The organism is Parabacteroides sp. TM07-1AC (assembly GCF_003480915.1).
Classification (GTDB): Bacteria; Bacteroidota; Bacteroidia; order Bacteroidales; family Tannerellaceae; genus Parabacteroides; species Parabacteroides chongii.
This window is the reverse complement of record NZ_QUKD01000013.1, coordinates 115,343-173,013: the sequence shown is the minus strand read 5'-3', so window position 1 is coordinate 173,013 and position 57,671 is coordinate 115,343. Positions and strand designations below refer to the sequence as shown.

Below are 57,671 nucleotides of genomic sequence, written 5' to 3'. Positions count from 1 at the left end.
GCCCGTCTGAAAGATTATACCACGTATGATAATAAGCCTGTTATCCTGTTTGAAGGAAAAGAGGCTTCTCTCGATTTCACACTGGTAACCGCAACAAACCGTGTATTGAATACTGCCGAACTGTTTTTTACTCCGGTAAAAACACAGGATCCGAACCAGTTGATCATGCGTGTAAATGCAGGCGAAGGAGGTTCGCTGGACTTTATCTATACAATTAAGCCGGACAATTATATGGTTCAGTTTGATATAAAAGGTACAGGTCTGAACGGTGTTCTGGCTCCAAGTACAACGGCTTTGGATATGGTTTGGAAACAAAAAATCCGCCAGCAGGAGCAGGGTATTAAATATGAAAACAGATATACTGCCTTGTATTATAAATTCCTGGCCGACGGTGTAGAACAGCTGAGCGAAAGTAAAAGTGAAGATAAGAAAGTGTCAGGCCGTCTGAAATGGATCGCTTATAAGGATAAATTCTTTTCGACGATAATGATTGCCGACGAAGGTTTTGAAAGTGCAACATTCGATTCGAAGATGGTTGAAGCTGATGGTATTGTGAAAGAGTTTAAAACAACAACGGCAGTTCCTTTCGACCTGAGAGGAAATGAGATGACAACTTTCCGTTATTTCTTCGGACCGAACAGTTATCCCTTGCTGAAATCATATGACAAGGGTATCGCTTCCGACCAGCAGCTGGATCTGGAACGCCTGGTTCCGCTGGGAGCAAGTGTTTTCCGTTGGGTGAACCAGTATTTCGTTATTCCGCTGTTTGACTTCCTGGGTAAATATATCAAGAGTTATGGTCTGATCATCTTCCTGATGACAGTGATAGTGAAACTGATTTTATTCCCATTGACGTATAAGTCTTATATGTCATCAGCGAAGATGCGCGTACTTCGTCCGCAGGTGGAAGAGTTGAATGCTAAATATCCGGGACAGGATAAGGCGGTGGAGCGTCAGCGGGCTACGATGGAGCTGTATAGCCGTGCCGGGGCGAGTCCGATGGCAGGCTGTATACCGATGTTGTTGCAGATGCCGGTATTGATTGCCCTGTTCATGTTCTTCCCGTCGGCTATCGAGTTGCGTCATCAGAGTTTCCTTTGGGCACATGACTTGTCGACTTATGATGCGATTTTCAGCTGGAATAAATACATTCCTATTATTACTCCATACTTCGGTAACCACATCAGTTTATTCTGTTTGCTGATGACGATCACCAACGTTATTTATACCAAGTATAATATGGAAATGACCAATACCGGACAACAGCAGATGCCGGGGATGAAGGCCATGATGTATATGATGCCGCTGATGTTCCTGGTGTTCTTTAACCAGTATGCGTCAGGTTTGACTTATTACTACTTCATTTCTACATTGATCACGATCGTTCAGACATTAGTATTCCGCTATACGATCAATGAAGATAAGTTGCTCGCCAAGCTGGAAGCAAACAAAAAGAAACCGCAGAAGAAATCCGGTTTCATGAAACGTTTGGAAGAAGCACAGCGTATGCAGCAGGAACAGTTGAAAAAACAGCAGGAACAGAAAAAGAGAAGATAACATTCCCTGTACATGATAAAAAAGAAGGGCATGCCGGTCTGAAAGACGCGGGTATGCCTTTTTTTATGACCTATTATCTAAATAAGTTGTATATTCTGATCAATCGCTTGAATATGAATAAACATGGGGTTTGTTGTATTAAAATATTTATATATTTGCATCATTGTAATATAAGTCAACCTATGTGGATTGTCGTTATGTTGACGACTTATTTATCGGATGGCAAGTTCCGATTGGATGGTTTGGAGTTATTAGTCTAAAATGATTCACTGATGAATAAGAAAGAAAGACTTTTGCAAGGAAGTGTAGCTGGGCTCTTTGCAGTGGTATGCGTTCTCTTTTTCCAGTTTTTGGTTTCTGACCATTTGTTCGCGAAGGAACAGATGGTAAGTATGGCGGGGTTGCCTGAGGTGCTGTCCGGATATTGGGGAAAGCCGGCATGGCTTGCCTGCTCCTTAGCAAAAATACTTACCTCCGTATTGGTTCCTGTCGGGGGCGGTGCTATTCTGATTACTTTGGTGCTGTTGTCCGAATGGTGGGCTTCTTGTTTCATCTTGAAGAAGTTTCATGTGGGTGAAATGGCCCCTTTATTTGCTTTGTTTCCGGTGATATTGGAGTGGGGTACTTACGCGAGTCCTTACTATCATCTGAATTCTATCTTGTCTCTGATAATAACACTCTATATATTCTGTGGCTATACGTTGATAAAGAAGAAATGGCTTTCAGGTATAATGGGATTCGTTTTGTTGTTTGTCGTTTATTCCTTGGTTGGTAGCCGGTTATTTATATTTATTATTTTGGTGTTGCTGTATGAGGCGGAGATAGAGGAAAAACGGTGGATGTATTGGACTTTGTTGTTGATTACAGGGACTTTGTTGCCTGAATTTCTGAAAAGTTTATATTCGCTTTCAGAAGAAGAAGCCTATCAGTATCCGCATGCATGGCTGCCGGCTTTTTTTCCGGCTATCATGTTAGCCAGTCTGCTGGTGGCAATGCAGTTTGAAAAAGTCCGGTATATGAAAGTCAGTACATGGTCTGTCTCTGTTACTTCCGGACTTTTACTGTTATTGCTGGCGGTTACTATAGTGAGCCATGTTGCTCGTTGAGAAAAGCGAGTGCTTTCTCCATGTCTTCCGGCGTGTCGATACCGATCGTCTCCTGTTGGGTTATGCCGACTTTTATCTTGTAACCGTTTTCGAGCCATCTGAGCTGTTCCAGGCTCTCGGCCAGTTCCAATGATGATTGGGGCAGGTTGGTGATTTCCTTCAGCGTATCGGCCCGGTAAGCGTATAAACCGATATGTTTATAATACGTATGGTTGGGTAACCATTCCTGATAGTTCTTACCACGCATATAGGGGATGATGGAACGGCTGAAATACATTGCTTCACTGTTCTTGTTGAGAACGACTTTCGGGGAGTTCGCATTGAAGAGTGCCGTTTCGAAATCATCATCCGGACGGAAAGGTTTAACCAGTGTGGCAATCTGCGTTCCGGCATCCGTAAAGCACGCTTTTAATGTTTCAATCTGTTCCGGATGGATAAAAGGTTCATCGCCCTGAATGTTGACCACTACGTTGTAACCATCTCCGACTTTGGTATAAGCTTCATAAACACGGTCCGTTCCGCTTCGATGCTGGTCGGAAGTCATAACGACATTCCCGCCAAAAGCTTTTACGGTAGCTTCAATCCGGCTATCGTCTGTGGCGACACATACGGCATCCAGTACATCTTTCACCTGTTCGTATACACGTTGGATCATCGGTTTTCCTGCCATGTCGGCCAACGGTTTTCCCGGAAAACGGGTAGAGGCATATCTTGCCGGTATTATTCCTATAAATTTCATATCCGGTTGTTTTATTCGTTAATTGATTATCTTACTGTTTTACCTTCGCTGAGGCGCAGCACTTTCTCATGCTCGCCGACAATCCATACAATATCTCCCTGTTCGAAAACGGTGGTGGGAGGCGGATTCTTGATCGAGTGAGAGTCCCGTTCGATTCCGATGACAAGGCATCCGGAATTATCGCGTATACCCGATTCCAGGATCGTCCGGCCGATCAGCCCGGAGCCTTCGCTGATAAAGAACTGTTCCATGTTGACCTCTTTCTTTTCCTGCAGGTTGTTCATCGATTCTTTATAGCGCTCTTCTATGTATTGCCGGAAATGAGTAAGGTCGTCGTCTGCACCGACTACGACCAGTTTGTCGAACGGATAGAGCCGTTCGTTTCCTCCCGGTATATTGATGCGTTTGCTCCCACGGATGATTGTGACGATATTTACGTTACATTTCTGTCGGAAGTTGAGTTCTTTCAAAGTTTTGCCCATACTGGGGGAATTTTGTTTCACTTCGAAATCGGCCAGGTGAAGGTCTCGCTCCAGTAAGTGGCTGGCAAAACGCTGGTTGATAGGTGCGTTCCGCTCGCTTTCCATTTCACGGGCAGTCAGGTTCGTAAAGAAATGGCGCTCCATCAGGATCGACTGCTTTTTCAGCCGTTTCGAGAAGATAACCAGTGCTATGACTGTTGCAGCGATGGCAAGGCCAATTCCGATGGCTGTATTCAACAATCGTGCGATCGGCAGCATGACGAGTCCTATACATAATATAATACGCAGTACGATCAGGGAAACAAGCGGACCACGGTTATATTTGCTGTCATGCCATAATTGCTCGTATTCAGCCGAATGATTTTTCTTCATCATGATAGCGCGCAGCATCGGCGAGATAAGAAGAAGGATCAGAACCAGAGATATGCTTTGTCCCTGTATGCCGGGAAGTTGTTTGATGATGAACGGAGCAATAAACTGTAGCCATATAAAGATCAGTACCAGGGTAACGGCTGTATAAGTACCGACAATACGTACCAATGCTTTCAATAATTTATCCCACGCACTTTTTTGCCGGATTGTGTTGGAACCGGAGGAGTAACGTTCAAGAAAACTCATCCAGCTGGCGGGGATAAGTCGTTCGGCAACCTTACAGGCAGGTTCCGCCATACGTATCATATAAGGTGTAAAAAAGGTCGTTATGACGGAAACGGCTACAACGATCGGGTAGAGGAAATTGTCCGTCACTTTGAGTGTTAGTCCTAAAGAGGCTATGATAAAGGCGAACTCGCCGATCTGTGCCAGGGAAAAGCCCGATTGGATGGCGACTTTGACGGTCTGTCCTGATAAGAGGACACCGAAGCTGGCAAAAAGAATTTGTCCGACCATAACGACAAGCGTCAGGATCAGGATCGGTATCTTATATTCCCAAAGCAGTACCGGATCGATCAGCATACCGACGGAAACGAAGAAGATGGCACCGAACAGGTCCTTTACCGGTTTTACGATGTGTTCGATATGTTCGGCATCGATCGTTTCGGCAAGGATCGATCCCATAACGAATGCACCTAGTGCTGAAGAAAAACCGGCCTTGGTTGCGATCATGACCATTCCCAGGCATAAACCGAGACTGACGATCAGCAAGGTTTCGTCGTTGAGGAATGTCCGTGCTTTCTTCAGGAAAGAAGGGATAAGATAAATGCCGACAACAAAGCAGAAAAGTAGGAAGACGCCCAGCTTTACCACACTGTCCAGTAACTCCATACCTTCGACATGCTTACTTACCGCAAGTGTGGAAAGTAGCACCATCAGTAAGACGGCGAACAAATCTTCTACGACCAAAATACCGAATACGACCCCGGCAAACCGCTGGTTGCGCAGTCCCATATCGTCAAAAGCCTTGAATATAATCGTGGTGGACGACATCGAGAGCATTCCGCCCAGAAAAAGACTATTCATATGTCCCCAACCGAGCGATAGTCCGGTGATATATCCGAATGTCATCATCCCGATAACGACTGTGACCGCTCCGATCACTGCCGTTCCGCCGACTTTCATCAGTTTTTTGAAACTGAAGTCCAGTCCAAGTGCAAAAAGCAGGAACACGACACCTATATCCGCCCAAATACGGATACTTTCTACGTCAGATACAGTGGGAATCTCTTTTATCGCTGGTCCTGCCAGAATTCCGGCAACAATATAGCCCAGTACGACCGGTTGCTTTAATTTCTTGAAAAGCAAAGTAACAAGCCCTGCAGAAATCAGTATTACTGCCAGGTCTGAAATTAATGAGGGGATCTGTGACATGCTTTCACTCTTTTTCGGTTGGCAAAGTTAGACATTTATTTTAATTTTGCCGGTCAAATAATGAGCCAAAATGAAGAAGAAACATCCGATAGAAGCATTGATTGAACAGGGCGAGCATCAACAACTCGATTTCAAGTTCGAGGTAAGCGACAGTAAAAAGATTGCCCGCACCTTGTCTGCTTTTGCCAATACCGATGGCGGTCGGTTGCTGATAGGGGTAAAAGACAACGGGAATATTTCCGGTGTACGCAGTGAGGAAGAGTATTATATGATTGAGGCTGCCTCAAAGATGTATACCCGGCCGGAAGTTCCTTTTGAGGCTACACGTTGGGAGATAAATGGGAAAACGGTATTGGAAATCTATATAGCGCCCAGTCCGGAGAAACCTCATCTGGCACCGGATAAAGAGAATAAATACAAAGCTTATATCCGTGTGTCCGATGAGAATATTCTAGCGAACGAGATTCTGATGCTTGCCTGGGAGAAGAAGCATATGAAAGACGGAACACTGGTGAAGATCAGTAAGCCGGTAGAGCGTTTGTTTGCCTATCTGGACCAGCATCCATCTATCAATGTCGGACAATTTTGCCGTGTAGGCCATGTAAATTATTACACGGCCAGGAATATTCTAAGCGACCTGCTGGCTATCGATGCCTTGCAATATGTGGTTATTGATAAGCGCATTCTCTATGAGCGTGTGCCCGGGAATGATAAACTGGCATTATAAGTCGGGATTTTCCACATATACCTGCGCATTCTCGAAGCGGACGACTTCCACTTTTGTCCCTTTTTCGATGAATCCGGACTCTGAAACACCGTCATAGAGTTCGTTGTCGATCATCACTTTGCCCGAAGGACGAAGAACGGTAAAGGCTGTTCCTTCCTTTCCGATTAGGGAAGTCAGGGAAGGGGAGGAGTGGGCATCTTCCAGGTCTTTGTGGAGTGCCACTTTCCGCATCATGCCTTTTGTGCCTATTTTGTTGGATAGCCAGATCATCAGTACGAAGCCTAGCCCCAGTCCGATCAGAACGGTCAAGGTTGCCTCGCCAATTTCTTTTGTGGAAACCTCTTCGAAGTTAAAGTCTGTATTGTTCAGCAGACTGAGTGTCAGTCCGGCTATCAGGAAGATAATTCCGCTGATACCGGCTATTCCGAATCCTGGAATAATAAATATCTCAACCGCGATCAGGAGCAATCCGAGAATAAATACCAGGATTTCCCAGTTCTGTGCCAGGCCATCGATGTATAAAGGAGCGAAATAAAGTATGGCGGCGACTACGGCAGCTGCCGATGGAAAACCGAGCCCCGGTGTCTGCATCTCGAAGTAAATACCTCCTATTATAATAATGATCAGCAGCGATTGCAGCATTGGATTCATCAGAAAACCTTTCAGATCGTCCTCCCAGGAGGGTTTATATGTTTTCAGTTCGTAGTCATTGTATCCCAAATACTTGGTAATCACTTCGTCCGGCGTTTCTGCGATCCCGTCGCAATATTTCCATTCCAGTGCCTCGTCGGCTGTGAAAGTGAGAACTTTCCCCGAATCGATCAGGTTGGGAACGACGACGCGTTCATCTACCATAGCTTCGGCGATCAACGGATCCCTTTTCCATCTGAATGTCGTGTCTTTCTCCTGTATGATCGTGTCTTTTCCATGCGCTTCGGCAGTCGAGCGGATCATGGAACGCATATAAGACTGATATTTGTCGGGTAAGGCGGCTCCGGTTTGGTTGACGACGGTCGCAGCTCCGATGTTGGCCCCTTTTCGCATAAATATTTTTTCACACGCAATGGAGATAAGTGCTCCTGCTGAAGCAGCATTGTTATCGATAAAAACATAGACCGGGATCGGATTGTATAAAATCGCTGTGCGCATTGAATCCGCAGCTTCGAGCAATCCGCCGTAAGTGTTCATATGGAGAAGGACTGCATCTGCCCCTAACAATTTGGCTTCTTCCAATCCGTTACGGAGGTAGATACGAGTGGTGTTATTTATCTCTTTTTTTATATCTATCTGATAGACGAGTTTTCGCTCTTCCCCTATTGATTTAAAGGTTGTTATCAGAAGAAATAGCAATAAAAACAAGAGCTCTGAATTTTTCTTCATTTTATCTAAATATCTATACTTTTTGTTCTTTGTTGAAAATTGTAACATACAACTTGTAAATTTTATATTTATACAAGTTGTAAACTTGTAAAAGCTGTTCATTTTCAGCAGCATTTGTTATAAATATATTAAGTTACGATTTTTAATATTAATATTTCTCAAAGCGCCATTCGATATCAATAATATTTTCTACATTTGTATTGTCTCTCAATAGTGAGGGGCTATACTTAACCGGTATTAACCTTTTATAAATAGTAAGTAATATGAATGCGTTGCAATTTCAGAAAAAATTATTGAGCATGCAAGAAAACATGATGAATTTTGCACTGATGCTCACCGCAAATCGGGATGACGCCCAAGATTTGATGCAGGACACAACGCTGAAGGTTTTGGACAATCAGGAAAAGTTTGTTGACAATATTAATTTTAAAGGTTGGGTCTTGACCGTAATGCGTAATATCTTCATTAACAATTACCATAAGATAGTTCGTACGCAGACCGTTGTTGATCAAGGTGTTGATTTGTATAATCTGGACGTCGTAAATGATTCGGGATTTGATTCTCCGGACGGAGCATATCAGATTCAGGAGATCACAAAAGCCATTAATGGATTGAATGAAGAATTGAAAGTTCCTTTCTCCATGTTTTTAAGTGGCTATAAATATAATGAGATCGCGGATAAACTGAATGTACCACTGGGAACTGTAAAGAGCCGTATCTTCTTTGCACGCCAGGAGTTACAAAAAGTTTTGAAGGATTTTCGTTTAGGATAGTGGTTAATATTCTAATAAACAAGTTAATAAAAAGAAGAGGCTTCCGATCGGAAGCCTCTTCTTTTTTAATATATAGATGATAAAAATGACATATTAATGAATTAATCCGTACTTTTGCCGCAAAATACTAAAACATAATGAGAAGTTTTGCAAGCGATAACAATTCAGGCGTCCATCCGTTGGTAATGGAGGCTGTGATAAAAGCAAATGAGGATCACGCAATCGGATATGGCGACGATCCCTGGACAGCTGCTGCAGCGGCAAAAATCAAGAGTATATTCGGTGGAGAGGCTTCTCCGTTCTTTGTTTTTAACGGAACCGGAGCCAATTCGGTGGCATTGCAGGCGGTAACACGTCCTTTCAATAGTATTTTGTGTGCAGAAACGGCACATATTAATGTCGATGAATGTGGTGCCCCGGCACGTATGACCGGATGTGCAATCGTCACTATTCCGACTATTGACGGCAAACTTGCACCCGAACTGATTAAGCCGCGCTTACACAATTTCGGCGTTTGCCATCATTCACAACCGAAAGCGGTCTATATATCACAGGTTTCGGAGTTGGGAACAGTTTATACGATTGAGGAAGTAAAAGCGATTGCAGACTTGTTACATGCTCATAATATGTATTTACACATGGACGGTGCGCGTCTGGCGAATGCCTGTGCGTATCTGAATTGTTCCATGAAGCAGGTGACAGTAGATGCCGGTGTCGACATTCTTAGTTTTGGCGGTACCAAAAACGGTATGATGATGGGGGAAGCTGTTATCTCTTTCCGTCCGGAAATCACGGAGAACCTGCAATATTACCGGAAACAGTCGGCTCAACTGGCTTCCAAACTGCGTTATCTTTCAGCCCAGTTCATCCCTTATCTGGAAAATAACCTGTGGCTTGAAAATGCCATGAAAGCCAATATCAGTGCTGCGAGATTGGCAGAAGCATTGAAGCAATATCCTCAGATACAATTTACACAGAAGGTAGAAACGAATCAGATATTCTTTACTATCCCTTCCGAACCTTTGAAGAAACTGCAGGAACGTTATTTCTTCTATATGTGGAATGAAGAAAACAATGAAGCACGCCTGGTTACTTCCTGGGATACGACAGGAGAAGATATAGCTCAATTTGAGCAGGATTTGAAAGACGTAATGTCTATTGATTAATCGTCATATTATCGGAACATCCGTATGTAATTAAAATTTCTCTCGAATGGAATACTATTTTCTCTCGGGAGAAATTTTTTTTAACCGAATGTCCTTGCTTTTTGCTACTTTTGTCATCTGTTAATCACTAAACAATAAACATATGAAACACGGGAGTGGGTTGATGGCGGTACTTTTTATGTTATTGCCGTTATGTAATCTTTATTCACAGGAGAAGGGGGCGAGGGAAGATAATACCTTGCGTATAATGAGTTATAATATTCGTAATGGGAGAGGAATGGACGATGTCTCTAACTTTCAACGTACGGCTGACGTAATTAATAAAGTACGTCCGAATGTTGTTGCCGTACAGGAAGTGGACAGTGTGACAGGCAGAAGCGGTCAGATCGATGTGTTGCGTGTGTTGGCTGATAAGACACTGATGTTTCCGATATATGCTCCTGCGATCGATTATGACGGAGGAAAATATGGTATCGGTATGTTGGCAAAGGAAAAACCGCTCGGTTACCGGTACTTGGCGCTTCCGGGAAGAGAAGAAGAGCGTGCCTTGCTGATCGTTGAGTTCGAAAAATATATCTATTGTTGTACCCACCTTTCGCTGACAGGAGAAGATCGTCTGGCTTCGTTGGATATTATCCGCAGGGAAGCGGCAAAAGCCAATAAACCTCTCTTTATCGCCGGCGATTTTAATGCACATCCCGATTCGGAAGTCATTAAAGGTATACAGAAAGACTTTGTGATCCTCACAAATACCAAACAACCTACTTTCCCTGCAGACGAACCGACTGAAACAATCGATTATATTGCTGCCTATGCAAAAGATACTACAGCATTTACACGTCTTTCTTCATGGGTGGTAAATGAACCGGCAGCTTCCGATCATCGTCCGATCGTAACAGATATTGTTTTTATGCAACCGGCTGACAAGATTTTCCGCACGGAGCCTTATTTACAGAATCCCGTAGGAAACGGAATTACGGTTATGTGGCAGACAACTGTTCCTACTTACAGTTGGGTGGAATACGGAACGGATAAGAACCAGTTAAAGAAAGCACGTACCATCGTGGACGGTCAGGTAATCTGTAACGACCTGCAGAATAAGATCCGGTTGAATGACCTGGAACCGGGCAAGACTTACTATTATCGTATTTGTTCACAAGAAATCATGCTGTATCAGGCTTATAAGAAAGTATTCGGAGAAACGGCTGTTTCCGATTTCCATACATTCACGTTGCCGGCAGCTTCTGATACTGATTTTACTGCTATTATCTTTAATGACTTGCACAAGCATTCTGAAACATTGCAGGCTTTGTACAAACAGGTGAAAGACGTAGATTATGACTTCGTTATCTTTAACGGTGACTGTATCGACGATCCTGCCAACCATGATGAAGCCACTCATTTCCTTTCTGAACTGAACGAAACTGTGGGTGCGACGGATGTTCCTGTCTTTTACCTGCGTGGTAACCATGAGATCAGGAATGCCTATTCGATCGGTTTGCGTAAACTGTTTGATTATGTCGGCGATAAGACATACGGTGCGTTTAACTGGGGCGATACTCGTATCGTCATGTTGGATTGCGGTGAAGATAAACCCGATGATCATTGGGTTTATTATGGTCTGAATGATTTCTCCGCCCTGCGTGAGGCACAAGTAGGCTTCCTGAAAGAAGAACTGGCTTCCAAGCCGTTTAAACAAGCAACGAAACGTGTGTTGATCCATCATGTGCCTATCTATGGAAAAGATGTAGACCGTTATAACCCTTGTCTGGAGCTGTGGGGCGGACTGTTGGCAAAAGCTCCGTTCAATGTATGTATCAACGCGCATACTCATCGTAACGCCTATTATCCGAAAGGTGATGCCAACGGAAATAACTTTCCGGTTATCGTAGGAGGCGGTTACCGTATGGACGGTGCGACGGTCATGGTGCTTCAGAAAAAAGGAAAGGACATGACTTTGAAGGTATTGAATACGAAGGGCGAAACCCTTCAGGAATTGAAATTGTAATTAAATATTTATCATCAAATAACAAGTATGGATATCAACACAGAAGAGTTAGAGGAGACTATTATCTCGGTTAAAGAAACAGATCTGATTTACGGTATCGACGACCGTCCACCTTTGAAAGAAGCTCTGTTTGCCGCCTTGCAGCATTTATTGGCTATCTTTGTCGCGATCATTACTCCGCCGCTGATCATTGCGGGAGCTTTGAAACTCGATCTTGAAACGACTGGTTTCCTGGTGTCGATGGCTCTTTTTGCTTCCGGTATATCCACATTTGTACAATGTAAACGGATCGGTCCGGTGGGAGCCGGGCTGCTCTGTATACAGGGAACGAGCTTTTCATTCATCGGTCCGATCATTTCTGCCGGACTGACGGGTGGTTTGCCGCTGATTTTCGGTGTTTGTATGGCTGCTGCTCCGATCGAAATGATTATTAGCCGGACATTCAAATATATGCGTTCGATCATTACTCCGCTGGTTTCAGGGATTGTCGTGCTGTTGATCGGGTTGAGCCTGATCAAGGTCGGCGTGGTTTCTTGCGGGGGCGGTTTTGCTGCGATGGATAACGGGACATTCGGTAGCTTGGAAAATATCGGCGTAGCTGCAACTGTATTGCTGAGTGTGCTGTTCTTCAACCGTTGCAAGAATAAATACCTGCGTATGAGTTCGATCGTTCTCGGACTGTGTATTGGTTACGGACTGTCTTTTGCCTTGGGAATGGTCGATATGAGTGCGGCTTCCTCCCAGAACCTGATGGGATTCAATATACCGGTTCCGTTTAAATACGGGCTCGATTTCAATATTTCTTCATTCATCGCTATCGGGCTGGTTTATCTGATCACGGCTATTGAAGCGACAGGCGATATAACTGCCAACTCCATGATTTCCGGTAAATCGATTGAAGGAAAGAGTTATCTGAAGCGTGTCTCCGGCGGTGTGCTGGCAGACGGTGTAAATTCTTTTGTTTCCGGTGTCTTTAATTCATTTCCAAATTCTATCTTTGCACAAAATAACGGGATCATCCAGTTGACAGGCGTTGCCAGCCGTTATGTCGGTTATTATATTGCCGGCATGCTGGTTTTACTGGGATTGTTTCCGGTTGTGGGTGTGGTGTTCTCTTTGATGCCCGATCCGGTTCTCGGAGGGGCTACATTACTGATGTTCGGAACGGTGGCAGCTGCCGGTATCCGTATCATCGCTTCGCAGGAGATCAACCGGAAAGCGACACTGGTATTAGCAGTCAGCCTTTCCCTCGGTTTGGGGGTGGAATTAATGCCTGACATTTTGAAAACGGCTCCGGAGGCTATCAAAGGCATATTCTCATCCGGTATTACTACGGGCGGTTTAACGGCGATTATTGCCAATGTGCTGATCCGTGTAAAAGAAGATAAAGAAGATAAAACACAATAAAAACAAATGGAATTACTTAAACAGCGTATTTTGCAAGACGGCAGATGCTATCCGGGAGGTATCTTGAAGGTGGACAGTTTTATAAATCACCAGATGGACCCGATGCTTCTGTATAAGGTTGCTGAAGAATTTATCAATCGATTTAAAGGAGAACATATCAATAAGATCGTTACGATCGAAGCAAGCGGTATCGCCCCGGCCATCATGGTCGGTTATATCCTGCAACTGCCGGTGGTATTTGTAAAGAAAAAGCAACCGAAGACAATGGAGAATATGCTGAGCACGGTAGTCCATTCTTTTACCAAAGACCGTGATTATTCTGTTTGTATCAGTAATAATTTCCTGACGGCAGACGATCATATCCTGTTTATCGACGACTTCCTTGCTTTCGGTAATGCAGCTATGGGAATGCTGGACTTGGCAAAACAGGCTGGTGCGACAATTTCCGGTATGGGTTTTATTATCGAAAAGGCATTTCAGGATGGAGGAAAAGCATTGCGCGAATCAGGTATCCATGTGGAAAGTTTGGCTATTATCGACAATCTCGACGATTGTAAGATCACGATCCGTTAGAAAGAAACCAACTAATTGAGTAAAAAATAATGAATACAGAAGTAAAAGAAAGATTACTCGACAGAGTGAAAACCAATCCCTATGTAAACCATTTGGGGGTACAATTCACTACTGTCGAAGATGGGATCGTTGAGGCACGTATGCCTTTGCACGATGAACAACGCCAGTATAGCGGTGTTATTCATGGAGGTGTATTGGCTGCCTTGGCCGATACGATCGCCGGATTTGCCGCCTATACAATGACTCCGTTGGATAAAGATGTATTGACGGCAGAACTGAAAGTCTCCTTCCTGCGGGCAGCCTGGGGGAAAGAGTTGATTGCCAAAGGAACAGTGATCAAACCAGGACGGCACGTACATTTCAGTGAATGCGAGATTTATTGCGATGATAAACTCGTAAGCAAAGCATCCGGCACGTTCAGTGTCGTACAACCACAGGTATAGACAAAATCCGTTTTATATCGAAAAGCGCAGGCAAGCTGTGTTTTTCATAATCGGCAGCTTCAGGATATCCTCTTGCTGCCTTTTTTCTATCCGTACGATGATGGCACGGTTAAATCCCCCATGCCCGATAGCCAGGATACGTTTGTCCGGAAATTCGGTTTGCAGGAATTCCAGAAACTCTCCGGCTCTCTTATATAAAGCCTCCAGGCTTTCTACACTTTCAGGCAGGTGCTTGAAATCCATTTCGTTGGCAACCTTTCCGGTATAGATATCCCAGTCCATTTCACGGAGCAGGGGAGTCTGGACAGGTTCCAGCCCTTTACGACGGGCAACAGCCAGGGCTGTATCGTAACTCCGGGCCAGGTCGCTGCTGACAATCACGTCGATCTCTTCTCCTTCCAACAGGTCGGCAAGTTGTTCCGCCTGTTGTTTTCCCAATTCGGAGAGATGGCCGGGCATTTGTCCCTGCATGATGCGCAGTTTATTCTCTTCCGTCTCTCCGTGGCGACTTAGTATAAGCGATATTGTTGAAGTCATATTATTTATACTTGATCCATTTTACCATTTCCTTTATACTCGGTTTCTTTCCATACATCAGGATACCGACCCGGTATATCTTGGCTGATAACCAGACAATGCCGATAGCCGAAGCATATAGTAAAGAAACAGATAACAACTTCTCCCACAAAGGTATTTCAAACGGGATACGTACCATCATGACAATCGGTGATGTGAACGGTATCATCGAACACCAGAAAGCCAGCGGGCCGTCCGGATTCTCCATGCTATAAATACCGGCGTACAACGCAAAGATCATAAAGATTGTAACAGGCGCCATAAACTGTTGCGTATCTTCCTGGCTGTCTACAGCCGAACCGATTGCCGCGAATATGGATGCATATAACATATAACCGCCAATAAAATAGATAATAAAGGAAATACCTATCTCTGCGATATTGATAGAATTAATAATTCCCATAATCTCATTACCGGAAGAAGAAGCCAATGCATTCGTATCCACCATTCCCATTTGGGGGCCGGCTTGCAGGGCACTCATATCAGCCCCTCCCGAGAACATGAATCCTCCTACGCTAACCAGTACGGTCGTGATAATCCCCCACAGGAATACCTGTGTCAATCCGACAAAACCGATACCGATAATTTTCCCCATCATCAGATCGAACGGCCGCACAGAAGAAATCATCACCTCGATGATGCGGTTGGTCTTTTCCTCCATCACCCCTTGCATGACCATCGCACCATACATCATAATGAACATATAAATAATGAACGTGAATACCATTCCGATCACGGATGCTACGGTGGCCGACGACGTACTTTCTTGCCCGTCTTCGCTCCATTTGATGGTTTGTACATTAAAATTAATTTTACTTTCCCGGATGATCTCTTTCAGATTGGGGATGTTGAAGGAAGCAAGCTTCTCACTTTCGAGTTGTTTGCTTAATGTCTGGTTAACCAGCCGGCTCAGTTCGACGGGTACCTGCTTTTCCGAATAGAGAGTTGCCGCCTTTGGGTTGCTCAACAGATCGTCTGTAATACTGAGGAAGGCGAATATTTCCTTGTCACTGTTCCGGCGATAGTCGTCTAACGTCTTGTCGCTATGGACGAAGTGGAAGCTTTCATTGTTTTCAAACAATTGGGCATATTTTCCTGTCGTATCGATAATGGCGATATTACGAACCTCGTCTCCTTTAATAGTTGACAACCATAATGGAACGAACACCAGTGCTGCAAACAAAAACGGAGTTAATAGCGTAAGCAGGATAAACGACTTTTTACTTACCCGGCGCAGATACTCTCTTTTGATTATAAGTCCTATTTTATTCATGCCTGTGTCGTGTTTGTACCTGATACGGTGTTAATAAATATGTCGTTCATGGATGGTAACTCTTCGGTAAACGAGAGAATTTCTGCCTGTTTCGATAAAGTGGACAGTAGAGCAGAGTTGCTGATACCTTCTGCCTTATGGATCTGAAATTCACGTATCCCGCTTTGTTCCTTTTCGGAAAGTATGGTAAAGATATCCGTCTGATCGTTTTGCAGGGAGCTATCCGATGTGATACGTAAAGTAAATGTATTGTTCCGGAAACGGTTCCTTACTTCCGTTACATTTCCGGAAAGAACGACCTGTGAACGATTTATCAGGGCTATATTATCGCATATTTCTTCCACTGATGCCATATTATGGGTGGAGAATATAATCGTATGTCCTTTCTCCTTCAGTTCCAGTATTTCCTGCTTCAGCCGTTCCGCATTCACCGGGTCGAAACCGCTGAACGGTTCGTCGAATATAAGCAGTGCCGGTTCGTGAATAACGGTAATGATGAATTGAACTTTCTGTTGCATCCCTTTCGACAATTCTTCCAGCTTCTTGTTCCACCAGGGCATGATGTCGAACTTTTTGAACCACTGGGTCAGGCGGGTCCGAGCCTCCTGATAGGATAAGCCTTTCAATTGCGCCAGATAGATTGCCTGTTCGCCGACTTTCATCTTTTTATATAATCCCCGTTCTTCCGGCAGGTATCCGATCTGGTATATGTCCTCCGGCTGCGATTCACGTCCGTTGAAACGAACGATCCCACTGTCGGGAGCCGTGATACGGTTAATAATACGGATCAGCGTGGTTTTTCCGGCGCCGTTAGGTCCGAGCAACCCGAATATCTTTCCTTCGGGCACCTGGATGTTGACTTTGTTCAGGGCAAGATGATTGGCATACTGTTTTACCACATCTTCCGTTTCCAAAAAGTTCATAGGCTATAAATTGTTGTTACATTTTTAATACGATACGTTCTCCCAATTCTTTACTCAATACATTCTTTATCTCGTTCAGGTGAGTCAGCTTTCTCATCAACTCGAACACCTGATCTTCATTCCCTTTCAGATGTGCTTCCTTGATGCCTAACTGGGTCTCTTTAATCTGGCGTATGATATAGGCATCCTTCATGGCATATATTTCACGTATAACCAACTGATCCAGTTTGTCCTCTTCCTGTTCCAGTTCACGATACTTGCTGTGATATTTGCTCAACTGATATTTTTCGCTGATCAGGTTCGCTGCCAAACGGCTGACGTTCGGGTCCGGATGGGCCAGGAAGTAACGGTTGGCAATAAATCCCTCGTTCTTGCATCTCTCAGCAGCTTCGTCGAGCATATTTTTGAAGATCGGGGTATAGAAAGTCAGATCGTCACGTTCCAGGTCGTAACGGATATATTCGGCAACACGCATAACGATATGTTCGTTTGTTTCTTCATCCACATAGTCGAACAAAACTTTCTCGCCATAACGCACGATATATTTCAGCAACGTAAGTTCGTATATTTCATAAGGCGAACGTTTCGGCTGGGCGGCGCGAACCGCTTCTGGCGGTTGTACCGGCGGAAAATCGGGGGGGGGCACATCCATAGGACCTGTCTCTCCCGCCGGATATTCTTCCATGGGCGGAGGAGGAGGGGGCATATCGTCCGGTAATGATGGCATTGCTTCGTCCGATGGTGGCAAAAAGCTATCCTCTACGATCGGCTGGTAACCGGGAATATCCGGATATTCCGGTATCATACTCATTGTATTGGATACCGGAGGTGTGGACTGTGCCTGGTTGTTTTGCCTTTCTTCCTTATTTAAACGGATTTTGTTTACCTCGTTCAGCAACACCTGTTCGTCTATCTCCATCATCGCACTGCATTCGCGGATATAGATGGAACGGGCTATATTGTCGGGGATAATGGCTACCGTGCGGATAATATCCGTGATCAGCGACGAACGTTTGATCGGGTCGTTGCCTGCATCATCCAGTAATAAACGGGTTTTGAAACGGATAAAGTCCGTTTCGCTCTGTTTGATAAATTCGGCGAACTGGCTGGCATTGTGTTTGCGGGCGAACGAGTCGGGGTCTTCACCGTCCGGCAGCAGAACTACCTTGACGTTCATTCCGTCTTCCAGCAACAGGTCGATACCGCGCAGGGCGGCTTTGATACCGGCGGCATCACCGTCATATAGTACGGTAATATTATTGGTGAAACGATGTATAAGCCGTATCTGTCCCTGTGTAAGAGCCGTACCGGACGAGGCGACCACATTCTCTATACCCGCCTGGTGCATGGAGATCACATCGGTGTAACCTTCTACCAGGAAGCAGCGGTCTTCCTTCACCATCGACTGTTTGGCGAAATAGATACCGTAAAGCTCATTACTTTTATGGTAAATCTCGCTTTCGGGCGAGTTGACGTACTTGGCTGTTTTCTCGTCCTTTTTGAGCACGCGGCCACCGAAAGCCACCACTTTACCGCTCAACGTATGTACGGGGAAGATCACACGACCACGGAAACGGTCGTTCACCCCTCCGTTATCGTAAGCAATGACTAACCCTGTTTTTTCAAGGAATTCTTTTTTATAACCGTTCTTGGTTGCTGCCTTATATAAAGCATCCCGCTGGTCGAGACTGTAACCTAACTGAAATTTACGGATGGTGTCTTCCCGGAATCCACGTTCGGCAAAATAACGCAATCCGACGGTTTTCCCTTCTACGTGTTCGTACAGCTGGGTGCTGAAATACTGTTGTGCCCAACTGTTGACGATCAACATACTTTCCCGGTCGCTGCGTCTTTGCTTTTCCTTATCGGTCAGTTCCCGTTCCTGTATCTCGATGTTGTATTTCTTGGCAAGATAACGTAAGGCATCGAAATAGTTCAGCTGTTCATGCTTCATGATGAAGTGAACAGCCGTGCCGCCTTCGCCACAGGCGAAGCATTTACAGATATTTTTGGCCGGAGAGACGTAGAAAGAGGGGGTTTTGTCTGTATGAAACGGACATAATCCTACATAGTTGATCCCTCGCTTACGCAAGGTAACGAATTCTGAAACAACATCCACAATATTTGCAGTGTCAAGTATCCGGTCTATGGTAGGTTGATCGATCATTTATTTATTTCCTTCCTTATAATAACGGAAGGCAAATGTAGTGATTTTATTTGAAATGGAGTAACTGTAGATAATATCCCTTTGAAAGTAATAGTTAATGCGCGTAAAAAAGAAAGGAAGCTCTTTGATATGTAAGAAACAGGAATAATCCTTATCTTTACAGCGAAAGTTTAATCATATAATATATTTAACTATGAATGAATTACAGGTAATTCAAAGTAAGATCTACGAGATACGAGGACAAAAGGTGATGATAGATCGGGATTTAGCTGAAATGTATGATGTGCCAACAAAGGTGTTAAACCAAGCTGTTAAGCGTAATATAGATCGCTTTCCATCTGATTTTATGTTCCAACTTACAGATAAGGAATTAGAAGATTGGAGGTCACAATTTGTGACTTCCAATTCAATAAAAATGGGTATGAGACGAAAGCCTTATGCTTTTTCTGAATTAGGAGTAGCTATGCTTAGTAGTGTTCTTAATTCAAAAACCGCAATACAAGTAAACATTAATATTATGCGTGCTTTTGTTGTAATTCGGCAGATGTTGATAACATCCCCTATCAGTAAAACAACAATGCTTCAACAGGAATTAAAGGAGTTGAAAGAATATATTGAAGAAGTATTCGCTGACTATAATGATATTAATGCTGATACTCGCCTACAATTGGAACTAATTAATAAAACATTGGCTGAATTACAGGTACAAAAGAGATTATCGGATAGACCACACAACCCGGTTGGATTTATAAAACCGAAATAGTTCCTATAGAGTAGCTATCTGTTCCTCGAACCGCTCTTTGTCGTAAGCCTTGCTTCTTACCTTGCTTCGGTAGGAGTAAACCGTAGCCAGCGAATATCCCAGGAAATGGGCGATATTGCTGCTGTCGTTTATTCCGAGCCGGATGAGGGCGAAGATGCGCAGTTCGGTCGACAGGATTTCGCCGGATTTAGGATATAGTTTTCCCTCTTCCGTCATCAAGCCGTTGAAAGATTCGGTGAAGCGGGGGAAGAGCCGAAGAAATGACTTGTCGAACTCATTATAGAAATTTTTCCGCTCATCGCGTATGAACTGTTCGGACTTGATCGTCTTGAACAAATCATCCAGTTTGGAGGCCATTGCCAGTTTGGCGAGCGAACGGCGATACGTATCCAGTTTGTCCAGATAGATGACGCATTGGTTCAGGTAGAGTGCGATGTATTCCTCTTTTATTTTGCTAGCCTGGCTCAATTCTTTGTTGATCTCCTGTAGCTGTTCGTTGGCTGCACTGACTTTCTTACGCATAAGCGACAGCTTTTTCATCTGTCGGTAGAGGTAGAAAATCGTGATCAATAAAAGAAATGCCATCAGGCTGATGCTGATAAGCAGGGTACGGGTGATCTGTTTCTCTTTCTGTATTTTCAGTTTATATACTTTATCCACGATCGGGAAAAACTCGGTCACTTCCACTGAGCGGAGACGGGCGTTACAGGCAACTGCATCTTCCATCGAACAGCTCAGGTATTTGTATGCCCGTTCGATATCTCCTTTTTCAAACATCAGTAGTGCTAGTTTTTGCAGGGATATGTATTCACGTTTGGCTGCTTTTAGGTCACCTATCGCTGTTTGTGCCAGGTAATAGATTTGTTTTTCCGTATCTCCTTTTTGAGCGTATGCCTGGGATAGGTTATATAATATGTATATAGCAGATTCTGTTCCTTTGGCCTTTTCGAGTTCTTTGTTCATCAGGCGGATGGCTTCGTCGGGATTGCCGTTTACGATCAGCTGGTCTGCCAGAACGATATTATGGTCGGTACCGTCCGGGGTAACCGCCAGGATCGAGTCGCGGTAAGCGTTTGTCTGGGCGATATATTTATGACGGTCGTTTGTACGGGTGTAGTCGGCTATCCAGCCATAAAAGGTGCGGCAGGTATAGTAATAATAAAGTAATGACCTTTCGCTTAAATCCTCTCTTTGTATTTGTTCCAGTTGTTCGGGTACTTCGTTATAAAGACCCATAATACCGAGAACCTCTGCTCGGGCTATCCGCAGATCGTTTTTATAGGACGGGTTACGAAGTGAATTGATCAAAGTCTCCCTTCTTTCCAGACAACGCAGGGCCGAGTCTGCCTGAAAATGCAGATAGATACCGAACAAAGTTCCGTAAAGCTCATATTTACTTTCCAGCGAAGAGGTTGCCTTCAACAGACTTTTAATGCTATCGGCTTCCTGTTCCCGTTGCTGCTGGAAGACCGGTTTCTGCGCAATCGTGCGATCCAGTTCTTTTAACAGGGCTAGATTCGTCTTGTCTTTTTCAGAAGCATAAGACAACTGGAAGCAAAACAGAAACAGGAGAATGGCTGATATCGTTTTAGTCATAGGAGTGTTTTTCATTTACAATGTTCTGTATTCATTCATTTACAAATGTAAGAAATATCTTCGGGTTGTCTATTCTGATCTGTAATAATTATAGGCATGACTTCTTTTATAGCTCACCATCCCGAATTCCCTAAAAACTCGTTTTAAACGAACCAGCATTTCGTTTAAAACGAGATTTTTTTCGTTTAAAACGGACTGTAGCCTCGTTTAAAGCGAGTTTTCGTTCGTTTAAAACGAGATTTGGGCTCTTGGGCTGATCGGGGGCGATATTACCTCTATAAATAATGAATATACTCCCTATATAGTACTATAATTCTTTCTAATCCGTTTTGATTTTTGCCCTGTTTGCTTGAAGCTATATATCTGTTAATCAGTAGAAAGATACTTTTAAGAGTTTTGATTTTTTTTCTAGTGAAAGTTTTCGGTTGACTAACCCTCTACATTTGCTTCCGTTAACAAACAAATCATCCATGAAACAAATTATTATTACGATTGTATTATGTCTGACCTTCAATCTACCCGGAATATCGGCTTTGAATGTTCAGAAAACAGAACCGGCCTTCTGGTGGTCCGGCATGCAGAATACCGAATTACAGATTTTATTATACGGTAACGATATCTCCACAGATAATGTCTCTCTGTCGGCATCGGATATCCGTATCAAAGAAATTGTCAGGTTAGAAAATCCCAATTACTTATTAGTTTATCTGGATTTGACGGAGACGGCTCCGCAACAATTCAATATCATACTGAAGAAGAATGGTGAGCAGGCCGTTATTCCTTATCAGATCAAAGACCGCAAAGACAGTCCTGCCGGTGCAAAAGGTTTTGATGCTTCCGACGTATTATATCTGATCATGCCCGACCGCTTCGCGAATGGTAATCCCGATAACGACCGTGTTGCGGGAATGTTGGAGAATAAGGTAGACCGTTCCGATCCTTTTGCCCGCCATGGAGGTGATATTCAAGGAATAGAAAATCACCTGGATTACTTTACCGATCTGGGCGTGACAGCTATTTGGTTGAATCCCATTCTTGAAAACAATATGCGGGAAGGTTCTTACCATGGCTATGCAATCACCGATTATTATGCCGTCGACCCGCGTTTGGGTAGCAATCAGGACTTCTGCCGGATGGTAGATGCTGCCCATAATAAGGGTTTGAAGATTGTGATGGATATGATCTTCAACCATTGCGGCAGCGAGCATTTTTTCTTTAAAGATAAACCGTCCGATAACTGGTTCAACTTCCAGGATAATTATACGCAGACCTCTTATCAGACTATGCCGCAAATGGATATACACCGTTCGGATTACGACAAGACGAAAAGTGTGGACGGCTGGTTCACTGAATCCATGCCCGACTTGAACCAACGCAATCGTCATGTCGCTACCTACCTGATACAGAATAGTATTTGGTGGATCGAATATGCCGGGATAGACGGTATCCGTCAGGACACACATCCGTATGCAGACTTTGAGATGATGGCACGCTGGTGTCGGGCTGTCAAAGCGGAATATCCTGATTTCAATATTGTCGGCGAAACCTGGCTCGGTAGCAATGTAGGTGTTTCTTTCTGGCAGAAAGATAGTAAGGTGGCTTATCCTCGCAATTCTTATTTACCTACTGTGATGGATTTTCCGTTGAACGGTCTGATGTCGTATGTTTTCGATGAGGAAACGAACGAGTGGGACAGAGGATTGGCGAAGATTTATGATTATCTGTCACAGGATATTGTGTATGCCAATCCGATGAATCTTTTGGTATTCCTGGATAACCACGATACCTCACGCTTCTATAAAACAAAACCGTCTTCCGGCCTGAACCGTTACAAACAGGCACTGGCTTTCCTGTTGACTGTCCGTGGAATCCCACAGATCTATTACGGAACGGAAATAGTGATGGCCGGCGATAAGGCAAACGGCGACGGTGCTTTGCGTAACGACTTTCCCGGAGGCTGGAAAGGAGATAAAGTAAATGCATTCACTCCGGCAGGACGTGATTCGTTGCAGACGGAAGCATTTGCCTATATGCAGAAACTCCTTCGGTGGCGTGCCGGAAATGAAGTGGTCGCCAAAGGTTCCTATAAACATTTCATTCCGCGCAACGGCGTTTATGTCTACGAAAGACGATTGGGTAACCGTTCCATTGTCGTTTTCCTGAACGGTACGGATGAAAAGAAAATGCTTGACCTTGCTCCCTACCGGGAAATTCTCCCTGCTTCTTCGGCTAATGAGTTGCTGAGCGGTAAGAATATCCGGTTGGATTCCTCCCTCTCTCTTTCTGCAAGAGATGTTGTGATCCTTGAATTTTAATGTTAATATAAATCATATAACACCATGAAACGTAGTATTTTGTTTTTGGCCGCATTGTTCGGCTGCTGTGCGGTGTCATACGCCCAGCAATTACTTTCACCGGATGGAAATCTGAAAATGACTTTCAAGCTGGATGAAAAGGGCGCACCGGTTTATGACCTGAGTTATAAACAGAAAGAAGTGATCAAACCCAGTAAACTAGGGCTGGAGTTGAAGAAGGAAGATGCGGATGCCGCTGTCGACTTCGAGTTCAAACAACGCAAAGATGTTGCAGCGTTGGATAAAAAGACGAACCTGTATGACGGATTTAAAATAACGGATACCCGTACGGCTGCTTTCGATGAAACCTGGCAACCGGTATGGGGAGAAGAAAAAGAAATTCGTAATCAGTATAACGAGCTGGCCGTTACGTTGGATCAACCGGCAAACGACCGTTCTATCATTATCCGTTTCCGCCTGTTCAACGATGGGTTAGGGTTCCGTTATGAATTTCCGCAGCAGAAAGAGCTGAATTATTTCGTGATCAAAGAGGAAAAGTCACAGTTTGCCATGGCAGGCAACCATAAGGCGTTTTGGCTCCCGGGCGATTATGACACACAAGAATACAGTACGGTTACTTCCCGCCTGAGCGAAATCCGCGGGTTGATGAAGGAAGCCGTTACGCCTAACTCTTCACAAACACCTTTCTCCCAGACTGGCGTTCAGACACCGTTGATGATGAAATCGGAGGATGGTTTGTATATCAACCTGCATGAGGCAGCCTTGGTTGACTATTCTTGTATGCACCTCAATCTGGATGATAAGAATATGGTCTTCGAATCCTGGCTTACTCCGGATGCCAAAGGGGATAAAGGATATTTACAAACTCCTTGTCAGTCTCCGTGGAGAACGGTTATCGTGAGTGACGATGCGCGTGATATTCTGGCTTCACGTATCACTCTGAACTTGAACGAGCCTTGTAAGCTGGAAGATGTTTCCTGGATCAAGCCGGTTAAATATATCGGTATCTGGTGGGATATGATCACCAATAAAGGAACATGGGCTTATACGGATGAATTAAGCAGTGTCAAGTTGGGCGAAACGGATTACACAAAGGTGAAACCGAACGGCCGCCACTCTGCCAATACGGCTAATGTGAAGCGTTATATCGACTTTGCCGCGGCCAATGGTTTCGACGCCGTCCTGGTGGAAGGATGGAATGAAGGTTGGGAAGACTGGTTCGGAAAGAGCAAAGATTATGTATTCGACTTCGTAACTCCTTATCCTGATTTCGATGTACAAGAAATCCATCGTTATGCGGCAAGTAAAGGTATCAAGATGATGATGCACCATGAAACTTCGGCTTCCGTACGTAACTATGAACGTCATATGGACAAAGCGTATCAGTTCATGGTAGACAACGGATACAACAGTGTGAAAAGCGGTTATGTCGGTGATATCATCCCTCGCGGCGAACATCATTACGGACAGTGGATGTGTAACCATTATCTGTATGCCGTAAAGAAAGCAGCCGATTATAAGATTATGGTAAACGCCCATGAAGCCACTCGTCCGACAGGTTTGTGCCGCACGTACCCGAACCTGATCGGAAACGAATCGGCTCGCGGGACCGAATATGAATCGTTCGGAGGTAATAATGTCGACCATACCACGATCCTCCCGTTCACCCGTTTGATCGGAGGACCGATGGATTACACGCCGGGCATTTTCGAAACGCATTGCAGTGCGATGAATCCGTCGAACACCTCACAGGTACGTTCCACGCTGGCACGCCAATTGGCTCTTTACGTAACGATGTACAGCCCGCTTCAGATGGCTGCCGACATTCCCGAACATTACGAACAATATGCCGACGCTTTCCAGTTCATCAAAGATGTCGCCCTCGATTGGGACAAATCCCTTTATCTGGAAGCTGAGCCGGGCGATTATATTACGATTGCACGTAAGGCAAAAGGTACAGGTGACTGGTTTGTCGGTTGTACGGCAGACGAGAACGGACATGACTCACGTCTCTCTTTCGACTTCCTCGAACCGGATAAGAAATACATCGCAACAGTATATGCCGATGCAAAAGATACCGACTGGAAAAATAATCCGCAGGCCTATACGATTAAGAAAGGGCTGTTGACAAACAAGAGTAAATTGAATTTGAAGGCAGCCAGCGGTGGTGGCTACGCGATCAGTATCTTCGAGGTGAAAGATTTGAAAGATATAAAAGGGTTAAAAAATCTATAAGGTAAAAGGATTGTTAAGGTTATTAAGTAAACTTGTAAAGAACTTAAATTTAAGCACATGAAACGTTTAAGGTTTAAAGCTTTGTTGATACTCATCGCAGGCTTGTGTATGTCCATCTCTGTGTTTGCCCAGCAAATAACAGTGACTGGAGTTGTGAAAGATCCTACAGGAGAACCGGTTATCGGGGCGAATGTCATTATAAAAGGGACAACGAACGGTACTGTCACGGATGTAGACGGTCAGTTTATGTTGTCTGCTTCCAAAGGAGATATTATCTCTGTTTCATTTATCGGATATAAAATGCAGGAACTACCTGCCGCTGCCAATATGAATATTATTTTGGCGGAAGATTCCCAAATGCTGGAAAACGTAGTCGTTATCGGCTACGGTACGGTAAAAAAGAATGACGCGACCGGGGCGGTGACGGCGATCAAGTCGGATGAGAAGAACCGGGGCGTACAGGTCAGTCCGCAGGATATGTTGATGGGTAAGGTGGCAGGTGTATCGGTGGCTTCTTCAACCGGACAGCCGGGTTCCTCTTCGTCGATCCGTATTCGTGGCGGCTCCTCCTTGTCTGCCAAAAACGACCCGTTGGTGGTTATCGATGGGGTGATTATGAACAACAGTGCTCCCGACGGTCTGAGTAATCCGCTGAGTACGGTCAATCCGGCGGATATCGAATCGTTCACCGTATTGAAAGATGCTTCGGCGGCTGCTATTTACGGTTCGCGTGCTTCCAATGGTGTTATTATCATTACGACCAAGAAAGGGAAAAGCGGTAGCGTGAAGATCAATTATTCCGGAAATGTATCGATCAGTACAAAACGTAACAAGATAGAGGTTATGAGTGCAGACGAATATCGTGACTATATCACTACTTCACCGAATGTTACGGAAGGTATGTTGACTGCACTGAACCTGCATCCGGGTGTAAGTACGGACTGGCAGGACGAAGTGTTGCGCACGGCTGTATCTACCGATCACAACCTCAGTGCATATGGTTCAGTCAAAGAGTTTATGCCGTATCGTGTATCGTTCGGTTATACCGACCAGAACGGTATTTTGAAAACATCTAACTTCCAGCGGTACACCGGAAGTCTGTCTTTGACTCCCTCCCTGTTTAACGACCATCTGAATGTAAACCTAAATGCGAAAGGCGTTTATATCAAGAACCGTTTTGCCGATACGGGTGCTTTGGGTAGCGCTGTAGCTTTCGATCCGACCAAGCCGGTGTATAACAATAGTAAATATGGTGGTTTCTTTACTTGGACGGGCGATTATACGCCTGACGGAACGCGTTCCACTTCTGCCGGTGTGAATCCGGTTTCCATGCTGGAAATGGTGGACGACCGTTCGACTGCCAAATCGTTTATCGGAAATGCTCAGTTCGATTATAAGTTCCATTTCCTGCCCGAACTTCGTATCAACATGAATATGGGTATCGATTATACTTCTGTGGAAGGTAAGAAATATGTGGACCCGAACGCGCCCGGTTCTTATCAGCCGGACGATGATGCAACCGGAAGCCGTAATATCTATAACAACTCGCACAACAATAAGATATTCGATCTGTATGGCCAATATTCAAAGGACTTTGAATCCATATCCAGCCATTTCGATGTAATGGCTGGATACTCTTACCAGAGTTATCGTACGAAAACGGATAAAGTGACTTATTATCTGTCACGCCGTCCGGAGACATTCGGTCAGAATGCCACGGTAAGCAATGAGTTTAAGGAAACCGATACGAAATATGTGCTTGCCTCTTTTTACGGTCGTATGAATTACTCGTTGATGAACAAATACCTGTTGACTTTTACCTTACGTGACGATGCATCTTCTCGTTTCGCCAAGAACAGACGCTGGGGACTTTTCCCTTCACTGGCACTGGGATGGAAACTGAACGAAGAATCTTTCCTGAAAGATTTCAACAGTCTGGATGAACTGAAGTTACGTTTGGGTTGGGGTGTTACCGGACAACAGGATATCAACCAGGGAGATTATCCGTATCTCTCTTTCTATCGCGACGGTAAAGGTGGTGCCATGTATCCGGTCTATGACGCAGCCGGGAATGTGACCTGGGTGAATGTGATAGCCCCGACGGCAGCTAACCCGAATCTGAAATGGGAAACAACGACTACGTATAATGTGGGTGTCGATTATAGTTTTCTGAACAACCGGATCAGCGGTTCTGTAGATGGATATATCCGCAAGACTAAAGATCTGATCAATGCCGAAGTGAATGTGCCGGCAGGTACCGACTTTGCCGAGTATGTCGTATCGAATATCGGTTCATTGGAGAATAAGGGAGTTGAGTTTTCTATCAATACCCGTCCGGTGGTCGGAAAAGATTTCAACTGGGACCTGGGATTCAATATCGCTTATAATAAGACAAAGATCACTGAACTGACTTACAATGATAATTCGGATTCACCGGGTAAACGTTTTGAATCGACCGGTGGTGATGGTGGTCTGCGCCTGAAAATCCACAGTGTGGGATATGCTCCCGGTTCCTTCTATGTATTCCAGCAGGTGTACGACAAGGATGGCAATCCGATAGAAGGGGAATATGTAGACCGTAATGGCGACGGAGTTGTGAACGACAACGACCTGTATCGTTATAAGAATCCGGTAGCCGACGTAATGATGGGCTTCAATTCCAAGTTCAGTTACAAGAACTGGGATCTGGGTTTCAACGGACGTATCAGCCTGGGAAATTATAACTTCAATGCGACGGCAGCCAATGCGGCTCTCGGTGTAAATGAACTGTTCGGAAACAATGCATTGAGCAATAAACCTGTATCGGCATTGGAGACCGGTTTCCAGACACGCCAGCGCCTGTCGGATTACTATATCCAAAATGCTTCGTATCTGAAAATTGACAATATCACATTAGGATATAATGTCAGTAAGTTCTTGGCAACCGGCTGTAATGCCCGTTTCTACGCCACGGTTCAGAACCCCATCGTCATCACTAAATATGACGGACTGGACCCGGAAGTAAATGACGGTATGGATAACAATGTGTATCCGCGTCCGATCACTGTTTTATTCGGAGTTAACATTAATTTCTAAATTGTATAGATCATGAAACTGAAAAAATATATATCGTTATTCATCGCTTCCTGTAGTTGTGTCTGGGCAACCTCTTGCCTGGGTGACCTGGATCAGGAGCCGATACTGGATAAATCCAGTGCTTCCATTCATAATGAAGCTGATTGCCAGGCATTCCTTGCCAAGATCTATTCCGGTTTCGGCTTGTCGGGAAACTCTTCCGACCCGAATGTGGAACCGGACCTGCAGGGAGGTGACCAGGGGTCACTGGTTTTCCTCCGCGGACTACTTTCCATGCAGCTTTTCCCTACCGATGAGGCCATCTGGAACTGGACTGACGAAGGTATTGTGGAACTTTGCGAGATCGACTGGGATTATACGTTGCCGTATGCTTATACTTTCTATCAGCGTGCAATGTTGAATGTCCGTTATTGTAAGGAGTTCCTGGATGTGTATCACTCCGAGAGCGACATCGAGGATATTCAGAAATACCGGGATCAGGTACGTGGCCTGCGTGCAATGAATTATTATTATCTGATCGATCTTTATCGTAATCCGGGCGTTGTCTGGGACGACAGCCCTACGGACGATAAATCATGGAAACCTTCACAGATAGGAGCGGAAGCCTTGTTTGAAAAGATCGTGAACGAGCTGGTCGACCTGTCGGAGAATGGCGATCTCGATGAGACACCTTCCATGGCTACATATGGTCGTATTACTAAACCGGTGATCAATACTTTATTGGCTAAAATGTATCTGAATGCCGAAGTGTATACCGGTACGCCGATGTATGATAAAGCGGCTGCTTATGCCAAAAAGGTGATCGATGCCGGTTTCGGTTTGGAAGATAATTATGCAAACCTGTTCTGTGGTGAGAACCATCTGACAGGCATTCATAAAAATGAGATCATCTATGCCATACCATTCGACAATGTCAACGCAAAAAGCTTCGGTAGCACGATCGTCCTGACTGCAGGTGCTTTCGGTGGTGATCTCGACCAGACGTGGTTTGGTATGTCTTCATCCTGGACTTGTCTGAAACCGACTCAGCAAATGATCGAATTCTTTGATGAAAGCCCGGATGCAGGAACTGACAGTCATGGCAGCCGTATCAAGAAGGACAAACGGTATGCTTTCTACGACGGTGCCGGAACACGCACGCCCGAATCGAAGATGCAGGACTGGAACTCTGGCTATCTCTGCTATAAATTCACCAACCTGGGTTGGGACGGTGCGGCTGTAACGCCGACTCCCGATCCGAACACTGATTTCCCCTTGTTCCGTCTGGCCGATATTTATCTGATCTATGCCGAATGTGCAGCCCGTAATGCTGCCGGAACGAGAAAAGAACAGGCCGTTGAGTATGTGAACAGACTGCGCGAACGTGCTTATGGCGACCAGAGTGGAAATATAACCTTATCCGATCTGTCCCTCGATTTCATCCTCGATGAGCGTGCTCGTGAGTTATATTGGGAAGGACAGCGTCGTTCGGACCTGGTTCGTTTCGGTAAATTCACCAAGGATTATGCCTGGGCATATAAAGGCGGTACGTTGGAAGGGGTAGCCAATCTCGACAGCCGTTTCAATGTGTATCCTATCAGCGACCGTGATCTGACGGCTAATCCGAACCTGAAGCAGAACACCGGTTACGAATCTTTGAAATAATAACGATTAATCTGAAAGAAAATGAAGAAACTGAATATATTCATGCTGCTTCTGGCCGGTTCGCTTTTGTGGACCGGATGCAGCGACGACAGAGACGATAATCCGGTGTTCCAGGAACCGACCGAATTCAATCTGAATACACCGGAACAAGCATCTAACGTATATGATCTGCAAAATATTTCATCTATCGATCTGACATGCACGCAGCCCGATTATGGCTATGCAGCCGGAACAACTTATAAAGTACAGCTTTCTTTGGAAAGTACATTCAAAGATGCGGATGAGGTAGCCGGTACGACTGCTAATTATGCCACCCTGTCCAGTACTTATCAGCGCCCGGAACTGAATGTCGATGCCGTTGAATTTGCAATGGCTTTGCTGGATCTGTGGAAAGCTTCTCATGATAACGCTGAACTGCCGGAAACACCGATGCCGGTATATGTCCGTCTGCGTGCTGCTTTATCCAATAACGGAATGGGGCAGATATCGTCCAATAGTATTGAGTTGCCGAAAGTTTTGGGATATAATGTAGAACCTCCGGTGTCTTTACCTGGTCAGATGTTTTTAGTAGGTGACTTTGCTTCCGGCAGTAGTTGGGGTAAATGGGTCGAAATGATTCCGGTAACGGATACGCCGGGTAAATTTTGGTCGGTTCAGTATTTTGGCGGTAATAATGTTATGAAGTTTAATGCACAGCCTACATGGGATGGTAATCAGGTAGCTTATAGTGAAGGACTTGTTCCTGCTGAATCTGCCTCCTTTGCCGGTGTTTCCGGTGTGGATGACGGCAGTGGCGGAATGAATATCGGCGTAAAGAATGCAGGTTGGTATATCCTGGTGGTTACTACTGCATTGGAAGGTAAGAATCTGAATTATACGTTGGAATTTCTTTCTCCGGATATCTATGTAACAGGGGATGTTTCCGGTGGTTGGGATACTTTCGATGAAGCCCGTAAATTTACGGTATCTTCCGGTGAAGGTGAGTTTGTTTCACCGGCTTTTGTTGCGAGCGGGAATTTACGGCTTTGTGTTAAACTACCGTCGACAGACTGGTGGCGGACTGAATTTATAATCATGAACAATAAGATTGAATACCGGAAGAACGGAGGTGATCAGGAAGCTGTAAGCGTATCGGCCGGTCAAAAGGCTTATCTGAACTTCCTGGATGGTTCGGGGCGTATCAAATAAAGAACTCGGACGGAATTGTGTAATTGATAATTTAATTGTCGATAGTTGTAAGCAAGGTCGCTTATGGCTATCGACAATTTTTTAATAAGTGAAATAATTGGCTAAAGTTGGCTTTGAAACTACAGTAACTGTTATATTTGCAGTATAAAAACATAAAGATATGATAGTCAGAATACTTTCTCTGCTGGTATTTACGTTGATTTTTAGTTCGTGCCATGGTCAGCAAACTGCAAAAACAGAAGAAAAGGATACAACACCGAAAAGCTTTGAAATGGTTACTGTCCCGAGTATGATCACCGATCCGGGGGAACGTGCCAAATATCTGGTGCAACATTACTGGGATAAATTCGATTTTACCGATACGGCTTATATTCATTTGCCAGATATAACGGAACAGGCGTTTACCAACTACATCGACCTGATGAAGTATGTGTCTCCGGAGGTGGCTTCCTCTTCTATCAAAGGGATGATGCATAAAGTTACTGCCGATAGCACTTTCTTTGCTTATATGGCTGGTTTATATGAGAAGTATTTATACGATCCCAACTCTCCGATGCGAAATGAGGCTTTGTATATCCCTGTTCTGGAATCAGTTCTGGCAGCTCCGGTTTTGGATGAGGTCAACAAGATACGTCCGGCACATTTACTGGAGTTGGCATTGAAAAACAGAGTAGGGGAGCCGGCTACCGATTTTACTTATACGCTGGCGAGTGGAAAAACAGGTACATTATATAATGTAAAGGCTGATTATCTGTTATTATTCTTTTATAATCCGGATTGTCATGCTTGTAAAGAGATTACGGAGCAGTTACAGTCTTCACCGCTGATCTCTGATTTGCAGAAAAACAAAAAACTAAAAGTCCTGGCTGTCTATCCGGACGAAGACCTGGAAGCATGGCGCAACCATATTCCGGATGTTCCGGCAGAATGGATCAATTCTTATGACAATACAGTTAGCCTTAAAAATGATGAAATATATGATTTGAAAGCAATACCTACACTTTATCTCCTGGATAAAGACAAAAAAGTCATTTTGAAAGATGTCACATTCAACCAGTTGATGGAGTTTTTACAAATGCAAACAAACTAATATGTAAATAGACAAATTGAGTATGAGAACAACGTTATTATCATTAGCCCTTTTGGCAGGAGTTAGTCTGACTGCGTCTGCCCAGTTCAAAATCGGAGGAAAAACTATCAATACCAAGAAAGTTGTCAGTGCTGCAACCGATGTGGCAAAAGCGATCACACTGAGTGATGCCGATATAGCCAATATGAGCCGTGAATATATTGAGTGGATGGATACGCATAATGAAGTGGCAGGTCCTGATACGGAAATGGGAGCACGTTTGGAGCGTTTGACCAAAGATATAAAAGTCGAAGGGCTGAATTTGAATTTCAAAGTATATAATGTGATAGACGTCAATGCTTTTGCCTGTGGAGACGGAAGTGTGCGTGTTTGTGGCGGATTAATGAAGATCATGGACGACAATGAGGTAATGGCTGTTATCGGCCATGAGATCGGTCACGTTCTCCATTCCGATTCAAAGGATGCCATGAAGAATGCTTATCTGACTTCGGCTGCCAAGAATGCGGCAGGGGCAACCAGCGATGTTGTTGCTAAGTTGTCTGATTCTCAGTTGGGTGATCTGGCTACGGCTTTGGCTGGTGCACAGTATTCGCAGAAGCAGGAGAATGAAGCGGATGATTATGGCTTTGAGTTTAGTGTAGCTAATGGATATGACCCTCACAGCATGCATGATTCATTGGCTAAATTATTGGAATTGAGTGCAGATGCACCTAAGTCATCCAAGTTCCGCCAGCTCTTTTCCAGCCATCCGGAAACGGAGAAACGGGTTCAACGAATGAAAGAAAAAGCAGACAATTATACAAAGTAGTACGTATATTATGTTACCGTCTCTTAAACGGGCGGAATCTTTACTGAAATATTGCTAAAATACCTCTATTTATGCCGGAAAAGCATGTTGGATAACATAAAAGTGCTTATATTTGCACTGTGTTTTTCATGGTATTAGATTTAAGGTTAGCAATGAAGATTGGTTGTCGGGAGACAACCTTTTCTTTTTTATACACCTGACTAATCATTTTCAGACTTTCCCACTTTTAATTCCGAAATAATATTACTTTTGTATAGTGACTATAAAACTTATATGGTGTGGATACAAAAATAAAATTACGGGTTCAGGGGCTAACGAATAGTCAGATTCAGTCCGGAGCTTACGCTTTGATACTGGCAGAGGAAAACGGAGCCCGTCGTATACCAATTATAGTAGGAACTTCAGAGGCACAATCCATAGCTATTGCATTGGAACATATTACGCCTCCCAGACCTCTTACTCACGATTTGTTTGTAACTTTTGCACAGGCTTTTGCCATTCAGTTGCGGGAGGTTTTTATTTATAAATTTGAAGACGGGGTTTTTTATTCGGAACTGCTGTTCGATGATGGTATCACCCAGGTGCGCCTTGATTCGCGTACGTCGGATGCGATTGCAATCGCCCTTCGTGTGAAATGTGATATCTATACGACAGAACAGATCGTGACCGAATGTGGCGTAGTGCTGGAAGAAGCTACGTTGCTGGATGATAAAGACGATGATGAATATGCTTTACTGGACAAAGAACCGGAAGATATAAAAGACGAAGTTGAATTAAAGAAATGGCTTTCTCTTTTGGACGAGGATGAATTGAGCGAGCGGCTGGAAGAAGCAATCGCCGATGAGAATTACGAATACGCCAAGATGTATAAAGATGAGATCCGCCGGCGTGAAGAAGAGGAGGGCAGTGCCAAATGATAGATCAACAGAGTGGGATCAGCCTTGAATCCCTGTTACGTGGAATACTGGGGATTGTGACAGTACTGGCTGTGGCTTACGCCTTGAGTCAGGATCGGAAACGGATCGACTGGAAGCTGATCGGAGGCGGTTTGATCATGCAGATTCTGTTTGCACTGGCTGTTCTTTATATTCCTTTTGTGGGAACCGCTTTGGAATGGACGGGAAAGGCTTTTATCAAACTGATGGATTTCACTCAAGCTGGCGTAGGTTTTTTATTGGGACCGTATGCTTCTAAAAGTAACGGCTTTATCTTTCTGATTCACTCATTACCTGTTGTTATATTCTTTTCTGCGTTGGTGTCGCTCTTTTATCACTGGGGGATTATTCAGCGCGTGGTGGGGGCTTTCTCCTGGGTACTGCGAAAATTTATGAATATCTCAGGGGCGGAAGGCTTGGTTACTTCCGGCAATATATTCATGGGAATGACGGAATCTCCCGTACTTATAAAGAATTATTTGCCGGCGATGAACCGGTCTGAAATATTTTTGGTCATGGTTTCGGGAATGGGTACGATTGCCGGAACGGTTATGGCTACGTATATCGGGATGCTTTCGGGGGGCGATCCGGTTGCCCGGGTATTGTTTGCCAAGCATCTGATCTCTGCGTCCCTGATGGCTGCTCCCGGATCGATCGTCCTGGCAAAGATGCTTTGTCCGCAGACAGAAGTGGCAGTCGATCAGGCTGCCAGCCTGGAAAAAGGTAGTTCACATCCGACTGCATTGGATGCGTTAGCTTCCGGAACATCTACCGGCATACGTCTGATGGTGAATATTGCGGCAATGTTGCTGGTCTTTATTGCTTTGGTTGCATTGGCCAATTATTTGCTGGAAGGTTTATTGGGCCGTTATACCGGATTGAATGAATGGATCGTTTCGGTGACTGACGGAAAAGCACACGGATTGACGTTCCAGTTTATTCTGGGAGTAATTTTGGCTCCGTTCATGTGGCTGATCGGTATTCCGTCGCCGGATATCATGCTGGTAGGCTCTTTACTGGGACAAAAGACGATCCTGAATGAATTTGTCGCTTATTTTCAGTTACAGGAGTGGAAAGATGCCGGTATGTTCATGTACCAGAAGTCGATATTGATGTCTACTTATATATTATGTGGCTTTGCCAATATTTCGTCTATCGGGATTTTGTTGGGAGGAATGGGTGTGCTGGCTCCGGAAAAGAAGGAGATGATCACTCGTTTCGGTTTTCCGGCGATGATTGCCGGTGCCTTGGTTTCAGTCCTTTCCGCGACGATTATTGGTATGATACTTGGGTAATTGATAATTGACAAATTGATAATTTGAGATGCAGATATTTTATACACCTGACATTGCGGTGAATCCGGAATTGCCGGAAGAGGAGGCGGGTCATTGTATCCGTGTGCTTCGTCTGACTGAAGGAGACGAGATTTTGTTGACAGACGGAAAAGGTTTTTTTTATAAAGCGGCTATCAGCCGTGCCCATCATAAACATTGCGAGGTTTCTATCCTGGAAAGCTGGGAACAACCGGCATTATGGAATTTCCAGCTTCATATTGCTGTTGCACCTACCAAAAATATGGATCGGATGGAATGGTTTATGGAGAAGGCTACTGAGATCGGGATTAATGCAATCACTTGTCTGAACTGCCGTTTTTCGGAGCGACGCGAAATTAAACCAGCCCGTTTGGAGAAAATATTGGTCAGTGCGATGAAGCAGTCACAAAAAGCGACCTTACCGGAATTGACTGGTATGATTGATTTTAAGAGCTTTGTAAAACAACCATTTGAAGGTCGTAAATTTATAGCCCATTGTGAAGAAACTGAAAAGAAATTGCTGAAACATCTTTATCATCCGGGAGAGAATGCTTTGGTTTTGATTGGGCCGGAAGGTGATTTCAGTCCTGAAGAGATTGAGTTGGCTTTGCAGCAGGGATTTGAACCGATTTCATTGGGGGAAAGCCGCCTGCGGACGGAAACTGCCGCGTTGGTGGCTTGCCATACGATACATGTCCTGAATCAATAGTGACCACTAAAAATAGAACGATGACAGAAAAGGAAAAATGCCGTCTAGGCTTATTGTATGATGCCAATTATGACACAGAGATATTGGCAGATCGTGAAAGAGCAAAAGAGTTGCTTTATGATTACAATCGTCTGCGTCCCTCACAGCAGGGAGAAAGGATGCAGCTGTTAAAACAGCTCCTGGGGAAGACTGGTAATAGCCTGATCATCGAACCGCCTTTTGCCTGCGACTATGGTTATAACATCGAAGTAGGGGAGAACTTTTATGCCAATGTGAACCTGGTTATCCTGGACGGAGCCAAAGTCAGTATCGGTGATAATGCCTTTATCGCTCCGAATGTCGGTATCTACACAGCCGGCCATCCTCTGGATGTGGAACAGCGCAACCGTGGACTTGAATATGCCCTCCCTGTGACGATCGGTCATAATGTATGGATTGGTGCCGGCGTCTCCATCCTGCCCGGAGTGATGATTGGCGATAATACTGTTGTCGGTGCCGGAAGCGTGGTGACGAAAGATATTCCATCGAATGTATTGGCGGTAGGCAATCCTTGTCGGGTGGTGAAGGAGATTAAATAGTTTCTAGTACTCATCCGGATAGCATAATTGCATATTTTTCTTTGAACACATCTGTTGAGTATGTTAAAAAATGTATAGGAGGATTGCTGCTGTCATATAATAGTTATGAAACCACAGAATAGGTTGCCTGAATGCGTTCTTGTTTTTGGGACACCTTAATTAATGAGCTTTCTTCGACTAAAAGGTCTAAAAATCAGGGATGAAGAAATCGCATTAGCCATCTTTGCATTTTGCAAATAAATAAAAAAGAAGCATCTTTATTTTGTTTGTTTTTAATATTTCTACCTTTGCAAACAACTAGCGCTAGTTGTTTAAACTTATTTCCTAAATAAGTTTAAACGAGCGATATACTAGTTTATGAAAAAATGCTGGAAGCGAAGGTTGCGCAGAAACCGGCGTGATCCGAAAAATGTCAACAACATCGCTCGGCAAAACCAACAGGCCGACAAGGCAGAACGTTACCTCGCAAAAGTCACCCCTTCCTCACAAAGGAAGCTGGCTAAAGCGATCTTCTTGATGCTCGACGAACGATGGACAGGAGCCGAAATGGCCGAAGCTGTAACTGCCAATCTAAAAATCGTAAAGCGGATGTAATAATATATGCGAAGAAAGCTATTTATTAATATTAAATTTCAACTGAAAATAAATGAAAGAGAAGTATGAAAAACCTGTCGTTGAAGTTGTACAGGTAGAGTTTAATGAGTGTATTGCGGGATCGACACCTCCTCCAGGACCTACGGTACGTAGAGGAAGTTCTGAACATTTGAACTTGGGTGGAGCTAGCAGTTCTAGAACCTGGGGGGAGATTTTTCCTGCTAATTGAATTTGGTAGGTTTATGATTAACTTAAAGCTATAATTCTTAAAGAACAAATGAAGGAATTAGGTAAAATAAAGCAAGTCTTTTTCGGTTTCATGGCGGTTGTTTTGATGACAGCTTGTTCAGCCGAAGAAGAATTGGGACAAGAGCCCCAATTAAACAGCAATATAGAATGGAAGCCGATGAGTTTTTCGGCTGGTGTAGAACAGGGAACAGTTGTTGAGACCAGAGCAAAGGGCGAACTGGATGACAATGATCTTCCAGTAGCTGCCTATCCGGCAAAGTTGGGTATCTATATGCATAAGACTGACCTTGATGGAAAGGTTTCTGGAACACTCACTATCAATGAGGAAGGTAGTAATGATAATCGTTTTGCCCGATTCGTCTATGGATTAGATGAGACGAAGAATTACATTTATATTAAAAAAAACAAAACCGACAGTGATGATGAGCAGTATCGCTTGAAGTGTAAGATTGATCCTCAATCAAAAAAGGAAGGTGCTTATCCGGATGACTGTGATGTATTCTTCTTTACTTCTCTGAAAGAGTCTGGAAATATACCATTCCCAGAAGCAAAAAATAATACTTATGACAAGTTGTTTCCTGATGCTCGTGAGGAATTTGGTGATAGATTATTCGTTTCGAAAGGTTATTTTTTTCGATGGAAAGCTGATGGTAGCTTGGGGCTATTTACGATACAACCAAACGATTATAAGTCCGACCCTGCCGGTGAGTATGAAGTAGTGGAACTGCCAAACTGGAATGAAGCGGAATTAAATTTAGTCATGAACCGCTTGACTGCCTGTGTCACTGTCAGGTTGATGTTGATAGAGCGATATGATTCTGACGGTTCACCAGTGAGTCTATTTGGGGAAGAAGACCTTACTGACAAGTTTGAAGCAGTAAATAAGACAAATGCGGCTCTGCGAGAGTTTGTTGCTAAAGGCAGCTATAGCCAAACGGTTAAAGACGATTTTAAGGATTTTGATGTGCAAGATATTTTTGTTCGGAAAAAATTGTTCACAAACTATCCGCCGGTTTACGACTGGCAAAGTGGGTTGAACACTAAGAAGTCTAGGATACCTTTGTATTTATGTAATTTAGATCATCCTAGTTGGATAGATGCTACTACTAGATACGAAATCTCACCAAAGCTTATAGTATATAGCTTAACTGCTACTTGTGACAATGAACCTTTTATTCCAACAACTATAGACGGTCGTCCTGGCATTCCTGGTTTATCCTTAGTCCTGTTTTTGGGGATTGGTGACCATGAGACTGGAACATATAAGAACCTAGTGCCTTTTAAAATTTCACTTACTAGTGATTTCAGTGTTAGTCCTAATACACATACTTATGTCTATATCGGAGTGACACTGAAAGACATTGTCGATTTGTATCGACATTTGTCGGGAGAAGCTCAACCGGACTTTAAAACCCGTTCAGCCTCTTCTATGCCTGAGATTGTTTTGCCTTCAAACCAGTTATTCATAACTTCCGAGCCTTACACCGGCCAACACGCACATTGAAACTAGAGAGTAAGATTTTCCCTCATATAACTTCAATACACACGTTTCAGCCTTCAGCTGTGTTTTCAATAAATACGGTTGAAGGATACTGAAACGGTATCTTTCTGATTGCGGTAGTCACTTGGAGTGGCTGCCGCAACTGTATTTGGTAGCTGCTACAGATATATCAAATCACGGCCTACCCATTATAAAAAAGCCTGTGTCAATACAAACACAGGCTTTTTTATATTCTTATTTATCAAATCTTACTCCCACTCAATAGTTGCATTGGGTTTCGGAGACATATCGTAGCAAACGCGGTTTACGTTCTTTACCTCTTTCAAGATACGATCTGTGATCTTCATCAGGATAGGCCAGTCTACTGGTTCGATAGTTGCGGTCATTGCATCAACCGTATTGACGGCGCGGATGATAACAGGCCAGTCGAAAGAACGGGCATTGTCGCGTACGCCCACCGATTTGAAATCGGGCACTACTGTGAAATATTGCCATACCTTCTTATCCAAACCAGCCTTTTGGAATTCTTCACGCAGGATAGCATCCGATTCACGAACGGCTTCCAGTCTGTCGCGCGTAATAGCACCCAGACAACGTACACCTAGACCAGGACCGGGGAACGGCTGGCGGTAAACCATTTCGTACGGCAAGCCCAATTCCAGACCACAAGCACGAACTTCGTCCTTGAATAACTGACGCAGCGGTTCAACTAATTCGAACTGCAGATCATCAGGCAGACCACCTACGTTGTGGTGAGACTTCACCATCTTCGCAGTCTTCGTTCCACTTTCCACGATATCCGGATAAATAGTTCCCTGAGCCAGGTAATCTATACCGTCCAGTTTACGTGCTTCCTCTTCGAATACGCGGATAAATTCTCCACCGATGATCTTACGTTTTTCTTCCGGATCGGCAACGCCTGCCAGTTTATCGAGAAAACGGTCGGTAACATCTTTGTATATCAAGTTGGCATTCAACTTGTTTTTGAATACTTCAACGACATCTTCCGATTCACCTTTACGCATCAAACCATGGTTTACATGTACGCAAACCAGCTTGTCGCCGATCGCTTTCAGAAGCAGTGCGGCAACAACCGAGCTGTCGACTCCGCCCGATAAGGCCAATAATACTTTCTTATCGCCAACCTGGCGTCTTACCAGTTCAATCTGGTCATTGACAAAGTTTGTCATGTTCCAGTTGGCTTCCGCTTTGCAAGTATCGAAAACAAACGGTTTGACAGCTTTCTTGATAGCTTCTATATCGTCGGTAAATTCACCCAGTTTAACTTCGCATAATGCTTTGTCGTGACCGGCAGCCATAACGGGAATTCCCATGGAATAAATAGCCGGATCCACATCGATGGCAACACCGTCGATTACATGGTTAGGACCACCGTTGATGATGATACCTTTTACGTTCGGGAGAGCTTTCAATTCTCCGACAGTGATGTCGTGAGGATAAATTTCACTGTAAACTCCCAATGCACGGATAGCTCTTGCCAATACCGTATTTTCATGACTTCCCAGGTCTAAAATAACGATCATATCTTGTTTCATCGTATTCCTATTAAAATTAGTATGTTAATTAGATTATCCTTCTGCTTGTTTTATTCCCACTCAATTGTTGCAGGCGGTTTGGAACTGATGTCGTACACAACGCGGTTCACACCTTTTACCTTATTGATAATTTCGTTGGATACTTTTGCCAGAAATTCGTAAGGCAATTGTGCCCAGTCGGCTGTCATGGCATCGGTAGATGTTACGGCACGTAAAGCGACCGTATTTTCATAGGTGCGTTCGTCGCCCATTACTCCGACCGACTGGATCGGAAGCAGGATTACTCCGGCCTGCCAGATTTTGTCGTAAAGCCCCCATTCGCGCATCAGTGACATATAAATATCGTCGGCATCCTGGAGGATACGTACTTTTTCAGGAGTAATATCACCTAAGATACGGATACCTAGACCAGGACCGGGGAACGGATGGCGTTTGATCAGGTGCGGCTGCATACCCATCTCGATACCGACACGGCGAACTTCGTCTTTGAAAAGCAGGCGAAGCGGTTCTACCAACTTCAGTTTCATCGTGTCAGGCAGACCGCCCACATTATGATGGCTCTTGATCACAGTCCCTGTAATGGATAAAGACTCGATTACGTCCGGATAGATCGTACCTTGTCCCAACCATTTGATATCTTTCAGCTTATGAGCTTCTTCGTCGAATACATCGATAAAGCCTTTACCGATAATCTTACGTTTCTGCTCCGGCTCGGTCACTCCGGCCAATGCTTTATAGAATTTATCTTTGGCATTCACCCCGATAACATTCAAGCCCAGGTGTTCGTAATCTTTCATTACGTTTTCGAACTCATTCTTGCGTAACAAGCCGTGATCGACGAAGATGCAAGTCAGGTTTTTGCCGATTGCCTTGTTCAGCAATACCGCTGTAACGGAAGAGTCCACACCGCCCGATAAGGCGAGGATCACTTTGTCGTCGCCCAGCTGTTCTTTCAGTTCGGCTACTGTCGATTCGATGAAAGAAGCCGGTGTCCAGTCTTTGGCGCATCCGCAGATATTCAGGAAATTATCCAGCAATTTGGTTCCGTCTGTAGAGTGGAACACTTCCGGATGGAATTGTACGCCCCAGGTCTGTTCGCCTTCCACATGATAAGCGGCAGCCTTCACGTCGTCCGTGCTGGCGATCACCTTAAAGTTGTCAGGCAATACGGTGATTGTATCTCCATGTGACATCCATATCTGTGAACCTGTATCGATGCCTTTCAGCAGAGGATCATCATTGTTGATATACGATAGATTCGCACGTCCATACTCGCGTGAGTTGGCCGGTTCTACATTGCCTCCGGATGTATAAGCCAGAAACTGAGCCCCGTAACAGATTCCTAAAACCGGATACTTGCCACGAATTTCACTCAAGTCGGCCTTGAAAGCATTTTCGTCGTAAACGGAGTAAGGACTTCCTGAAAGGATCACACCTTTCACATCTGTTGCATCATGGGGAAATTTGTTGTAGGGAATGATCTCGCAATACATGTTTAATTCTCTGACCCTGCGGCCAATCAATTGCGTTGTTTGCGAGCCGAAATCAAGAATAATAAGTTTCTCGTGCATGCAGTTATTATTTAATTGAGTGCGGCAAAGGTAGTAATTTTATTTAGAAAATCTGTAAAGCTCATCCTATATATAAAGGTACCGATGGGGGGATTTCAATATATTTTTTATGATTTCACAAAAGTTTCATCCGAAAGAAACTATATTTTCTCCCGAAAGAAACTAAAAAGATGTCGGTATATGTTGAAAGGATGGTTTAGTTCTTAAAAAATGTATAAACAGACTGGATATGTTTTAATACATCTGATTAAACATTACCTTTGTACGTTCATTTTTAGAAGAACCGTATGGATACAGAAAAGAAAGAAACAAAGGAAATAAATAAGCTCTCATTATTAATCATGGCAGTAGTCGTTTTGATACTGATTATTGCCGGTGCCGCTTACTATATTTATCAGCAGAAACAGCAGATGAATGATTTGGTTGAGGCGTATGATTTGGATAAGCAAACGCTTGAAGACGAGTTTAATGAGCTGTCTATGCAATATGAAGGGTATCAGTTTAAGGTGGGTAATGATTCCTTGATGAGTCTGTTGTCTACGGAACAGGCGAAAGTTCAGCGATTGATGGAAGAACTTCGTACTGTGAAAGCGACGAATACCAAAGAAATAGCCCGTTTGAAGAAAGAACTGGAAACGCTTCGTAAGATCATGCGTAACTATGTGGTCCAAATCGACTCTCTGAACAGAGCGAATGAACAATTGCAGGTAGAGAAAAAAGAAGCCGTTCAGAAATACCAGCGTGCCACTTCGCAGGCTGCCACCTTAAAGAAAGAAAAAGAAAAACTGTCTGAACGCGTTACCCTGGCAAGCCGCCTGGATGCGACGGGTATCACGGTTACTCCGGTCAATTCGCGTGGAAAACTGGCGAAGAAGATCAAACGTATGGAACGTTTCGTACTGGACTTCCGCATAGCTAAAAATATTACCGCTCCTGTCGGAGAAAAGACCGTTTACGTGCGTATCATGAAGCCGGACGACGATGTGCTGGTGAAGAGCCGTGCGGATGTTTTCGCCTTTGAAGGAAAAGACATCAACTACTCGATGAAGAAACTGATCGAATATGACGGGGAAGAATATCCGGTTACTATGTATTGGGATATCGAGGAATTCCTTTCTCCGGGAACTTATCGGGTGGATATTTTTATTGACGGCAACCTGATCGGAAAGATAAACTTCACGTTGGAAGATTAACGATGGAGACAGATGCTCATTTGACAAAGCTTTTAGCGGATCTTCCGGAATCTTTGGCCCGTGACGAAGTTTTTGTAAGTGAGCTTAACAACATCACCAAAGTGGTCGCTGTCGACAAAGGTGACTATCTGCTCCGCACCGGCGAAATATGCCAGGATGCCTATTTTATAAATAAAGGACTATTCATTAATTTATATGTAAGCGAAAAAGGGGATGAATGCGTAACCGGTTTTTCTTCCGATTACTTATATCCTTTCCTGTCCGCTATCGGATATTTTACCCAGGCACCTTCCGAGTTCGAGATCAAGGCGTTGGAATCCGGAGAACTGCTCCGGCTATCACGTGCTCATATCGAGGATCTTTCCCTACGCTATCCGTTATTTGCGTCGTATTACCAGAATGCGATGCTGACCATTATATCGAAGCTGTATTCCATGTTTGCTATCCGCCAGTCCTGTACCGCCGAAGAATTTATCAAATATCTTTACAATCACTACATGTGGATCATGCAGCGTGTTCCCGACAAATATATTGCCCAATATATGGGAATCAGCAATGCGTGGTATTGCAAGCTGAAAAAGCGCATCTTTAATTGAATTAATTCAATTTTATATTTAAAGTAAACCAGTACTTTTGCATCGGAAAATCGTACTTTTGTTTGTGTACGAAGAATATAGGATTATCGACTATAAACAATAGGAGATAGCTGGTTGTTTTTTATTATGAATAAGGGTGATAAATTGTTTTAGTGGTTAAAATAAAGTCTCCGGATGAAAAAACAATAAAAAGATGAAACGGATTATCGTATTAGTAGGATTGTTGGTTTGGTCTGGTTATGCCAATTCCCAACAAACGCTGACATTGGAAGAATGTCGAAACTTAGCTATTCAGAATAATAAAGAATTGCAAATGTCCGGTGAAAAAGTGAAGGCGGCTAATGAAGAAAAAAAGGCGGCTTTTACTAAATATTTCCCGCAACTTTCCGCGATGGGAGGCTATATGTGGAATCAGAAAGATATCAATCTGCTGGACATGGACGCTTTGAGTGCCAAACTGGGTTCTGCCCTGGGACCTATTGCGCAGCTTCCTGTTTTCGGTCAACTGATGGGAGGAGTGGACGAGATGCAGCATCTGGATGTACAGAATATCTGGGTAGGAGGTGTTTCGCTGGTTCAGCCTGTCTTCATGGGAGGAAAGATAGTCTCCTATAATCAAATCACCAAATATGCCCGCGAGCTGGCTGAGTCGATGAACGACCTTCAGCTACAGGAAGTCATTTATAAAACCGATGAAACATACTGGCAGGTGATCTCTTTGGTCAATAAAAAGAAGCTGGCGGATGCCTATGTCGGATTGCTCCGTAAAATGGACAGCGATGTGACGGCCATGATTGCAGAAGGCGTTGCTACGCAGGCAGATGGACTCTCGGTGAAAGTGAAGCTGAATGAAGCGGAAATGGCACAGACGAAGGTGGACAATGGTCTGGCTTTATCGCGTATGTTGCTGGCGCAGATTTGCGGATTGCCCCTCGATGAACCTTTGGCACTGGCAGATGAAAACATAGAGAATTTCCCTGTACATGCGAATGATGCCGTTGCGAATGTCAATGAAGCTTTTACAAACCGCGATGAACTGAAAAGCCTGGAACTGGCAACAAAGATCTATCAGAAAAAAGAACGTATTGTTTTAGCGGATATGTTACCGAATGTCGCCCTGTCGGCAAACTATCTGGTAACGAATCCGAATGCATTCAATGGCTTTAAGAATGAATTTGCCGGAATGTTCAATGTGGGCGTAATGGTAAAGGTGCCTTTATCCGGTTGGTGGGAAGGTAGTTATAAACGGAATGCCGCCCGTGCCGAGACACGTATCCAGATGTTGCAACTGATGGAAGCGCGTGAAAAAGTTGAATTGCAGGTGAACCAGTCTGTTTATAAAGTGAATGAAGCCAATAAGAAACTGACCGCTTCTTCCCGTAATATGGAGAATGCGGAAGAAAACCTTCGTCATGCTAATCTGGGTTTTGAAGAAGGTGTTATTCCGGCACTGAACCTGATGGAGGCGCAGACTGCCTGGGTTTCGGCTCGCTCCAGCCTGATCGATGCCCAGATAGAGGTGAAATTAACAGAAGTCTACCTGTCGAAGGCTATGGGTAAACTCTCGGTAGACAAACAGAAGTAATAACAATAAAAATATACAAAGATGAACGAGAATAAAAAGTTTTCGATCAGCAACATGATGTTGGCATTTATCACGGTATTGGTCGTGATCGGATTAGTCGCATTGACCGGTTTCTTTTTGCTTACTCCTCCCGATGATATTATTATGGGGCAGGCAGAAGCCAACCAGGTTCGTATTTCCGGAAAAGTTCCCGGACGAATCGAATCGTATCGTTTTGATGAAGGAGATAAAGTGAAAGCCGGCGACACACTGGTCTATCTGAATACGCCGGAAGTGCTGGCGAAACTGCAGCAGGCGGAAGCCGCTCAGAAAGCCGCTGAAGCACAGAGTGCGAAAGCGATCAAAGGTGCCCGTGCGCAGGAAATAGCCGGTGCTTACGAAATGTGGCAGAAAGCACAGGCGGGGCTTGAAATAGCGAAGAAATCGTATACCCGTGTTCAGAACCTTTACGAGAAAGGAGTCATGTCCGCTCAGAAAAGGGATGAAGCCGAAGCGAATTATAAAGCGATGGTAGCTACGGAGAAAGCAGCTAAGTCACAGTACGATATGGCGATGGACGGTGCCCGTTCGGAAGACAAAGCGGCAGCGGCAGCCCTGGTTCAGCAGGCCGGAGGCGCGGTAGCGGAAGTGGAATCTTATCTGAAAGAGTCGGCTTTGGTTTCACCGATCGACGGCGAAGTATCCGAACGTTTCCCGCAGGTGGGAGAGTTGGTCGGAACCGGTGCACCGATCATGAATATTACCGACCTGAACGATATGTGGATATCATTCAGCGTGCGTGAAGATCTGTTGAAAGACATCAAGATCGGATCGGAACTGAATGCTTTCATACCTGCACTCGACAATAAGCCTGTGAAACTGAAGGTATATTATCTGAAAGACATGGGATCGTATGCCGCCTGGAAAGCGACGAAGACAACCGGACAGTTCGATTCCAAGACTTTCGAGGTACGTGCTCGTCCGCAGGAGAAAATAGCTGACCTGCGTCCCGGAATGTCTGTTGTAATGAAGAAAAAAGGAAACGAAATATTATGACATTGAAGCAGAGTTTACATAGTATCTGGAATGTGGCGAAGCGGGAGATGCAGCGGCTGACATCGAAGCCGATCTATTTCTTCTGTATGCTGATCGCTCCGGTTCTTTGTGTCGTCTTCTTCCTGTCACTGATGCAGGAGGGGTTGCCGACCAATTTGCCGATCGCCGTGGTCGACATGGATGGCTCTGCTACTTCCCGCAACCTGATCCGGCAGCTGGATGCTTTCGAGCAGACTGAAGTGGTCTATAAGACTGCCACGTTCGACGATGCACGCCGGGAAATGCAAAAAGGAAATGTGTATGGTATTTTCTATATACCGAAAGATTTTGCCGTGGAAGCAACTACGGGCAAACAGCCTACCTTGTCCTTTTATACGAACGGGACATATCTGATCGCAGCGTCCTTGCTTTTCAGGGATATGAAGACCATGTCTGTTCTGGCGGGTGCTTCAGTCGGTTTGCAGACCGGACTGGCGAAAGGATATACGACTGACCAGATCATGGGACAGCTTCAGCCGGTAGTGGTTGATACGCATGCACTCGGTAATCCCTGGCTGAACTATTCCGTTTATCTGAATAATACGATTTTGCCGGGGATGCTTCAGTTGATGATCTTTTTGGTGACGGTTTTCAGTATCGGAACGGAACTGAAATACTCGACTGCCCGCCAGTGGCTGCAGACCGGAGGCAACTCGTTTACAATAAGCCTGTTGGGGAAACTTCTGCCGCAGACAGTTATCTTCACGGTAATAGCGCTGTTGTGTAGTTCTGCCTTATACGGCTTCAATGCCTTTCCGTTGAATAGCGGATGGATGCCGATGGTCGCAGCTTTGTTCCTGCTGGTTATTGCTTCGCAGGCGGTAGGCGTATTTATGATCGGAGCATTACCGACTTTACGTCTGGGTCTGAGTTTTGCCAGTTTGTTCGGGATGATTGCCTTTTCTATTGTCGGTTTTTCTTTCCCGGTTTTGGGAATGGATCCGACCTTGCAGGCATTAAGTACCCTGTTCCCCCTGCGTCATTATTTCCTGATCTATGTGGATCAGGCATTGAATGGGAGAGACTTGTTTTATTCATGGACGGAGTATCTGTGGTTGACGGGCTTTCTGATCTTGCCGTTCCTGATCGGGAAACATCTCAAGAATGCATTGCTGTACTTTAAGTATATTCCGTAAAACAGAAAGTAATGAAAAGAGAACATCGTTTACGATATATAATCAAAGAAGGCATTCAGGATACCTTTTTTATCTGGAGAGACGAGTTGAAGAATGTCTTCAAAGACTCGGGAGTCATGATCTTTTTCTTCCTGGTCCCGTTCGTCTATCCGCTTTTGTATGCTTTTATCTATAACAACGAAGTGGTGCACAATGCCAAAATGGTTGTTGTGGACCAGTCGGATTCATATCTGAGCCGAGAATATATCCGTAAGGTAGATGCGACAGCCGACGTGAAGGTGGTCGCTGTATGTGCGGATATGGAGGAGGCAAAACGGATGCTGGATGAGAAAAAAGCATACGGGATATTGTATTTTCCCGGTGAGTTCAGTAAAGACATACATAAAGGAAAGCAAGCGACTGTTTCGCTTTATTGCGACATGAGTGCGTTGCTGTTTTATAAGGCTTTCCTGTTGGCAACAACCGAAGTTTCGTTTGAAATAGGCAAGGAACTCCGGGCACAGAATAACCCGTCGTCGACGATAGAGCAGGAGAAGATTACGATCAATCCTATTCCGTATGAATCGGTAGCCCTGTTCAATTCGCAAAATGGCTTTGCCAGCTTTCTTGTCCCGGCTATCTTGATTTTGGTTATCCAGCAAACATTGATCCTGGGGATCGGTATGTTGGGAGGAACTGCACGCGAAAAGAACCGTTTTCACAGCCTGGTGCCGGTCAGCCGTCATTTTAACGGGACGTTGCGTATCGTATTCGGTAAATCGCTTACTTATCTGTTGCTATACGTAGTCGTTTGTATCTGGGCTTTAGGAGTGGTACCGAAGTTATTCTCATTGCCGCAGGTGGGTGAGCCGTGGACGGTCATGCTGTTTGTTCTGCCTTATCTGTTCGCCTCCATCTTTTTGTCGATGACGTTATCCGGGTTTATGACCAGCCGTGAGTCGCCGATGCTTGTTTTTGTTTTTACCTCGGTGATCCTGTTGTTTATCTCGGGTGTTTCCTGGCCCAAGGAAGCGATTCCTCCGTACTGGAAGGCAGTAGGCTATCTTTTCCCTTCAACTCCGGGTATACAAGGATTTATCCGTATTAATACGGCAGGAGCCACTTTGAATGAAGTCGCTCACGAATATCGTACGCTGTGGATACAGGCAGGCGTTTATTTTATTACCGCATGCATGATTTACAGATATCAGATTCTGCGTAGCCGGAAACTGATCATAAAACAATATCGGTATATGAAGATGCAACGAATGCTGCATGGTAGTCAAAAGTAGTGTTTTTGATGGATTTTAACGAAATAATGTTAGAATCCATCAAATATAGTCTTACTTTTGTACAAATTCTCAATCAAACTTAATTTTTAGTACTATGCAGAACAGACGTAACTTTTTGAAGCAAGCTTCAATGTTGCTTGCAGGAGGTTTAGTTGCACCTCAGTTATTATCTTCTTGTGCCGAAAAATCGAAGAAACATATCGGTTTACAGTTGTATTCTTTAAGAGACCTTGTAAAAGATGAGGGTATTCAGACTGTATTGGAGACTGCTTCCAAAATGGGATATACAAATCTGGAAACAGCCGGTTACAATAACGGTAAGATCTATGGAATGGCTCCTGCCGAATTTAAGAAAATGTGTAATGACCTCGGTATGAAATGTACCAGTGCTCACCTGGGACAGGAGTTCACAAAAGAAAAAGAAGCAGAAGTAATGAGCTGGTGGGATCAGGCGATCGACGCTCATAATGAATTAGGCGTTAAATATATGGTTCAGCCCTGGATGCCGGTGAACGACCAGACTACGTTGGATGACCTGAAGATGTATTGTGATTATTTCAATACGGTAGGTTATAAGACGGCTGCCGCCAGTATTGCATTCGGTTATCACAACCATGCATTTGAATTCCGTAAGATAGAAGATAAGTTGATTTACGATTTCCTGTTGGATAACGTAAGTCCCAATCATGTATTCTTCCAGATGGACGTTTACTGGGTGAAAGAAGGTGGTGCAGATCCTGTTGCTTATCTGAAATCCCGTCCGAGCCAGTTCAAAACCATTCATATTAAAGATGATATGGAAATCGGTGCGAGCGGTAAGATTGATTTCAAGCCTATCTTCGATCAGATGTATGCCAATAATGTAAAAGACTGGTACGTTGAAGTAGAAGAATATACAAATAATAATCCGGTTGAAAGCTGTCAGCAAAGTTTTGACTATCTGAATGCGGCAGATTATGTAAAATAACATCGTAGGGGCGGGGTTTGCCCGCCCTTCCATAATGTTTGAATTTTATTGCATCAAGGGCAGGCAGACCCTGCCCCTACAGATATGTATTTCATTATATTATCCCAGTCGTTTGCCAGGTTCGTCATATCCGGATATAACAGGTCGGCTCCTGCATCCAGCAGCACTTTATCGGGCAGCGGTCCCGTATTTACTGCAATTGTAAAGATACCGGCAGCAACGCCCGCTTCCACACCCATTGGTGCATTCTCCACGACAAAGGCTTCATTCGCCTTTACTCCGGCTTTTTCCAGTCCCATCAGATAAGGTTCGGGATGAGGTTTGCCATATTTCACATCAAAGGCCGTAACCATCTTCTCGCGGGTAAAATAACCGGGATACGTATGTTCCAGCTTATTGATGAGGCTATGTTGTCCCGAGCCGGTAACGACTAGTGTCTGTAAACCATGGCTTTTAGCCTGTTTTAAAACCTCGGCAGCACCAGTCATCGCTTTACCATCATTGTATTTGTTGAAAAGCATTGCTTTCTTGTCATATATATCCTGCTTCTCTTGATCTGTTGCGTCACGTTGAAATGTACGCTGATATAACTCATTGATTGTACTTTCTCCGGTACGACCTTCAAACATATAAAAATCTTCTTTTACGGCTTGAAGTTGATGATTTATGGCTGTCTCATACCAGGCTTGGGCATGAAAACGCATTGAGTCGTAGAGCACGCCATCCATATCGAAAAGTACGGCTTTGGGCGAAAGATAATCCTGTTTCTGCTTTTGCAGATAACACTTGATAGCTTCTTGTATCATTCTGTTCATATTCTTAATAATCTCTGCAAAGTTACGAAAATAGTGGTTGTCAAAACTCTTTTTATACACAATGCTCATACGTTTTCAAGCCCGGGATTGTTCTTATTCTAACAATGCCTATCGTAAGACCTTAATAATAGGCATTGTTAGCTCCTTAGAATAGGCATTGTAACACCCTAACAATAGGCATTGATAGAACTATAAAAAAAGGTTGTGCCAAAATGTTGGCACAACCCATTTCTATATCTAAATTCTATCTTTTTAAAGTTTAGCGCGGATCGCTTCGCTTTCCTTTTCATATCCGGGCTTGTTCAACAACGCGAACATGTTTTTCTTGTAAGCTTCAACCCCCGGCTGGTCGAACGGATTGACGCCCAGCATATAACCGCTGATACCGCAAGCCTTCTCGAAGAAGTAGAACAACTGGCCGATGTAATAAGCATTTACTGCCGGCATCGTGATCTTGATGTTAGGAACGCCACCGTCTACGTGTGCCAGCTGAGTACCCAGTTCTGCCATTTTATTTACTTCGTCCACGCGTTTGCCTGCCAGGAAGTTCAAACCGTCCAGGTTTGCTTCGTCAGTCGGAACGATCACTTTATGATCCGGTTCTTCAATTGAAATGACGGTTTCGAAGATAATGCGTTCACCTTCCTGTATCCATTGACCCATAGAGTGCAGGTCGGTTGTCAAGTCGACAGAAGCCGGGAAAATACCTTTTCCGTCTTTACCTTCGCTTTCACCGTATAACTGTTTCCACCATTCACCGATGTAATGCAATTTCGGATGGAAGTTGGCTAGGATTTCGATCTTTTTACCGCTCTTATACAATTCGTTACGAGTAGCAGCATAGATAGCCGACAGGTTTTCTGCAAAAGGAACATCCGTACCTGTTACTTTTTCCATAGAAACAGCACCGGCAACCAGTTCGCGGATGCTGATACCAGCTACAGCGATAGGCAGCAAGCCAACCGGGGTCAGTACGGAGAAACGTCCGCCTACATTATCAGGGATAACGAAAGTCTTATAACCTTCCTGGTCAGCTAATGTACGTAGGGCACCTCTTTTAGCATCAGTAATAGCAACGATACGATGTTTTGCTTCTTCTTTACCAACAGCGTCTTCCAGTTGTTTCTTCAACATACGGAATGCAAGGGCAGGCTCGGTAGTCGTTCCTGATTTAGAGATGTTGATCAGACCGAACTGTTTTCCTTTTAGAACTTCGCACAGCTCATACAGGTAATCTTCACCGATATTCTGTCCGGCATACAGGACAACCGGATTTTTGCGGTCAGACTGTAACCAGTCGAAGCTATTGTTCAATGCTTCAACAACGGCCTTTGTTCCCAGGTAACTTCCGCCGATACCGATAGCTACGACAACGTCACATTTGGAACGAAGCACGTTAGCCGTGTTCTCGATGTCTGTCAATTCAGCATCTGTAATAGAAGAGGGGAGATGTAACCAACCTAAGAAGTCGTTACCAGCTCCGTTTCCGTTATGTAAAGTGGCAATACATTCGTTTGCCTTAGCTTCCTGTGCGTATACTTGTTCTTTCGTAACAGCGCCCAGTGCTTTGTCGATGTTAAGACTGATGTTTTTCATATCTACTTAAATGTTTCTGTCAACTGCCGTATGATGGTAGTCGGCGATTTTCTTTCATATAAAATGTCGTATAAGGCATCCAGGATCGGCATGTTTACCTTATATTTCTCGTTTATTTCGTGAATACACTTGGTCCCGTAATACCCTTCGGCGATCATTTCCATTTCCAGTTGGGCGATTTTCACCGAATATCCTTTTCCGATCATCGTCCCGAATGTACGGTTACGGCTGAAACGGGAATAGGCAGTTACCAGCAGGTCTCCCAAATAAACGGAATCAGTAACATCCCGCTCCAGGCTATGTACGGAATTCAGGAAGTTACGCATTTCTTCAATCGCATTGCAGATAAACACAGCCAGGAAGTTGTCGCCATACTTCATCCCGTGACAAATACCTGCAACGATGGCATATACATTTTTCAGTACGGAAGCATATTCTATACCTCTAACATCTTTGCAGCAATAGTTGTTTAAATATGGATTCTGAAATACATGTGCGACAGCCCGTGCGTTATCGATATTGGAACAGGCCAGCGTGATATAGGAGAGACGTTCGAGTGCTATCTCTTCTGCATGGCACGGACCTCCGATGACTGCGATATGATCCGTCGGAACATTGTAGTATTCCGTGAAATAATCGGCAATCAGCATATTCTCGTCCGGGACGATTCCCTTGATGGCAGAAATGATGAATTTGTCATTCAGCGGAGTGGTGACTTTCATCAAATGCTGCTTCAGGAAAGGAGAAGGGGTAGCAAAGATCAGCGTATCTGAATCTTTGATAACCTCGTTTATATCTGTGTAGAATTTAATTTTGTCTGTATCGAACTTTACGGCCGACAAATAACTTGGGTTATGTCCGGTTTTTAAAAAGTCGTCAACCTGGTCCTGCCGGCGCATGTACCAGTTAATACTATCCTGTGTAGAAAGAACAATTTTGGCTAAGGCGGTAGCCCAGCTACCACCTCCCATTATTGCTATTTTACCGGGTAATTTCATGGCATTCCCTTTTATTTGGCCGCATTAGCAATCCAGGCTTCAACTTCTTCAGCCGCAGGATTTTGCAGTTCCAGCTTATACTTCTTGTTCATTTCGCAAAGCTCCTGACGTAACTTGTTAGGATTTAACTCTTTCAGCGTGTCAACAGTTATGTATCCGGCTTTTTGTAATGCCGGAACCCAAGCTTCGTCGATACCTAATGCAACATATTTATCAGCAGTATCTTTTTTTACTGTTTTTTCAGGACGCATCTGCGGGAAGAATAAAACTTCCTGGATCGTCGTCTGTCCTGTCATCAACATCACCAAACGGTCGATACCGATACCGATACCGGATGTCGGAGGCATACCGAATTGCAGTGCACGCAGGAAGTCCTGGTCGATGAACATCGCTTCGTCGTCCCCCTTTTCGCTCAACTTCAACTGATCTTTGAAACGTTCTTCCTGGTCGATTGGGTCGTTCAGCTCGCTATAAGCGTTTGCCAACTCTTTACCGTTCACCATCAATTCGAAACGTTCTGTCAGTCCCGGTTTGCTGCGGTGCATTTTGGTCAATGGGCTCATTTCAACCGGATAGTCGATAATGAATGTCGGCTGGATGAATGTACCTTCGCAGAATTCTCCGAAGATTTCATCGATCAGCTTACCTTTACCCATCGTATCGTCGATCTCCATCTTCAATTCTTTACAAATTGAACGGATTTCATCTTCGCTCTTGCCTTCCAGGTCGTAACCGGTCTTTTCCTTGATGGCTTCCAGAATAGGCAGACGACGGAAAGGAGCCTTGAAGCTGATGGTCTTACCGTCGACTACGGTTTCGCATGTGCCGTTGACAGCCATACAGATCTTTTCCAGCAGTTGTTCCGTGAAACTCATCATCCAGTTGTAATCCTTATACTGCACATACAGTTCCATGCAGGTAAATTCCGGGTTGTGTGTCCGGTCCATACCTTCGTTACGGAAGTTTTTGCCGATTTCGTAAACCCCTTCGAAACCACCGACGATCAGTCTTTTCAGATACAGTTCGGTAGCGATACGCAGATATAGGTCGATATCTAATGAGTTATGATGCGTGATAAACGGACGTGCACTTGCACCACCGGCGATAGACTGAAGGATCGGAGTTTCTACTTCCGTATATCCGGCATCGTCGAGCACAGCGCGCATTGTTTTGATCACTTTTGCACGTTTCATGAAAATATCCTTTACGCCATCGTTTACGATCAGGTCGACATAACGCTGGCGATAGCGCAGTTCGGGATCGTTGAATCCGTCATAGGCAACACCGTCTTTGTATTTAACGACCGGCAGCGGTCTGAGTGATTTGGACAATACCGTTATCTCTTGTGCATGTACGGAGATTTCACCCATCTGTGTGCGGAATACAAAACCTTTGATTCCGACGATGTCTCCGATATCGAGCAACTTTTTGAAAACGACGTTATATAAATCTTTGTTTTCGTCCGGACAAATATCATCACGGGAGATATACACCTGTATTCTGCCTTCAGAATCCTGCAGCTCCATGAAAGAAGCCTTACCCATGATACGGCGGCTCATGATACGTCCGGCAATACTTACAGGACGAGGTTCGGCATCGTCTTTAAAGGATGCCTTTATTTCATTGGAAAATGCGTTTGTTACGTACTCGGCAGCGGGATAAGGTTCTATCCCCATTTGGCGCAATTGCTCCATGCTATTGCGTCTTATGATTTCCTGTTCACTCAGTTCTAATAGATTCATTACGCTATTATTTTGTATAATACGGCGCAAAATTACAAAATTATTCTCATTTATCGGCTAAATGAGTCGTTGTTTACTTAATTATATATCAGAAAAGCACTTATGATTGCGTATCGCTTCCGGTAGGAAGAAACGCACATCCTTTCCGGCTTTCAATGATTCGCGGATAAAGGTGGAAGAAATTTCCATTAAAGGGGCATCCGCTTTGCGGATAGAAGGAATGTCTGACGGGATATGTATCTCGTATCCTTTACGCGGATAAATAAGGATTGGGTAATGGGTGATCAGCTGGTCCGATTCTTTCCAGCGTCTGATGGAAGCCCAGTTGTCGGCTCCCATGATAAAATGGAACTGACGGTCGGGATATGTTTTTTCAAGTGCGCGGAGTGTATCGATCGTATAAGTAGGCTGTGGGAGCGTAAATTCGAAATCGCTTGCCTTGAATTTGGGATACCCTGCAATGGAAGCTTCAACTAATTCATACCGAAGCTGGTCGTCCATCAGGTTGCTACGGTCTTTCAGCGGATTATGGGGAGTGATGACGAACCATACTTCATCCAATCCGGCAAATTCACACAGCCAATTAGCCAAAGCCAGATGGCCGATGTGAACCGGGTTGAACGAACCGGAAAAGATTCCGGTTTTTATTCTTGTATGATCTTTTATCGCTGTCTTTTCCACTTGATGAAATTGAATGCCTGTACACCGAATACCAATCCGGTTGCAAATGCAATAATATATTCCTTATAGAGAATACCGGCAATACAAGTTCCTAATGCGGCAATGCCGGTTAAAGCAAAGATGTATCCCCATTTGCGGGGCAGTTGTCCGTTTGTATTCATTCTTTTGAAAGAAAGTTTTTAATTACTTCAAAGGCTTCTTTCTGTGCCGTTTCCAGATCATCGTTTACAATGCAAACATCGAAGTGGGGGATGAATCCCAGCTCAAACTCCGCTTTGGCGATACGGCTGTCGATTACTTCCGGTGTATCTGTTCCACGACCTACCAGGCGTTCACGCAGGTGATCGATACTGGGAGGCTGAATGAAAACCGACAAAGCACGATCGCCATAGAACTTCTTGATATTACAACCGCCTACTACATCGACGTCGAATATCACGTTATTACCTTCGTTCAGGATACGTTCCACTTCGCTTTTCAGTGTCCCGTAATATTTATCGGTGTAGACTTCCTCATATTCCAGGAATTCATCGGCAGCGATGCGTGCCCGAAATTCGTCGGGAGTCAGGAAATAGTATTCCACGCCGTCCTTTTCTGTTCCGCGAGGAGCACGGCTTGTCGCCGAGATAGAGAAATGCAGGTTCAGGTTCTGCTTCAGCAGATAGTTGATAATGGTTGATTTACCTGAGCCTGACGGGGCGGAGAATATAATTAGTTTACCAGCCATATTATAAAACGTTTAATACCTGTTCTTTGATCTGTTCCAGTTCGTCTTTCATCTGAACGACGATCTTTTGCATTTCTGCATGATTGCTTTTCGAACCGAGGGTGTTGATCTCGCGTCCCATTTCCTGGGCGATGAAACCAAGCTTTTTACCCTGTCCATGTCCATCTTTCATTGTGCTGATGAAATATTTCAGGTGGTTGTCGAGACGGTTCTTTTCTTCGTTTACATCCAGTTTCTCTATGTAATAGATCATTTCCTGTTCAAAACGATTCTTATCGTAATCCTGGTTTGCCACCTTCTCAAGGTTATCCATGATACGTGCTTTGATCTTTTCGATACGTTCGCCTTCGTATTCTTCCACTTCTGCAAGTAAGCGGGCGATGTTACCGATCTTTTCTTCAAACAGCTTCTGCAACATGGCGCCTTCCTGGATACGGAAATCACAAAGATGTTTGATGGCCTCT

The 57,671-nt window shown here is 44.3% G+C and carries 48 protein-coding genes (2 of these 48 running past the window's edge); 30 read left to right on the top strand and 18 right to left on the bottom strand.

Translation table 11 applies throughout. The features are described 5' to 3' along the window. On the top strand, window positions 1-1,557 hold the 3' portion of the coding sequence (gene yidC / locus DXD68_RS21740; protein WP_122363555.1) for a membrane protein insertase YidC. 342 nt of this gene lie to the left of the window's left edge; the window shows 1,557 of its 1,899 coding nt (coding positions 343-1,899); the start codon falls outside the window, past its left edge; its stop codon occupies window positions 1,555-1,557. 272 nt (window positions 1,558-1,829) lie between these two features. Then, entirely contained in the window at window positions 1,830-2,663 is an 834-nt protein-coding gene (locus DXD68_RS21735) for a DUF6057 family protein (protein ID WP_122363554.1), read from the top strand. On the opposite strand, the gene kdsB is transcribed toward DXD68_RS21735, so the two are convergent. Then, window positions 2,638-3,402: a 3-deoxy-manno-octulosonate cytidylyltransferase gene (gene kdsB, locus DXD68_RS21730; protein WP_122363553.1), complete on the bottom strand. Its 765-nt coding sequence runs from the start codon at window positions 3,400-3,402 to the stop codon at window positions 2,638-2,640. The two genes, DXD68_RS21735 and kdsB, sit on opposite strands and share 26 nt — an antisense overlap. 26 nt (window positions 3,403-3,428) lie before the next feature. Continuing rightward, window positions 3,429-5,690, bottom strand: coding sequence for a cation:proton antiporter (locus DXD68_RS21725; protein WP_122363552.1), 2,262 nt, complete (start codon window positions 5,688-5,690; stop codon window positions 3,429-3,431). 70 nt (window positions 5,691-5,760) lie between these two features. Between DXD68_RS21725 and DXD68_RS21720 the strand changes: the two genes are divergently transcribed. Then, the gene (locus tag DXD68_RS21720; protein WP_122363551.1) at window positions 5,761-6,417 is read left to right on the top strand and encodes a helix-turn-helix domain-containing protein; all 657 of its coding nucleotides are present in this window, start codon (window positions 5,761-5,763) and stop codon (window positions 6,415-6,417) included. Here DXD68_RS21720 and DXD68_RS21715 read toward each other — a convergent pair. Then, entirely contained in the window at window positions 6,412-7,797 is a 1,386-nt protein-coding gene (locus tag DXD68_RS21715) for an NfeD family protein (protein ID WP_122363581.1), read from the bottom strand. The two genes, DXD68_RS21720 and DXD68_RS21715, sit on opposite strands and share 6 nt — an antisense overlap. Before the next feature lie 263 nt (window positions 7,798-8,060). Here DXD68_RS21715 and DXD68_RS21710 point away from each other — a divergent pair, with 263 nt between their 5' ends. From DXD68_RS21710 to DXD68_RS21685, 6 genes are all read left to right on the top strand, one after another. Beyond that, the gene (locus DXD68_RS21710; protein WP_122363550.1) at window positions 8,061-8,570 is read left to right on the top strand and encodes an RNA polymerase sigma factor; all 510 of its coding nucleotides are present in this window, start codon (window positions 8,061-8,063) and stop codon (window positions 8,568-8,570) included. Window positions 8,571-8,707: 137 nt separating this feature from the next. Then, window positions 8,708-9,736: a threonine aldolase family protein gene (locus DXD68_RS21705; protein WP_122363549.1), complete on the top strand. Its 1,029-nt coding sequence runs from the start codon at window positions 8,708-8,710 to the stop codon at window positions 9,734-9,736. A 178-nt stretch (window positions 9,737-9,914) separates the two neighbouring features. Further along, on the top strand, window positions 9,915-11,744 hold the full coding sequence (locus DXD68_RS21700; protein ID WP_199715793.1) for an endonuclease/exonuclease/phosphatase family protein: 1,830 nt from the start codon (window positions 9,915-9,917) through the stop codon (window positions 11,742-11,744). A gap of 27 nt (window positions 11,745-11,771) precedes the next feature. Further along, window positions 11,772-13,151, top strand: coding sequence for a nucleobase:cation symporter-2 family protein (locus DXD68_RS21695; RefSeq protein ID WP_122363547.1), 1,380 nt, complete (start codon window positions 11,772-11,774; stop codon window positions 13,149-13,151). A gap of 6 nt (window positions 13,152-13,157) precedes the next feature. Continuing rightward, entirely contained in the window at window positions 13,158-13,724 is a 567-nt protein-coding gene (gene xpt / locus DXD68_RS21690) for a xanthine phosphoribosyltransferase (RefSeq protein ID WP_122363546.1), read from the top strand. Window positions 13,725-13,753: 29 nt separating this feature from the next. Next, window positions 13,754-14,167, top strand: a complete 414-nt coding sequence (locus tag DXD68_RS21685) for a PaaI family thioesterase (protein ID WP_075558412.1) — start codon at window positions 13,754-13,756, stop codon at window positions 14,165-14,167. Window positions 14,168-14,179: 12 nt separating this feature from the next. Here the strand turns inward: DXD68_RS21685 and DXD68_RS21680 are convergent, their stop codons facing one another. The 4 genes from DXD68_RS21680 to dnaG are packed head-to-tail and all read right to left on the bottom strand — an operon-like array spanning window position 14,180 to window position 19,106. Then, window positions 14,180-14,704: a histidine phosphatase family protein gene (locus tag DXD68_RS21680; RefSeq protein WP_122363545.1), complete on the bottom strand. Its 525-nt coding sequence runs from the start codon at window positions 14,702-14,704 to the stop codon at window positions 14,180-14,182. Between the two features lies 1 nt (window position 14,705). Further along, window positions 14,706-16,016, bottom strand: a complete 1,311-nt coding sequence (locus tag DXD68_RS21675) for an ABC transporter permease (protein ID WP_122363544.1) — start codon at window positions 16,014-16,016, stop codon at window positions 14,706-14,708. Then, on the bottom strand, window positions 16,013-16,939 hold the full coding sequence (locus DXD68_RS21670; protein WP_122363543.1) for an ABC transporter ATP-binding protein: 927 nt from the start codon (window positions 16,937-16,939) through the stop codon (window positions 16,013-16,015). Before DXD68_RS21670 ends, DXD68_RS21675 begins: the two co-directional genes overlap by 4 nt. Before the next feature lie 16 nt (window positions 16,940-16,955). Next, complete coding sequence (gene dnaG / locus DXD68_RS21665; protein ID WP_122363542.1) at window positions 16,956-19,106, bottom strand: DNA primase; 2,151 nt, start codon at window positions 19,104-19,106, stop codon at window positions 16,956-16,958. Window positions 19,107-19,299: 193 nt separating this feature from the next. Here dnaG and DXD68_RS21660 point away from each other — a divergent pair, with 193 nt between their 5' ends. After that, entirely contained in the window at window positions 19,300-19,869 is a 570-nt protein-coding gene (locus DXD68_RS21660; protein ID WP_122363541.1) for an ORF6N domain-containing protein, read from the top strand. A 3-nt stretch (window positions 19,870-19,872) separates the two neighbouring features. Here the strand turns inward: DXD68_RS21660 and DXD68_RS21655 are convergent, their stop codons facing one another. After that, window positions 19,873-21,465 carry a DUF6377 domain-containing protein gene (locus DXD68_RS21655; RefSeq protein ID WP_122363540.1) on the bottom strand — a complete coding sequence of 531 codons (1,593 nt, stop codon included), beginning with the start codon at window positions 21,463-21,465 and terminating at the stop codon, window positions 19,873-19,875. A gap of 470 nt (window positions 21,466-21,935) precedes the next feature. Between DXD68_RS21655 and DXD68_RS21650 the strand changes: the two genes are divergently transcribed. The 13 genes from DXD68_RS21650 to DXD68_RS21590 all read left to right on the top strand — a co-directional run bounded on the left by DXD68_RS21650 (window position 21,936) and on the right by DXD68_RS21590 (window position 39,702). Further along, complete coding sequence (locus DXD68_RS21650; RefSeq protein WP_122363539.1) at window positions 21,936-23,780, top strand: glycoside hydrolase family 13 protein; 1,845 nt, start codon at window positions 21,936-21,938, stop codon at window positions 23,778-23,780. A gap of 24 nt (window positions 23,781-23,804) precedes the next feature. Then, window positions 23,805-26,015, top strand: coding sequence for a glycoside hydrolase family 97 protein (locus tag DXD68_RS21645; RefSeq protein ID WP_122363538.1), 2,211 nt, complete (start codon window positions 23,805-23,807; stop codon window positions 26,013-26,015). 57 nt (window positions 26,016-26,072) lie between these two features. After that, window positions 26,073-29,090 carry a SusC/RagA family TonB-linked outer membrane protein gene (locus DXD68_RS21640; RefSeq protein ID WP_122363537.1) on the top strand — a complete coding sequence of 1,006 codons (3,018 nt, stop codon included), beginning with the start codon at window positions 26,073-26,075 and terminating at the stop codon, window positions 29,088-29,090. Between the two features lie 12 nt (window positions 29,091-29,102). Then, window positions 29,103-30,734 carry a RagB/SusD family nutrient uptake outer membrane protein gene (locus DXD68_RS21635; RefSeq protein WP_122363536.1) on the top strand — a complete coding sequence of 544 codons (1,632 nt, stop codon included), beginning with the start codon at window positions 29,103-29,105 and terminating at the stop codon, window positions 30,732-30,734. A 21-nt stretch (window positions 30,735-30,755) separates the two neighbouring features. Continuing rightward, window positions 30,756-31,922 carry a SusF/SusE family outer membrane protein gene (locus DXD68_RS21630; RefSeq protein WP_122363535.1) on the top strand — a complete coding sequence of 389 codons (1,167 nt, stop codon included), beginning with the start codon at window positions 30,756-30,758 and terminating at the stop codon, window positions 31,920-31,922. 160 nt (window positions 31,923-32,082) lie between these two features. Continuing rightward, window positions 32,083-33,012, top strand: coding sequence for a DUF5106 domain-containing protein (locus tag DXD68_RS21625; RefSeq protein WP_122363534.1), 930 nt, complete (start codon window positions 32,083-32,085; stop codon window positions 33,010-33,012). A gap of 22 nt (window positions 33,013-33,034) precedes the next feature. After that, on the top strand, window positions 33,035-33,820 hold the full coding sequence (locus tag DXD68_RS21620; RefSeq protein WP_122363533.1) for a M48 family metallopeptidase: 786 nt from the start codon (window positions 33,035-33,037) through the stop codon (window positions 33,818-33,820). A 278-nt stretch (window positions 33,821-34,098) separates the two neighbouring features. Continuing rightward, on the top strand, window positions 34,099-34,737 hold the full coding sequence (locus DXD68_RS21615) for a bifunctional nuclease family protein (RefSeq protein WP_122363532.1): 639 nt from the start codon (window positions 34,099-34,101) through the stop codon (window positions 34,735-34,737). Beyond that, on the top strand, window positions 34,734-36,050 hold the full coding sequence (locus DXD68_RS21610) for a NupC/NupG family nucleoside CNT transporter (protein ID WP_122363531.1): 1,317 nt from the start codon (window positions 34,734-34,736) through the stop codon (window positions 36,048-36,050). The genes DXD68_RS21615 and DXD68_RS21610 overlap by 4 nt, the downstream gene beginning before the upstream one ends. Before the next feature lie 28 nt (window positions 36,051-36,078). Next, window positions 36,079-36,777 (top strand): 16S rRNA (uracil(1498)-N(3))-methyltransferase, encoded by a 699-nt coding sequence (locus DXD68_RS21605; protein ID WP_122363530.1) that lies wholly within the window; start codon window positions 36,079-36,081, stop codon window positions 36,775-36,777. 20 nt (window positions 36,778-36,797) lie between these two features. After that, the gene (locus DXD68_RS21600; RefSeq protein WP_122363529.1) at window positions 36,798-37,355 is read left to right on the top strand and encodes a sugar O-acetyltransferase; all 558 of its coding nucleotides are present in this window, start codon (window positions 36,798-36,800) and stop codon (window positions 37,353-37,355) included. Window positions 37,356-37,712: 357 nt separating this feature from the next. Beyond that, window positions 37,713-37,949, top strand: coding sequence for a hypothetical protein (locus DXD68_RS21595; RefSeq protein ID WP_122363528.1), 237 nt, complete (start codon window positions 37,713-37,715; stop codon window positions 37,947-37,949). Between the two features lie 277 nt (window positions 37,950-38,226). Next, complete coding sequence (locus DXD68_RS21590; protein WP_122363527.1) at window positions 38,227-39,702, top strand: hypothetical protein; 1,476 nt, start codon at window positions 38,227-38,229, stop codon at window positions 39,700-39,702. Window positions 39,703-39,947: 245 nt separating this feature from the next. Here the strand turns inward: DXD68_RS21590 and guaA (DXD68_RS21585) are convergent, their stop codons facing one another. Together guaA (DXD68_RS21585) and guaA (DXD68_RS21580) are read right to left on the bottom strand one after the other, a co-directional pair. Beyond that, window positions 39,948-41,255: a glutamine-hydrolyzing GMP synthase gene (gene guaA, locus DXD68_RS21585; RefSeq protein WP_122363526.1), complete on the bottom strand. Its 1,308-nt coding sequence runs from the start codon at window positions 41,253-41,255 to the stop codon at window positions 39,948-39,950. Window positions 41,256-41,305: 50 nt separating this feature from the next. After that, window positions 41,306-42,826: a glutamine-hydrolyzing GMP synthase gene (guaA, locus tag DXD68_RS21580; RefSeq protein ID WP_122363525.1), complete on the bottom strand. Its 1,521-nt coding sequence runs from the start codon at window positions 42,824-42,826 to the stop codon at window positions 41,306-41,308. 287 nt (window positions 42,827-43,113) lie between these two features. Here guaA (DXD68_RS21580) and DXD68_RS21575 point away from each other — a divergent pair, with 287 nt between their 5' ends. From DXD68_RS21575 to DXD68_RS21545, 7 genes are all read left to right on the top strand, one after another. Continuing rightward, on the top strand, window positions 43,114-44,019 hold the full coding sequence (locus DXD68_RS21575; RefSeq protein WP_122363524.1) for a hypothetical protein: 906 nt from the start codon (window positions 43,114-43,116) through the stop codon (window positions 44,017-44,019). Between the two features lie 2 nt (window positions 44,020-44,021). Continuing rightward, window positions 44,022-44,615, top strand: a complete 594-nt coding sequence (locus DXD68_RS21570) for a Crp/Fnr family transcriptional regulator (protein WP_122363523.1) — start codon at window positions 44,022-44,024, stop codon at window positions 44,613-44,615. 193 nt (window positions 44,616-44,808) lie between these two features. Next, complete coding sequence (locus DXD68_RS21565) at window positions 44,809-46,200, top strand: TolC family protein (RefSeq protein ID WP_122363522.1); 1,392 nt, start codon at window positions 44,809-44,811, stop codon at window positions 46,198-46,200. A gap of 21 nt (window positions 46,201-46,221) precedes the next feature. Continuing rightward, window positions 46,222-47,235 (top strand): HlyD family secretion protein, encoded by a 1,014-nt coding sequence (locus DXD68_RS21560; RefSeq protein WP_122363521.1) that lies wholly within the window; start codon window positions 46,222-46,224, stop codon window positions 47,233-47,235. After that, the gene (locus tag DXD68_RS21555; RefSeq protein WP_122363520.1) at window positions 47,232-48,410 is read left to right on the top strand and encodes an ABC transporter permease; all 1,179 of its coding nucleotides are present in this window, start codon (window positions 47,232-47,234) and stop codon (window positions 48,408-48,410) included. Before DXD68_RS21560 ends, DXD68_RS21555 begins: the two co-directional genes overlap by 4 nt. Before the next feature lie 11 nt (window positions 48,411-48,421). Then, on the top strand, window positions 48,422-49,681 hold the full coding sequence (locus DXD68_RS21550; protein ID WP_122363519.1) for an ABC transporter permease: 1,260 nt from the start codon (window positions 48,422-48,424) through the stop codon (window positions 49,679-49,681). 94 nt (window positions 49,682-49,775) lie between these two features. Next, window positions 49,776-50,648, top strand: a complete 873-nt coding sequence (locus DXD68_RS21545; protein WP_122363518.1) for a sugar phosphate isomerase/epimerase family protein — start codon at window positions 49,776-49,778, stop codon at window positions 50,646-50,648. A gap of 53 nt (window positions 50,649-50,701) precedes the next feature. On the opposite strand, the gene DXD68_RS21540 is transcribed toward DXD68_RS21545, so the two are convergent. The 8 genes from DXD68_RS21540 to DXD68_RS21505 form a co-directional block, all read right to left on the bottom strand. Beyond that, complete coding sequence (locus tag DXD68_RS21540) at window positions 50,702-51,454, bottom strand: HAD family hydrolase (RefSeq protein WP_122363580.1); 753 nt, start codon at window positions 51,452-51,454, stop codon at window positions 50,702-50,704. A gap of 261 nt (window positions 51,455-51,715) precedes the next feature. Next, window positions 51,716-53,059 (bottom strand): glucose-6-phosphate isomerase, encoded by a 1,344-nt coding sequence (locus DXD68_RS21535; protein WP_122363517.1) that lies wholly within the window; start codon window positions 53,057-53,059, stop codon window positions 51,716-51,718. A 2-nt stretch (window positions 53,060-53,061) separates the two neighbouring features. Continuing rightward, window positions 53,062-54,057, bottom strand: a complete 996-nt coding sequence (locus DXD68_RS21530) for an NAD(P)H-dependent glycerol-3-phosphate dehydrogenase (protein ID WP_122363516.1) — start codon at window positions 54,055-54,057, stop codon at window positions 53,062-53,064. An 11-nt stretch (window positions 54,058-54,068) separates the two neighbouring features. Continuing rightward, window positions 54,069-55,799 carry a lysine--tRNA ligase gene (lysS, locus tag DXD68_RS21525; protein ID WP_122363515.1) on the bottom strand — a complete coding sequence of 577 codons (1,731 nt, stop codon included), beginning with the start codon at window positions 55,797-55,799 and terminating at the stop codon, window positions 54,069-54,071. 81 nt (window positions 55,800-55,880) lie between these two features. After that, window positions 55,881-56,480: a nicotinate (nicotinamide) nucleotide adenylyltransferase gene (nadD, locus tag DXD68_RS21520; RefSeq protein ID WP_122363514.1), complete on the bottom strand. Its 600-nt coding sequence runs from the start codon at window positions 56,478-56,480 to the stop codon at window positions 55,881-55,883. Beyond that, window positions 56,462-56,641, bottom strand: coding sequence for a hypothetical protein (locus tag DXD68_RS21515; protein ID WP_122363513.1), 180 nt, complete (start codon window positions 56,639-56,641; stop codon window positions 56,462-56,464). The genes nadD and DXD68_RS21515 overlap by 19 nt, the downstream gene beginning before the upstream one ends. Beyond that, a complete protein-coding gene (gene gmk / locus DXD68_RS21510; RefSeq protein ID WP_122363512.1) occupies window positions 56,638-57,207 on the bottom strand; it encodes a guanylate kinase in 570 nt (189 codons plus the stop codon). Before gmk ends, DXD68_RS21515 begins: the two co-directional genes overlap by 4 nt. A 1-nt stretch (window position 57,208) precedes the next feature. Continuing rightward, window positions 57,209-57,671, bottom strand: partial view of a YicC/YloC family endoribonuclease gene (locus DXD68_RS21505; RefSeq protein ID WP_122363511.1) — the 3' portion only. It continues 410 nt past the right edge of the window; 463 of the gene's 873 nt are visible here — the last part of the coding sequence; its start codon lies off the right edge, out of view — the gene reads right to left on this strand; its stop codon occupies window positions 57,209-57,211.

Excerpts from the sequence above, each read along its gene's own strand:
- DXD68_RS21735 (WP_122363554.1), top strand. The coding sequence starts at position 1,830 with ATGAATAAGAAAGAAAGACTTTTGCAAGGAAGTGTAGCTGGGCTCTTT.
- kdsB (WP_122363553.1), bottom strand. The coding sequence starts at position 3,402 with ATGAAATTTATAGGAATAATACCGGCAAGATATGCCTCTACCCGTTTT.
- DXD68_RS21725 (WP_122363552.1), bottom strand. The coding sequence starts at position 5,690 with ATGTCACAGATCCCCTCATTAATTTCAGACCTGGCAGTAATACTGATT.
- DXD68_RS21720 (WP_122363551.1), top strand. The coding sequence starts at position 5,761 with ATGAAGAAGAAACATCCGATAGAAGCATTGATTGAACAGGGCGAGCAT.
- DXD68_RS21715 (WP_122363581.1), bottom strand. The coding sequence starts at position 7,797 with ATGAAGAAAAATTCAGAGCTCTTGTTTTTATTGCTATTTCTTCTGATA.
- DXD68_RS21710 (WP_122363550.1), top strand. The coding sequence starts at position 8,061 with ATGAATGCGTTGCAATTTCAGAAAAAATTATTGAGCATGCAAGAAAAC.
- DXD68_RS21705 (WP_122363549.1), top strand. The coding sequence starts at position 8,708 with ATGAGAAGTTTTGCAAGCGATAACAATTCAGGCGTCCATCCGTTGGTA.
- DXD68_RS21700 (WP_199715793.1), top strand. The coding sequence starts at position 9,915 with ATGTTATTGCCGTTATGTAATCTTTATTCACAGGAGAAGGGGGCGAGG.
- DXD68_RS21695 (WP_122363547.1), top strand. The coding sequence starts at position 11,772 with ATGGATATCAACACAGAAGAGTTAGAGGAGACTATTATCTCGGTTAAA.
- xpt (WP_122363546.1), top strand. The coding sequence starts at position 13,158 with ATGGAATTACTTAAACAGCGTATTTTGCAAGACGGCAGATGCTATCCG.
- DXD68_RS21685 (WP_075558412.1), top strand. The coding sequence starts at position 13,754 with ATGAATACAGAAGTAAAAGAAAGATTACTCGACAGAGTGAAAACCAAT.
- DXD68_RS21680 (WP_122363545.1), bottom strand. The coding sequence starts at position 14,704 with ATGACTTCAACAATATCGCTTATACTAAGTCGCCACGGAGAGACGGAA.
- DXD68_RS21675 (WP_122363544.1), bottom strand. The coding sequence starts at position 16,016 with ATGAATAAAATAGGACTTATAATCAAAAGAGAGTATCTGCGCCGGGTA.
- DXD68_RS21670 (WP_122363543.1), bottom strand. The coding sequence starts at position 16,939 with ATGAACTTTTTGGAAACGGAAGATGTGGTAAAACAGTATGCCAATCAT.
- dnaG (WP_122363542.1), bottom strand. The coding sequence starts at position 19,106 with ATGATCGATCAACCTACCATAGACCGGATACTTGACACTGCAAATATT.
- DXD68_RS21660 (WP_122363541.1), top strand. The coding sequence starts at position 19,300 with ATGAATGAATTACAGGTAATTCAAAGTAAGATCTACGAGATACGAGGA.
- DXD68_RS21655 (WP_122363540.1), bottom strand. The coding sequence starts at position 21,465 with ATGACTAAAACGATATCAGCCATTCTCCTGTTTCTGTTTTGCTTCCAG.
- DXD68_RS21650 (WP_122363539.1), top strand. The coding sequence starts at position 21,936 with ATGAAACAAATTATTATTACGATTGTATTATGTCTGACCTTCAATCTA.
- DXD68_RS21645 (WP_122363538.1), top strand. The coding sequence starts at position 23,805 with ATGAAACGTAGTATTTTGTTTTTGGCCGCATTGTTCGGCTGCTGTGCG.
- DXD68_RS21640 (WP_122363537.1), top strand. The coding sequence starts at position 26,073 with ATGAAACGTTTAAGGTTTAAAGCTTTGTTGATACTCATCGCAGGCTTG.
- DXD68_RS21635 (WP_122363536.1), top strand. The coding sequence starts at position 29,103 with ATGAAACTGAAAAAATATATATCGTTATTCATCGCTTCCTGTAGTTGT.
- DXD68_RS21630 (WP_122363535.1), top strand. The coding sequence starts at position 30,756 with ATGAAGAAACTGAATATATTCATGCTGCTTCTGGCCGGTTCGCTTTTG.
- DXD68_RS21625 (WP_122363534.1), top strand. The coding sequence starts at position 32,083 with ATGATAGTCAGAATACTTTCTCTGCTGGTATTTACGTTGATTTTTAGT.
- DXD68_RS21620 (WP_122363533.1), top strand. The coding sequence starts at position 33,035 with ATGAGAACAACGTTATTATCATTAGCCCTTTTGGCAGGAGTTAGTCTG.
- DXD68_RS21610 (WP_122363531.1), top strand. The coding sequence starts at position 34,734 with ATGATAGATCAACAGAGTGGGATCAGCCTTGAATCCCTGTTACGTGGA.
- DXD68_RS21605 (WP_122363530.1), top strand. The coding sequence starts at position 36,079 with ATGCAGATATTTTATACACCTGACATTGCGGTGAATCCGGAATTGCCG.
- DXD68_RS21600 (WP_122363529.1), top strand. The coding sequence starts at position 36,798 with ATGACAGAAAAGGAAAAATGCCGTCTAGGCTTATTGTATGATGCCAAT.
- DXD68_RS21595 (WP_122363528.1), top strand. The coding sequence starts at position 37,713 with ATGAAAAAATGCTGGAAGCGAAGGTTGCGCAGAAACCGGCGTGATCCG.
- DXD68_RS21590 (WP_122363527.1), top strand. The coding sequence starts at position 38,227 with ATGAAGGAATTAGGTAAAATAAAGCAAGTCTTTTTCGGTTTCATGGCG.
- guaA (WP_122363526.1), bottom strand. The coding sequence starts at position 41,255 with ATGAAACAAGATATGATCGTTATTTTAGACCTGGGAAGTCATGAAAAT.
- guaA (WP_122363525.1), bottom strand. The coding sequence starts at position 42,826 with ATGCACGAGAAACTTATTATTCTTGATTTCGGCTCGCAAACAACGCAA.
- DXD68_RS21575 (WP_122363524.1), top strand. The coding sequence starts at position 43,114 with ATGGATACAGAAAAGAAAGAAACAAAGGAAATAAATAAGCTCTCATTA.
- DXD68_RS21570 (WP_122363523.1), top strand. The coding sequence starts at position 44,022 with ATGGAGACAGATGCTCATTTGACAAAGCTTTTAGCGGATCTTCCGGAA.
- DXD68_RS21565 (WP_122363522.1), top strand. The coding sequence starts at position 44,809 with ATGAAACGGATTATCGTATTAGTAGGATTGTTGGTTTGGTCTGGTTAT.
- DXD68_RS21560 (WP_122363521.1), top strand. The coding sequence starts at position 46,222 with ATGAACGAGAATAAAAAGTTTTCGATCAGCAACATGATGTTGGCATTT.
- DXD68_RS21555 (WP_122363520.1), top strand. The coding sequence starts at position 47,232 with ATGACATTGAAGCAGAGTTTACATAGTATCTGGAATGTGGCGAAGCGG.
- DXD68_RS21550 (WP_122363519.1), top strand. The coding sequence starts at position 48,422 with ATGAAAAGAGAACATCGTTTACGATATATAATCAAAGAAGGCATTCAG.
- DXD68_RS21545 (WP_122363518.1), top strand. The coding sequence starts at position 49,776 with ATGCAGAACAGACGTAACTTTTTGAAGCAAGCTTCAATGTTGCTTGCA.
- DXD68_RS21540 (WP_122363580.1), bottom strand. The coding sequence starts at position 51,454 with ATGATACAAGAAGCTATCAAGTGTTATCTGCAAAAGCAGAAACAGGAT.
- DXD68_RS21535 (WP_122363517.1), bottom strand. The coding sequence starts at position 53,059 with ATGAAAAACATCAGTCTTAACATCGACAAAGCACTGGGCGCTGTTACG.
- DXD68_RS21530 (WP_122363516.1), bottom strand. The coding sequence starts at position 54,057 with ATGAAATTACCCGGTAAAATAGCAATAATGGGAGGTGGTAGCTGGGCT.
- lysS (WP_122363515.1), bottom strand. The coding sequence starts at position 55,799 with ATGAATCTATTAGAACTGAGTGAACAGGAAATCATAAGACGCAATAGC.
- DXD68_RS21515 (WP_122363513.1), bottom strand. The coding sequence starts at position 56,641 with ATGAATACAAACGGACAACTGCCCCGCAAATGGGGATACATCTTTGCT.
- gmk (WP_122363512.1), bottom strand. The coding sequence starts at position 57,207 with ATGGCTGGTAAACTAATTATATTCTCCGCCCCGTCAGGCTCAGGTAAA.